Raw genomic sequence first — 57,671 nt, forward strand, 5'->3', positions numbered from 1 at the left:
GCGACAACATGCGGGAACTTCACCAGCGTGCCGGCCGCCGACTTCAATTTGAAGTCGGAGAACACGATGTTGAGCACCTGCGGCGAGTGAGTCGTGCACGCCGAGGCGACCTCGGTGATGATGCCCTCCGACTTGCCCGCCCCGGTCGTGCCGACAAACAGGCTGTGCATGCCCATGCCGCGCTGGGAGCCCTCTTTGAGGTCGAACTCGACCACCTCGCCGGTGATCGCGTCGGTGCCGACCGGGAACCGCATCCACGCCGGGCCCTGCACCATCCGGGGCGCCCACAACCGGTCAGCATCGAGGTGGCGTGGATCGCCGATGCCGAGCACATCGAGCAGATTGCGTTGTTCGCTCTGCGTCGTGGCCGCCATCGCGGCGCTCGCCGCGCCCGCCGGGCGGTAACGGGCCAACCCCCGCGCGAAGCGCTCCGCCGCCGGCGCACTCATCTGATCGGCCGTGGCATAGAACGCCTCGTCGAGCTCGTCGGAGCTGTGAGCGGCCCCGGCGAAGGCCACCGCGTCCTGGCGCGGCAACCGCTTGCGTAGCGTCCCATCACCGGTCAGCCGGTAGGTGCTCGCGGGATCGAATCCCACCCAGTACCGGCTGGCGAACACCTCCGCCGGGCGCGCGGGCACCGCGTCGGCCAACCGCACGAAACACGTTCCGGCATAGCCGCCGCTGCCGGTCAGACCGGCCCAATCCTCCGGTGTGCCGCAGGCGTCGTCGATGACCACCCGCAGCGGCAACACGCCAGCCGCGTCCCCACCATGCAGACCGCTCGACACCGACGGCGGCGTCCACGGCGCCCGCGCGCCATCGGGATCCTCGTCGAGGAAAGTCTCCAGCTGCGCCGGCGAGCTGAACAGCAAGCGCCGCTCACCGCAGCCGTCACGGCGGGCCGAATACTGCAGATGGGGAAGCCATTTCGCCCACTCCCACCGCTGCGGTGAGGCCGACACCACAATGATCTGCACATCGGCGGGGCTGTGAAACGCTGTCAGCTGGCAGATCATCGACCAGGCCAGGCGGCGCACACCGTCGATGTCCCCCACCAGAGAGATCCCGGGGAACCGTTGCAGCCAAATCGCTTTCGGCATGTCGTCGATGTATTCCTGCTCCAGCAGGAACTTACGTAATGCGTGACCGGTCGCCGGCTCCAGCGACGACGCCTCAGGAATCTTGGGTTTCTCCAGCGTCATCGCGAGCGCCACCTGGCCAACGCCCACCCGAACCACGCCGAAGGCCTCACTGCCCGGCTGGCGGTCCCACATCCGCGCCGAACCGGGGATGCCCGCCAACTGGTTCGGCTCCCAATGGAAGTGGCGGCGATGCTCCCACTGCTTGCGGCGCTGGGTGTCGACGTCGGCGCGGATCTCGTCCTGGCGGGCGTGCCAGCGCCTGCGGAAGCCCGTCAGCTCACTCCAGGACATCTTCTGCGCGGCGCCGCGCCCGCGCATCATCATGCCGACCGCACCAAAGACCGCCATGAAACCGAAGATTCCGACACCGCCGGCCATCGAGCGCATCCCCGTGGCGTACATCGCCACGATCACCCCCACAATGCCCACCACGACGGTGATCGGGAAGACGATGGCCCACACACTGCGCGGCGGCGGAACCGGGTAGGCGATCGGGGGTTCCAAGGCGATCTTGCCGCCGCCAGTCTCCGGCGCGGGGACAGGCTCACCAGGACGCACAAACGGCTGAGTCGTCACCCAACCACATTAACCCGGCTCAAACGGTCAAATCCGCGCCAATTCCGGCGGCCCCGACAACCGCCGCTGACCAGTATCAAGCGGCCTGTCCGGGCAGGACGGGCGCACCGCACGAGGACTGTTCCCGTGCCGCGTAGTCACTGATTGGGGTCGAGGCGTGGCCACCACTTGCCCGGTGCGATCTCCTCATAATTGGACGGCGCCAATTCGCCGGGATAGGACGGCTCCCACAGGCGGTTTTGGGTGGAGTCCCACGGCAGCCACACGTTGTTGCCCGGCGAGGCCGGGTCGGGGTCCGCTCGAATCCAGCTGGGGATGCCGTCATCGGTGTTAGGGCCGAAGCCGTTGGCCGGGCCCAGTTCGCCCGGTGCGGTGATCACCGGCATGCCCTTCGTGCCGGTCCCGTGCACACCGTCGATCGCCGACTCAGGCACGTGAGCCGGATCAGGTGTGTTCGACACACTCTGCGGCACACCCGGTGACGGTGTCGGCGTCGGGAGGTCGGACGGCGACTGCGGAAACATCGCAGACCGCGCTGCCCCAGCACCACCCGTATCGAAGCTAGCCGCCCGAATCGCACCCGCAGCAGCCCCCGACGACGACCCGGGCCCGCCGGCAGCTTCAGCAGGGGCAGCCCCACCAGACGACGGGGGTGTATCCGCCAACCCTTGCTGCACCGCCGCGATTCGCGTGGCGTTGTCCTCGTCCTTGGCGCGAAAGCCCTCCGCTGCCGCCTGCGAGGCCGCCTGGATCTTGGGGCCGCGCGGTGCCACCTCCGCAGATGCGGCGGCGATCTTTGCGCTCATCGCTGCCGCAACGCCACCGGCCGCCGCGTCCGCCGGTGACGCGCCCCCCATCGCGATCGGGGCCTGCCCTGGCATAGCCGCTCGATTCAGCGAGTCCGCCACCGCCGCGCCGGCCTGCTCAAAAACCGACGGCGTGATGTGCACCGCGTCAGCCATCAGAACTGCTCCTTCACTCGCGGAATCACCGGCCCGGGTCCGGCCACAACAGGGTCTCATTCATCACATGCGCTGCCGTGTAAGCGATCTCGGTATACGGCACATCAGCCTTGCGGGGGCTCCACATCGTCAGCAACTCAGCCGCACGGGCCACGTTGTGATAGGCCCGCGCCGCCGGGGAGGCGTGCTGTGACTCCACACTGTAACCGGGGCGTTCACTGCCGCTCCGCAGCACAGACGGCCAGAGGCCGCTGATTTCCAGTTCTTCCCAATGCTTTTCGCTGACCTGCTCGCCGCGGCCGAGCACTTCCACCACCTCGCGGATCACCGGAGGAACCGCAACCTCCTTGACCGCCGACGCCCGCGACAACGCGGTGCTGACCGCCGTGACGGTCGCATCCCAGGCCTCCGAACGATCAGGGCTTCCCGTGACCCCCGTCAGCCGCGCATACAAAGCCGGATCAAGGGTCTCCAAACGGTGCATGTGCCGTTCGTCCAGCGGTGCAGGGTCCGCCTCGGCGGGAATCGGCGACTGGCCAAGGGCGCAATCCATATAGTGCGGGACCCCCGCATTACGAGCTGGAAGCGACGAACCGCCATGGCCGGTCGACACCGCCAACGCATACAACTCGATGTTCGGGTCGTGCTCCGCGAGCAACTCCGCATACGCCAGCATCGTTTGCGCCGGGTTGGCCCACCCAAACCACCGCATCCGAAACTGTGTGCCAAGCCCCGAGTCGCAGAACAACATTCGCGCCGACCGCGGAACGAACACCCCCGTCGGAATGAATCCTGCGCCCTCGTTACTCACCACCACCGTCTCCACGCCCGACGGTGTCCTGAACATTCCCACACACCAATCCACAACGCCATACACCCGCGATGCGTGGGCCAACTGGAACACCAGCTGGGATGCCGCCGCCAACAGTGGATCCTGCGATGCTGACTTCACACCAGCGGCTGCCCCCGCAGCCGCACCCACACCCGACGACGCCACACCCGGCGGCAACGCCGCCACCGAAGGGGCCGCGGGCTGAGACGGAGCCGACGAAGACGAAACAATCGGAGCCGACCCCGCCGCCGGAGACGTCATCGCGGCCGCGGACGCGACACTCTTCACCGGCACATCGGAATTGAACGGTGGCAATGGGCCCACCGGAGCAGAAGGGACCCCACCGCCCGCCGCAGACACCGGAGCTATGGATGCATTGGGTGCCGACGATGCGAGCGCACCAGGAGCAGAGGTCGGCCAGCCCGCTGCGGCGCTCACCGGAGCCGGGCCGGGCGAAAACGCCCCGGTGGGCGCTCCGCTCCCAACACCCGATGGTGGAGGTGATGCAGCGGGCGGCGGCAGCAACGGCGCAGCGCCGCCGCCAGCCCCCAGACCCGCATTGAACCCGCGCGAAAAATCGCCAGGACCTGCACCAGCTCCCCCGCCGGCGCCCAGGCCCCCCGCACCCCCGCCTGCCCCCAATCCGGGCGGCGACGTCAATGCACTCGACAGAGGCGTAGCCCCGACCCCAGCCCCCGGCGAGGACACCCCACCCAATCCAGAGCTCAAGCCGGATGTGGACGGCATCTTGAAAACACTTGCGCCGCTTGAAGCGCCTCCGAGCGCTGACGCAGGGCTACCGCCCCCTGAGCTGGCCATATTTGTCGGAGGTATGAATGCACCCGCGCCCTGTCCGGCACCGAACTGCATCGCTTGATTGGAGTCCGACAGGCCACCTTTTGAGCCGCCGGGAGTGTTTGCCCCGTCCGCGTCGCTGCTCAGCGGATCGGAGAAGCCGCCGTTTCCGCCGGAGCCTCCCGTCTGGTGGCCCTCACCCAGCGGTTGTCCTGTCTCTGAGTGACCCCCGTTGGATCCGGCTCCGCCCTTGGTGCCAGTGCCACTTCCCCCGCCTTGATGGTCACCGCTGAGGCCGGGCGAGCCGTTGTGCTGAGGACCTTCTGCCGGGGGACCGAAATGTCCGCCCCCTTCTGGCATTCCGTCGCGGCCGGGGCTTCCGGGGCCGCCGCCACCTCCGCCGAAGCCAAGCTGCTGCGCCCCGGATGTGCCGGCTGCGGGATTAGCGCCGCTATTGCCCGGTTGTGTACCAGATGTCGGAGGTGTGCCAGCTTCAAATCGTGTCAGCTCTCCTGAAATATGGCCTGCAGCAGCAGCAGCAGCCGCGGTCGCGGCTGCACGGGCCTTTGCGATGACCTCAGCGATCGCCGCATGCAACGCAGCCGCTACACCGGGGTGATTCATGCGCCGGGCTTGCCCTTCGAGGCGGCGAATCTCCTCATGGGCCTCGCTGTCGATCTTGTCGAGGTCCTCGCGCAGGCCGTAGATCGTGCGAGCGACCTCGTCGGCTGCGGTCGCCATGTTCCCGTAGAGCTCGCCGTGCTGGGACAGCAGCATCGACGATTTGTATGCCGAGTTGATGAAACCATCTACGCCAGAACCCATCTGATCCGATGCAGGGAGGCTCGTGGCCGTATGCCGGATCGCCGTGGAGTCCTGCACCAGTTCAGTTGCTTTGCGGCGCAGCCCATCAGCGGAATCGGACCACATCGCGGGGTCGGTACTCGGCCACGCTCCTCCAATGATCATCGCCGAAAAGGTGCGGTGCGGCATGGCCGCCAGGCCGGCGGGAGCTACCACTTGATACCCAAATCCCCGCAGGCCGTGATCGGACCGTTGTAGGCGGCCATGCTGTCAGTCCAAATCGCATCTTGATAGGGCGGGAGAGGACCGGTCCGCAGGCCAGCCACAAGAATCTGCCGATCGTCGATGTAGCGCTGCAGCGAATGCCGCAGAAAAGGCTGTACATCCGAATGCGCGTCGAGCGCTTCTTGTGCCCGGTGCGTCCAGTCCTTCGTGTCCGTCACGAATTGGGGGGTCGCTGCGTCGCGGTCCGGCGTTCCCGCTGCGCCAAGATTCGTGTAGGCGTTGGACACCCGGTCGCTGTCCCCCATTATCGGCGCGATCGCGGTGCACAGCGCTCTATCGGCCACTGTCGTGTCACCGGCTTGCGATGGCGCCGAGCTCGTGGAGCTTGCGGATGATGCGGATGTTGCCGGCTGGCGTACAAGCGCGACCACCCCCACCACGAGGGCGGCGGCAGACAGAAGGATAGCTAGCGCGATGCCCAGCCCGGCGAGTAATCCGCCGCGGCGGCGGGGTCGCTGCTCGGGGGGCGGGGTCCACCACGGGCCTGCGGGGGCGTTGGGCGGGAAGCCGCCCGCAAGGCCCGGAGCCTGGCCCCCCGACTCGCTCTGCCCTTGGGTCGTCGACATGGATCCAGCTTAAACGGCTTTGCCGGTGGTGAAATCTCCAAATTCCTGGCGGCTGCCCACCGAACCTCGCCGGCGCGGCAGAAGGGGCCTGGGTGCAGGGGTCATGACCAGTCAAGACCTTGAGTGCGGAACTCCTGCAAGGAGGCCTCCACAGCTTCGTTGCCCGCCTGGAGCAAGGTGTTCAAGAGCCTCTCTAAACCGAGGTTGTCGAGTTGCTGCGCGATCTGGTCGTGGATGTACAACTCCACAAGCCGCCCATCGCTGCCCAGCGTCAACCGCACTAGCCCATCGGGGTCCTGGACTTCGGTGCGCAACGCGGCATACCGGGCCAGCAGGTCATCGAGAAGTGAAGCGGCAGCCCCGAGTTCGGCTTGAGAGAACTTGACCTTCTCGGCGTCGCCGAGATCGTCAAAGTTGGCCGCCTCGGCACCGAGCGCCCGCGCCGAGTAGACACTCGCAGCGTCATCACGGTCGGCCATCCCCTCCCCCGTCATGACTCCTCGCTGGGACGAACGGTGGTAATGCGTCTGACCACCGACGCGGCGCGACGTTCCGGAGTGTCAGACGGCGGGTCGGGCTCCCTGGGCGGCGCGGTCGCCGACACAACGGCCAACCGGTCGGCGCTCACCTTGCCCGTCACCGCCTCAGAGTGCGGAACCTGCGGCACAACAACCTTTTTCGAGCCAGAATCTGGAGCCTTACCACCACCGGACGATCCAGGGCCACCGCCCATCGCACCCATCGGCATACCCATCGGCATGACCCCCGGCGCGCCTCCGCCTGCGCCCTGTCCGAGCTGCGTGCCAGCACCGGCGGGAATCGCCGGGGCGGCCGGCGGCGACCCCGTCGAGGGCAAGACGCCAGCCGACAGCGGCCCACCCGCGGCCGGGGTGGTCTGTCCACCGCCGCCGATGCCGTCACCACCACCGGCCCCGCCGGAATCCACCCCACCACCGGGCGATCCCGCCCCGCCACCGGCGGGATCACCGGTGTCCAGACGAGCATCAGCCTTCGGCGCCAGCACACCCGACAGGCCCTGCGTCGCCGCCGAGGCTGCCTGCGTACCGGCCTGCATCAAGGCCTCGGGCACCGCCGCCACCGACGACACCAGGCCACCCAGTAGTCCACCCGCCGCTCCCAGCACCGTCGGGATCATCGAGGGCAGCATCCCCGCCAACTCGCCAGTGCCCGACGAGGACGCGGCGGCCGGGGAATCGGCGCCGCCCGGCGATGTAGCCCCTGTTGTCGGATCGGAGGGCGCTGAACTCGACGGGTCCTCCGCCGCAGCGGACCCATCTGACGGCCCGTCAGCCGAACTGGACGGGTCGCCGCTGGTGGTGGTGTCCGTCGCTGCGTGATAGGCGGTGTAGCCGGCCACAGCTTGGGTGTTCAGGGCGCGCTGATCGCCTTCGGCCTGGGCCAACGGCACCGCATACGCACCCCCGGTGCGCGCGTTGGCCACCGCGATCTGCTCCACCCGACGCTGGGCGGCAGTGAACTCCGCCGGAGCGGGAATGTCCTGGCCCGCCTGGACACGTTCAGCGGCGTGCATGCCGGCCTGGCGCGCCAAGGCCCCCGCGCGCTGCCCGGCGGCCTCAAAGCCGGTCGCGTAGTTGAGCAGGTGTGCACTGACCGCGGGCGCGGCGTGCGGGGAGTCCAAGACATCCGGGAGATGGTCGACCACCGAGCGCACCGTGGCCGCCGCATCAGCGGCAGCCGTTGACACCCGCGACCACGAGTCGGCGAACGCCTGACCCGCCGACGGGTCACCGGCATGGGTGGCCCGGGCCAGCGCCTCACCGCTGGCGGCGGGAATCGGTGCCAGCGGTGCGCGCACATCAGCGGGCAGCGGCGGGGCGGGCGGCGCAGCACCCACCAGGTGCCGGCCGCCCCCGCCAGCGGCGCCCAAGCTGCCGATCAGGGCGGCGTTGGCCTCATCGGTGGCGACATATCCCGTCGCGGCCACCCCCAACTGCTCGGCGGTAGCCACCAATCCGGCGGCCTGGGCGGCCAAGCTGGCGGCCAGGGACGCACCCGCAGTGGACAGCCGCGTCGCAGCGCCCAGCGAAGCTGGATCGGCACCCAGCGCCGGGTGGACGGGATCGGCGCCCGCCACCGCGGCGAGCGCCTCGGTGAGACGCTGGGCGGCGGCGACCAGACCCGCCGGGTCGACCTTCATAACCCGCTCACAATCCGTTCAGCCGAGTCAGCGCCGCAGCGAAGTCCTGCCCAGTGGGCATCCCCTCGACCACCGCGTCGGTCCCCCACAGTTCGACCAGCGCTTGGCGCTGTGCCGACTGGCCCTCGAAATAGGCGGCGTCGGCGCAGGCCATGATCCGCTGGGCCAGCTTGCGGCCCGGGCCCCGCATCGCCGACGGCTCAAGCTGCACACCGAGGACATTGCCGCGGGCAGCGACCCGGACCCACACCGCCCCATCGGGGGTGGAGTGCGAAAACGACTGCTGCTCGACCGGCAGGGACGGATCATCCGCGGTCAAGCCGCAGCCTCTCGGCGTTGTTCTCGTCGACCGCGACGTACCGGGCGGCTTCGATCCGCAACTTCTCCGCGGTGTTGCGGTGCTCGTCGCTGTGCTCGCGCAGCGCAGCGTCGCGGGCGGTCAGCACGTCGGCCACCGCGGCTTTGACCTGATGCATGATCGGACCGTAGGTGCTCACGGCGGCATGAATATCCCGACCAGCGCGGCGGGCGGCCTCAATTGTTGCGGCCACAGCGTCATGCTGGTCGGCGACCTCGTGGAACACCGCGGGGTCGATCCGGGCTTCGTAGTGCTCACTCACAGGCGTAACTCCTCTTCAGCAAAGTTAGCGGATTCAGCGCGGACTTGATGTCGACGCCAGGGCCGGCTTGGCTGCGCCGGGGGCGCCCGGGGAGGCCGCCGACAGCGTCGTCGGGTCGATCCAGCCCAGAAAGTCGGGGCTGGAGCTCACCGCGGACAGCGCCACGATCTGCCCGTTCGAGAACGCCTTCACCGGGCTGGCCGCCACCACATAGTGATCCTTGAACATGCCCAGGTCGCCGCAGGAAATCTGCGACGGATCAAGCGGGTTGGTCACCGGTGTGCCCGGCGGAGGCAACTCCATGCCGGCCTGGCGGTAGGCCGTATCAATCGGGGTGCCCGATTGATACGCCTGCACCGCTGAGGCCAGGGCCGGGGTTTTCGCGGTCGCACTGGACCCGTCCGGCAGCGACACCGTCGACGTCGGTGCGGGCGCGCCAGCCGGGGCTGCCGGTGGTGTCCCGTCCCCCGGTGTCGCCGCCGGCTGCGGATCACTGGGCGGTGACGCCGATTGGCTGCCCGCCACCGGGGTGGCCTCCGCAGCGGCGGGCTTGCCGCTTGCGCTGTCCGCGCCGTCGCCGGCGGCCTTACTCACCGGCACGGACTGATCGGTCGGCGCATCGGTCTTATCAGCAGTGGCCGGGTTGTCCCCGCGGGTGGCGGTGCTGTCGGCGGGTTGGGGCTGCTGGCCCAGTTGGGATGCCAACCCCGTCAACGGCGCGGCGCTGCCCAGCAGAGGGCCCAGACCGAGCGGGTCGCCGCCCAGACCGCCCGAGCCCAGGCCGCCCAGCCCACCCAGCGCAGAGGGCAGCATCGAGGCCAACGAGGACATCGGATCGGTTCCCATTCCCGTTGTCAGCGAGCCGGGATCGGGAATCGAGGTGCCGGGCATCGGGTCGGCCGGCGGCACGCCCAGATCGGCCATCCCCGGGTCGGTAAGGGAAGGAGCAACGAGCTGGGGAACCGGCTCGGCCGGGTGAGGAACCGGATCGGCGGGCGTGGGCGTCGGGTCGCCCGCCGCCGACTGACCGTCTGCGGAGTCAGCCGCATAGAAACCGGTCAGGGCGCTGATGGCCTTGGACTGATCGTCGGCGGTCAACGTACCGGAGGTCACCACCGCGTTGATCTGCTGGACCTGGCTGCGCAAGAACTTCAAGAACGCCTGCTGACCGGCCGCAGTGTCGATCGACATCGCGGGATTGTCCACCGCCTCGACGAGCTGCTGCTGAATATCGTTGAGCTGCTGTTGCCCGTCGGCGGTGCTGGCATGGGCGGTCAGCATCGCCTCGGTCAGCTGATCCTCGGCGGCGCTGATCTGGCTGTACTGGCCCCGTAATTCGCCCTGAAGCCGGGTGACCGCCTCGGCCGCCTTACCCGACTGCTGCTCATCGGTCTGCAACGGCGCCCCGGCCGGATCCGATGATGCGGGCTTGGCCCCGGGGGCCGCGTCGGCTGTGAACTGGTCGGCCGTGATCGGCGTGCCCGCCTTGGTGAAATACTGTTGCTGCCCGTTGGGCCCCAAGGTGTAGTAGTCGCCCGCCGCGTTTTTCGGTGTGAGAACACCGCTTTCGTCGTGGTAGCCGTACGGCGACGGGGTGGGCTTGTCCAGCAGGGGGGCCACCTGCTGGCCAGCGGGGTCGACCGGGGCGACCTTGCCCCCCTCGTCGCGGCGCAACGCCACCGGGAACACCGGCTCACCGGTGCCGCCACCGGGCCGCACCGGTGACACCGATCCATCGGTGTTGAGCAGATACGTTGCACCCGTTGAGGTGTCGTGATAGGCCAGCGACCCGTCGGTGGGCACCGGCGTCCCGTCACCGAACACCAGATAGCGGTCCCGCAATGGATCGCCGGTGTTGAAATGCATATTCGGATCGCCGTAGGCCGCCCTGGCCTTGTCCAACACGTGACCCCAGTAGGAGTCCGAGCGCGCGATCGTGTCGGCGAACAGCCCGTCGCCGGGCCGCCACCCCGCCTCCCAACCCCCGTCGATGGGCTCGTAGTGATGCCAATAGGTGGGGTCGTCGAACGTCTTCGCCGTCATCGACGTCTACCGTGCCTGCCGACGGGTCGCCACCGCGGGACCGCCGTCAGAACGCGCCACGGCCCAATCCCTCCTCAAGGTCGCGGGGGGCGGCGAACACCGGTGGGTCCACCGGCGGGGTGTCTTCGCCAAATAGCTTCTGCGCCCGCGACAAAGCGGTGAAAACCTGCGTCAGCAGCTGGTCTTTTGTCGTGTCCACTGAGAATCCTTTCTCGCGTGAGATCGAGCCTAATGCCGCCGCGATGGGGCGTTAGGCGCGAATTTTTCGGCCCGTCACGCCAGCATCGGTGGCACCGGGCGGCGGGCGATGAACCGGCCCGGCATCGGCGCCACCCGCACGACGTCACCGGTGTGCGGAGCGTGCACCACCGCATCGGGCCCCAACGCCAACTCCACGTGGCCAGGCCCCGGGCGGCCATCCTCGCCGAAGCTGTCCAACGGGAAAATCAAATCCCCGGCACGGACCTGGTCGGGCGGCACCGGGACGCCGTCCTTGAACTGCGAATAGGTGTCCCCGCCGAGCTGGACCCCGGCCTGCCGCCACGCCCACTGGGTCAAACCCGAACAGTCGAAATTACTGGGCCCCTTGGCACCCCACACATACGGCGTGCCGCGCTTGCTCAGCGCCGCCAACACCGCTCTACGGGCCGGACCATCGGGAACACTCCCCAGCTGCGCGTGGGGGCCATCGCCGCCGCCCCGGCTCAGAGAGCGCAGCCCGGCGAGGGTGGGCAGGGGTGATCCCCCGCCGCCGCCGAATCCGCCGCCCGCGCCGCGCGACGGGATACCGCCGCCGCCGGTGAAGGGCATGGGCGCACCGGCCCCGCCGCCGACACCGCGTTGCCCGTAGGCCAGCGAGCGCAGTAGCGCCGACATCCGGGCATCGCGCTCGCGGTAGGCGGCCACCACCTGGCGCTCCTGAGACACCCTGGCGCGCAACGCCCGCAACAGTGCCTGCTGACCGGCTGGGGTTGCCGAGATCGGCGCCATCGCCGCGGTATCGACCAATGCGGAGTTGACCACCTGCGCCGAGGACGACCGGCCGGAATGATCGGTGGCGGCGGCCTCACCGAGTTGGTCACCCAGGCGGGTGTCGGTGCCGGCTATATCGTCGAGCGCTGCTCCGGCTCCGGTGGCGAAAGCGGCGTAGGCAGCGGGCATCCGGCCCGACTGTGTCGACATCGCTGCCTGGCCTGAGCGCACCAGCTCTGTTCCGCCGGCCAGCGCGGCACCCGCCGAACCCGCCGCTACTCCCCCGGATTCGGGGGGATCGCCGAACAACGAATGCGCACGCCCCAATACCTGTCCGACGTACTGGACCACCGCACTGATCGACACCACCTCAGTATCAGGCCATCGGCACCACCACCTCGGCACCAAATATGGACGCCTCCGGCCGATGCGCGACCTGAGAGGCTCATCGACCTCAGGAGTTCCGCAGCAACAGGATTCAAGGATATCCACAGGCCCGGCGACGGTCGATGACTACGTGTCGCATGCGACCGCGCGGGCAACCGTCACGATGGCGAAAAGGGCCCTCGCGGTTTCTCGTGCCGGGAATCAGTAGCGAAGTTGGCGGACCTGCTTGGCGGCATCAGCCGCGGCGGCGGTGTGGTCGGCGATGAGCTTCTGCATCGCACCCACCTGGGCGCGCAGCGCCTTGAGGGCTGCGACGTCATTGCTCGCCAGCCCCGGCAGTTGCGCGGCCCGCTCCCCTACCGCCTGCGCCGCCGATCGCAGCCCGGCGGCTTGGCCGGCGGCCGATCCGTGGCCGGCGCCCGCATCGCTGAGATGGTCGGCCAGCGTGGCGTCGGTGCCGGCGGCGGCGTGAAGGCGCTGCCGTGACGCAGCGAGCAACTCACCGTGAGCCGCGGCCAACGCACCCGATTGCTCGGCTACCCGCGCCGCGATCGCGTCACTGGCGTCGGCGGCCAGGCCGAGCTCGTCAGAGGCGGCCGACGCCTCCTGCGGCACAGCGAACAACGACTCCGCACGTGACAACACGCCTGCCACCTGCGCGGCCACCTGCTCGATCGTCACCACCCCATTATCCGCCGACCAGCTCGGTGATCAAAGCCTCGATGCGCGAGGCCAGAGCATCAGGGGGATTGTGGTCGTTCTCGACGGCCACCACCAGCTCCGGTGAGGCACCGAGGGCGGCGGCGGCTTCGGCGACGGTGAGGTTGGCCTGGCGGCGGGCCGCGTAGAGCCGTTGACCGATCGTGGCCCCCGGTGCGTCGGCGGCCGCCGCCATCAGCTCGTCGTAGCGGCGGCGCACCGAGGTCAGTGCCCGGAGCAGAGGCGGGGCGCTGCCGCTGGCGCGCACCGCGGCAGCCAGAGTTGCCTCCAGCTGCCGCAGGTCGGCCAATACCGGCAGGGCGCGCGGACCGAACTGGACGTCAGTGCGCTCCGGCAGCGCATCGACGGCCACCCCGAGTGCGTTGAGCGCCACCTCCAGGGCGGTCTCGATCATCGAAACGCTCGCCGCCTGACTTTCCGTCGCCGGCACACCCCCATCCGCGGCATCCGAGGTGCGCACTGAGTCCGCAGGCGCGGCTAACGTTTCCTGTGGGACCGATATCGGGATCGCGCCGCCGCGGGCCAGCTTTGCTAACGTTCCGGCCGGCCACTGCACAACCCTCTCGAGCTTGGCGCGAGTCTTCTCCCGCGGCCAGGACCGGCCCAGTTCGAAGTGGATCAATGAGGGCTGGGTGATGACATTGAGTTTGCCCAGGTCGCGTTGGGAAAGTCCCAATTCTTTTCGGCGAGCGGCGAAAGCAGCACCAGCACGCGCCGCGTCGGGCGCAGCCTCGTCCTCGTGCATCCGCTCAGTCTATCGGCACGCACCGAGCAGACCCGGCGCGAGTTCCTCCCTCGGCGCGGCAACAAACGTGTGCGTTGCCCCGCCAGCTGCTAACCAGAGCCGCTCGCACAGACGCTAACGTTCGGCTTGTACTGCTAACGTTATGGTGATAACGTTCCATCCTGACGATAACGTTTGGTGATAATGGTTCGCCGACAAGGAACATCTCCGCCTCAATGGAAGGAGCAACCCGTGACCGTGATGCTCGACATGCCGCGCACGGCGGCGCCGACCACACCGTGTGCCGCTGATCCCGACCGCTGGCTCAACAGCGGCAACGACCCGCAAGTCAAGGCGCTGTGCCGGCTTCGGTGCCCACGGCGATTCGCCTGCGCTGCAGAGGCGTTGAACATTCCTTACCCGCAAGGAATCTGGTCCGGGGTGTACCTGGACAGCAATGTCCAGGCGCGCTCGCGCGCCACCGGCCTGCGCCAACTGGCCTCGATCGCCAAGGTGGGCAACCAGTACGCGGCCCGCACCCGCGCCGGCTAGGGCCACACCTCGGCAGATCACGCCCACTTACCCCTAATCCACCCGACGCAGAGAGATCTCGGCAATGACCCGTCGCCACGCGCACAGGGACCGCACCCACGACAATCAGCCCGCACGGTGGGCCGTGACCCAACCCGTCGAGCTCGATCCCCACCCCGTACCGGGCGCTGCTCACGCTGCGCAACCGCAGCCAAGTCCAGCACCTCCCCCTGCAGCGAGGCCGCGACGTGCGCTGGGCACTGACCCCCGGCCCGCACACCGCCACCCACGCTCACCCTCCCCCACAAAAGGACAGCCCGATGACCGCCACAGACAACGTCATCGAGATCCCACCGACCCGGCTACAGCAGCATCCCGTCCGCCGCCGGGTACGCGGCGAGCTGCTCGACAGCCTCAACCACATCGAGCGGGCCGAAACCGCCACGGAGGAGCTGCGGCTCCACCCCGCCGAACATGGCTTCCTGCGCAGGGAGCGCCCCGCCCGAGACGGCGTCCACCACCTGGAATCGGCGATTCGCGGCCTGTGGTCCGCCTACGCCGTGCTACTGCTGGTCTTCGGCGATCAGGCATGAGTCGGGCGATCTGGTTTAACCGCCGCGCGGCGTGTCAGCCCGGAAAGCGGCACTCGCACCGGCATGCTGAGCATATGTATCTCCATCATCGACCTGCACGGCGATACGCATATCCGGCGGTTAAACCGCCCGGGGAGCTGCTATGGGGGTGATCGCGACGCCGTAGCCCCAGGCGCCGCTGCCGGGCGCGCCAAACGAAACTGAATATCGCGCAACTACCCACAGCCACAACATGATTCGGCCCCCGGCCGGAAGCCGAGGGCCGAAAGAGCCGAGCTGGAACTCGACTCGTGGGTGCTTGCGCACCAACCCCGAAGGATTGTCTTGGAAGACACAATCCACGGTAGCGCATGCGCTCTGACAGAGCCAGACAACAGCGCCCGCCGTCACAAATCGTTACCACCAGCACTGCTGCCCTACCGCGGGTGCACCAAGTCCCTGCCCCGCGCCGGCACCGCCCGCACAGCCCCGGTCTGGATTCTGCGTGCCGCCGGCCACGACCATCGTCGCGGTCCGGCAGTCGACGCCATCCGGCTCGACCTCGGGGACATGCCGTGGGCCGGAATCCCCTGCTGGCGCGGTGCACAGCGCTGGGTACAGGGCACCGTGCCCGTGGCCTACGCCGTGCGGTACGCCACCGACGTGGCGCCGCTGATGCCCGGCAATCCGATCGGACTCAAGACACTGGTGCGGGTGGCCCAGGCCCGCGCCGACTACGCCGATCACCGCACCGGACGCAGCTGTCGGCCCACCAACGAGACACTGGCCCGCGCCGCCGGGGTCTCGGTACGCACCGTCCAGCGCGCCTCAACGGCCCTGCGCCTCCTGGGCGTGGCGACCGAAGTGTTGCGCGGGCGTCAGCGCACCCGCGACGAACGCTTCGCGAGCTGGCGTGTCGGAGACCGCGGCCGCGGCTGGGCGTCGGTGTGGGCCTTGCACGACAGTCGGTTTCCACAACTGTCACCCCATCCACGAAGTGGTCCCGTTAGGGAAATTAACTCCAGTAAGAAATTACTCACTACCACCAACCGCCGCTCGCGCGGCGGCAACAACGCCGCTGCGCGGCGCGCACAGACAGAATCAGGGGCCCGGCTCGCCCGACAATGGGCCTGCGCGCCACAAAGTCCACCATGGGCGCGCCGCTACCGCACCACCACGGCGTGGGCCGGAGTCCTCAACGGCGCTGCGCAGCACGGCTGGACAGCCCGCGACGTCAACCAGCTGATCAGCGACTACAGCGCCGCCGGGAACTGGGTTCCCGACAGCCCCTACAAGCCCGCCGGTCTGCTGGGACACATGCTGCGCTGGCACGACAACCTCGACGAACGTCCTGCGGCCCTCGACGAAGCCCGCGAAGCCGAGGAACTGGCCGCCCAGCGCGCCCGAATCGCCCGGAACGCCGCCGAGAGCGCCGCTCATCAACGGGCTCGCGAACAAGGCCGGGCCGCCCTGGACGGACCCGGGCACGCCGCAGCCCGCCAGGCCCTCGCCGAGGCCCTGCAACGCCGGCGCGCAGACCGGCAATCCAACGGCGGATCGAGCCAGCCATGAGCGTCGTCGACGCCACGACCGGCGCTGCGGTGCGCCCGCCGTGTGCGGCACAACCAGAACGCTGGTTCGACCCGCACAACCGGCACTACGCGCAAGCTGAATGTCTCATCTGCCCCCGGCGCCAGTGGTGTGCCACCCAGGCGCTCGAACACCAGGCCACGTTCGGGATGTGGGCCGGGGTGTTCATTAATGACAACCTCGCCGACGTCGCCGGGCTCCTGGAATCGGTTGCCGCCGAGGGCGACAACGCTGAGCAGCGACCCGAGCGCCCAGTAGCCGACCGCGCCGACGACGATCCACCGCCACCGGCGACGACGGCCACAGCGGCGATCGACATCATCGAGATCCTGGCGGATCGACGCCGACACACCGCCCTGCAGCGAATCACCGCCCGCTGCGCGGGCCATTGCGAACTCATGACACCGCGCTGCCGCTACACCTTCGACACCGTGCTCAGCCGGATCCCAGGCCGCCGCGGATGGGACACCGAGTCTGCCGCAAGCGCCTACGCTGCCTGCCGACCCTGCGCCGAGGCGATCAGATCAGCACAACGACAGTTCATCCAGAGTCTGGGATACCTGGTGATGCCGGGCTACGATCCCGCCTACAGCCCCTTTTACTGGCGCCAACACCAGTGGGCCTTCCTCAACGGCGGCAGCCGAGTGCTCCCCACAACACGCGACGACCGCACCGTTGCACCCGGCGCGGACGCGCTCCGTCCATAACGCTGCACCCGATAGCCGCGCCGCACCTGCTCATCGGAACGTGCTTGAGCGACGCCACTCCCCCAGCTTGCAGCCAGCCGGTTCGCGCCCTGACATCGCCCACAATCGCGTCGCGAAGTGCCGCGCAACCCGCGCTGGCAGACCCCGTATTGCGACCCACGAAGGCGGCGAATCGAGACCCGATCCGGCCCGCTTTGCGCCCAGGGTGACACCATCGCGGGCGGCGCGACCGACCTCGCCCGGCAAGGATTTCGACCGGTCCGCGCACCCAATTGCCGCTGTGGAGGGCAGCGATAATTGCGGACTTCCTCCGGACGCACGCTGGGCCCTCGGCATGTCCCCGACGGGCGCACCGACATCACGGTTGGCAAGCGATGGGCCGGTGAGCTGCGAGATACGGATGACGACACGGACGATCAACCGCGCGTAGAGACGTCACTCTGCACGTGTTCGGCTACGTGCCCTCCCCCGGATGCGCACCCGTGTAGGTGGCGGGATCATCCAACGGGTGCCGCCACGGCCCGCCATACGTGTGACACTACGGCTGCTAATACGGGTTCACGACGTGCATCAGTACGGTCGGTGCAACGTCCGTGTAAGCGGACGTGGGCGTGGGCGCAAGACCGAGCGTACATACGTCCATGGCACCAACCGACGCTGCGGGCGTAATAACGTCCGTAAACACGGCGGTGCCACCGTCCGCTGTGACGGACGGGTGCACGGGCCGATAGACGTGCGGGACAACACACAACGCAGCGGACGTTGTCCCACACGTCGTACCGCACGTCGTCCCGCACGGCTGTACGTACGTTGCGGCGGAGGGATGCACGAACGGTGGTGCGCCCGCCAGGACGGAGACGGGCACGCACGTCGTAACGGACGTGTCACGACACGTCCACACCCACGTGTCGCCGTGCGCGTCGACGGCCGTTCGTTGTTACGGTCACAGGCATGACAATGGGAGGATCCGCACGCGTAATACTCGTGGCCAATCAGAAGGGCGGCGTCGGCAAGTCGACGACCGTGGCCGCCATCGCCGAGATGATCGCCACCGGTGGCCGGCGAGGGGGCCGCAAAGTCCTTGTCATTGACGGTGACCCGCAGGGCACCGTGAGCCGCACCGACCTCGGCGCGCCCAGCGACAGCGGGGCTTCACTTGCCCAGACCCTGCAGTACGGGTCGCCGCTGCAGCCCCAGCGTGACGTGCGGCCCAACCTGGACGTGATCCCCGGCGGACCGAACCTCTCGATCGTCGGCGCCGCGGCCTACGCGATGGTCGAGGCCGGGGTCAACATGGCCGCCAACTTCGAAAGATCTCTGCAGCAACTGTGCGACCAGGAGCAGTACGAGCTCGTCCTCATCGATTCGGCGCCCGGCGACGTTCCGCTCCTGGACACCTTCCTCGCGGTAGCGAACTACCTGATCATCCCCACCAAGTCCGATCGGGGATCCCAAGACGGCGTAGCCCTTCTGGCACAACGCTTCTGGAGGGTCCGCAAAGCCGGCGCCCTGATCAACCTGCTCGGTGTCGTGCTATTCGACGTGGACAGGTCGGCGACGCGGCGCAATCAGGACACCATCGAACAAATCTCGGAAATGCTCGAGGGCTCCGGGGTGGAGCCGTTCGGGGCCGTCATCCGCCACCTCGAAGGCGCCGCAGTCGACATGCGCAACCTCGCAGTCACCGCCGGGGAACTGCCTGCACTGGCCAACGCCGACAAGAAAGAACGCTTGGCGAGGCTACGGAAAAAAGAGCGCCCAGAGCGCGGGATGTGGTCCAGCGACCCCAGCGGCGTCGCCGCGGACTACCAAGAACTGGTGTACGAGATGATCAAGCGGCTGGCCCGCTACGAGGCCGACAACACCGACATTGCGATCGTGGGGGCATAACCGATGGCACCATCACGAGAAAAGCGCAAACCGGTCTTCGACCCCAACGCCATCGACGACGTGCTCGACGCCGGCTGGTCCGCGCCGGCTGTACGCCCGCTACCGGCCCCGCCGCCCCCGGCAGCAGACTCCCATCTGCGCGCCGTGCCGCGCGAGGAGACGCCCACCACGGCGCCGCCTCCGGTCGCCTCGGAGCGGATTGAGGAATCCGCGCGTCGCGCCCCGGCCCGTCGCCCGGCCGAGCCCACCACCCGCACCACGAAATCGTCACACCCAGGTGCCCGAGCTCCACGGCCGCGGCCACCGGAAGTCTTGCTGTCCGCCGACGTGTATCAGCGCCTAGCCCAGGTGTCGGCCAAGGAAAAGCTCGACAAGCCCTCCAAAGCAAGGCCTTTCGGGGGGATCGTCATGGACGCCCTCGAACACCATGCCCAGCAATTGGCCACGGCGTGGACACAGGACGAACCCGCAACGCCAGTTGGCGGCGCCCTGTTCATCCGGCCGGTGGCAACCGTCGTTCCCCGCCGGCGCCGCCATATCACGCCTGCCCGCAATGTGCCCTTGGCGGGCATCGACCCGGCCAACGCCCGACTGCTCGACGAGTACGTGGTGACCTGGAACGCCGGCACCCGCTCAGCCTTAGTCGAGCAGGCCCTGCGCTATGAATTTGGCCTCTAACCAGCCCCGCCACGGCATTAACGTCAGACCACCCGGTCTGACATAGCAGGTACCCGGCGGGGGAGGGGAGCCGATCGTGCCGACACGTAGCCGCGGGCAAAGCTCCAGAGGCCGTGTTCAGGCGTCCGGCCGAGCGAGTGTGGCCGGCTGTGCCGGCGGGGGAGGGGAGCCGCGCGAGGGGCGGAATAGACCGCCGCGCCGGTGTTCAGTCGAGGGCGCTTGAGCTCAGATCACCGACATGACCAGGCGTCATCACCTGCGCCAAAGCCCGCCGATAGCGCCCACCGGCGGTGAGCGCTTGCTGAGCCGCCGCCAGGGCTTGCTGGGCGGCCTGCTCCAGGTCGTCCTGGGCGGCGATCAACTGAAGGTTCGTCTCGTCGGACACCACCACACGAGCCCGCAACTCAGCCAACTCCGCCGCCTCAGTGTCACCGCCCCTTGACGTTCGCAACTCGGCTACCTGCGCGAGCAGCTCCGCGACAACCACCTCCAGCCGAGCGACACGGTCATCGTCGGCAACCGTGGGGCCGGCGGGCAGGCCATCCTGGTAGATAAACCAATGCAGCTTGCGCAACCCGGGCCGCGCCCAACCGGGCACATCCCCTCGTTCCACCGCTCTCTGCAGCGTGCGCCGGTCCTTTCCAGTGCGCTCTCTAGCCTCAGACAGCGACACATACACACGGCCCGGCTCAGGTTCCGTCGGCACACCGGCAGGGGGGTACTTCCACCCACCACCTGTTGCCGTCACGCGGACGCCCCTTGCCTGCATCAATGGCCGAAATGTCTATTCTGCGCCAATGTTAGCGCGCCCGATGCCTAACGGTCAGCCCCAAAGTTCCGACAAGATGGGGACACGAGGCCATCAGAATAGGCAATTAGGCCATCAGTTTGTACAATTTGGGCATCGGTACGCGCTCAACACCCAGACGTCACGAATGGGAATCGAGAGAGTCGACCGCCAGCGGCAGGGAGTGCAGACTATGAGCGTTTCCGAGAAGCGGCACCGCACGAAGCTCCTCGGTGTGCGGTTATTGCCCGACGAACACGAGGCGCTGCGCGTGATCGCGGACAAGCAAGGCGTCAGCATGTCGGAGTTAGTCGTCAACAGCCTGCGTCAAGCGGTGCCCGACGTCATCGGGGCTGCCCAGCGGTAGGTCGCGCCCGCGTCCTGATTATCCGGTCATTTCGACAGCACCGAGGACTTTGTCCGCTGCAGTCAAGATCCGCTGCACCGTACTGGTGGGAATGTTATGCAAGGCAGCGATGCTGGTCGCGCGCTTGCCGTCGGCCCGCTGCGCCAATACCGCCGCGATGACCTCCGGCTTTTGACGCATCCGCGTGCTGGCCAGTAGCGAATCGGCGTGCGGCCGCCACCGCCGGATCACCGCCGGATCAGGACAGTTCGCGATCCCGGCCCGACCCTCCGGGGGAGACGACGATGCCGCTGGCACCGCCGCCAAAGCCCGAGCCTGCATCGTCGACGGCACACCGGGGGTGGCGGCCGTCGCTCCACCGACCTCGGACTCGACAGAAAACGCAGCCGGGGTGGCCGATGGGGGAGCGGGTGTCTGTACGCCGATCCGCACGTCGGAGGTGGGGGAGAGCGCAGGCTCGCCCCGCGGAGCCAAGGTGCCCGCCGGTGAGGTAGACCGGCGCGGGCGGCTCAGCGACAGCAAGCACAACGTCGCATGCCCGATGGCGACGTCGATCACCGCCGGCCAAATCCAGGCGATCGAGGGCCGGAAGCCCACCACGACCGCCAAGGAGCGAAGGGCGTCGAAACTCAAGACGAACGCGCCCAACGCCAACACGATCGTGGCCAGCAACGCCACCCAGTACGCCCCGCCGCCGACACGGGTTCGATACAGCACAGAGATGGAATGATTTGCGCTGATAAGCACCGCGGGAGGTACCAAGGCGGCCACCGCTGCCATCCAGCGTGTCGCGGCGGGCGCGATGAGTAGCGCATGGGCGACATTGCCCGCCACCGACATCGCCGTCGCGACAATCAGCCAGCACCAAAAGAAACGGGCTGCCGCGCGGCGGGCGTCCACGACGTCGGAACCGATCACAACATCCCTCACATCCCCTGGGCCTCGGCACTTCAACCGAGCCTATGGGCACTCCGGAACTGCTTTCGGCACCAAATCTTCGGGCGACAGCCGATGGCTCAACAGCTCGTCCCGCCGGTCAACAACCCTGGCGGCCACGGTCAAGCCCTCTCGGCGGACCGCGGCGGTCGGCAGCCGTGTCCCGGTTGTTGATCCGCCGTGTACGGCCCGGGGCCGGCGGAGCTACGCGACAGCCTTCCCGTCACGGGCTACACCGTCGACATTCGCACCGCCCCCGACCGTAATGACGAGCTGCACTGCGCCACCCTCGACCAACCCCTCCACTACCGGCCGGCCACCGACTACCAAGCCCGCCGATGCCCGCCACCGTGGCTCAACCACCGCTCGACCTACCGAATAGCCACTACGCCATCGAAGGGGCTGGCCCACAACGGCCATCACCGATCATCGAAATCCTTCGGGCGACACGCTGTGCCCATCGGGGGAGTCAAGGTCGTCTGCTCGCAATGGGGGCACCAGTGCGAACGGTGAAACCCACCCGATGCGCAGCCCGTACAGCATCTCCGCAGGCCTACCAACGTCTCGCCCCTGACGAACGGCGCCCCGCACGTCGCGCAGTACGGGGGAGGAACCTCCTCGTAGCCTCGCGACGTACGGCGTAGCCTCGGCATAGATTCGATCATATGTTCGATAGCCGGGCTGCGGCGCAGGACTAGCTGTGCGCGCATTGTCCAGGCCGTCCACCAGGACGGGCCATTCGTTGCTCAGGCGAGCCGCCCTAGGTGGTGCAGGAATTGACGTAGGCCGTGCACAGCGGGGCCACCATATCGGCGAGCAGTTGCTCATCATCGATGGTCGGCCAGTCGACGGCGGGCGGGGAGGTCGGCCATCGCGAGCTCGACGACGGTGCCATTGCGCAGATCCGAGACAAGATACTCATAGGCGACCAGCGGCGCAGCGCCCCCCATCGTGATCACCGCCGCCAGCGACTGGCCCGGGTGTCCCGGCACCGACTGCTCGGTGATGCGTGACACCGAAACCCCGGGCGCGTTGAACGAGCAGTTGTTGCGCAGCAGCGCAGTGGCGGAATCCATGACAGCGGAGGCCCGTTGACCGCCGACCCAGGGATCGCCGCGCCAATGCAGAATCTGGACCTGCAGCTGCCACTGACCCGGCGGGTTGGGCAGGATCACCCGAGACGCCAACGCGCTATCGTGCTCCTCAGCGGCCAGCGGTGCGGCGGCACACAGCTTGTCACTCTTGAACCGCGGACTCGAGACAGCTTCGGACAAGGGGCCCAGCTGGGGCCAGGAGTACTTGTCGTACAAGGGGATCGTGTGAGGAGCCATCCACGCCGAATCAGGAATCTTGGTGCACGCCGGCGGACAGTTGCCTTGCGGTGGCCGATTGGGATCGGGGACCGGAGCGGCGAACGTGCTCGGCGCCGGGGGAGAGGCCCGCAGCAGCGCTAGTGACCGGTGCAGGGATCGCAGCGACGCTTGCAGCTGGCGTGCCAGGCCGGGTGCTGGGGGAGTGGCGCGTGACAACCCATCGTTGCACTGGCTACGGCGATGATCGCGACAGCCGCCGCGGGGATTAGCCATCGCCATCGCGAGCCCCCTTCTCGAGCCGCCGATGGGGGAGTGGGTGGGGCCGCTGGGGGTGTTGAGAGGGTGGATCGGTGCGGCGCTGGGGCTTCGGCTGTGGGTGCCGACGCGGAGATCTGGGGGGTGTGTCGGCCTGGCCGGCCAGGGCGCGGGCGAAGTCCGTCCACCGCGGGTAGCGGTCGGCGGGGTCTTTCGAGAGCGCTTTGGTCAGGACGTCATCCAGGCCGGCGGGATCAAGGCGAAGCTTCGACAGCGGCGGGGGAGAGGCGGTGAGGTGGCGGCTGCCATCGGTGATGCCGCTGCGCTCAAAGCGGCTGGTAATGAAGAACGCGGAGAAGACCCGCGCCGCCTCCGGGACACACACACCCACGTATGTCATCCATAACGTCGGTTATCCATGATCGGTACGTCTTCAAAAGGCAGTTCAGTTCGCCCGGGAAGTGCAAGCGGCAGCGCCGGCCCTGGGGTGGGCACCCCGGGACAGGATGCCAGTCTTTGGCGTCGTCAATGCCGGCTTGAGCACCGCCAACATGGCGCGCTGGGCCAAAACTCACGCTACTCTGCTGGTCACGTGTGCAGCATCGATGCGATCCGCAACGAGCTGGTCGCCGGCGACGATGAGCTCGCCGAGTGGGCCAAGGCGAACAGCCCGTTCTTCCGGCCGATGGACCAGGCAGCCACGGCCCACCTCCCGGCTCTGTCCGGCTGGGCGAGCTCGCAGTCGTTCACGCCCGCTGCTCTGGCCGCGTTCACCGGCAGCGCCGCCGACTACCTGCTCGTGGCGTACGCCCGCGCCCACGACCACGTCGTGATCACCCACGAACAGTCGAATCCCGCGAGGCGCAACCGCGTGATGATCCCCGAAGCCTGCGCGGCGATGGGCGTGACGTGTCTGAGTCCGTTCGAGATGATGCGCAGGACCGGGGCGACGCTCGACCTGCGCAACTGAGCACAGGCCATCAAGGTTCCCCGCACCGCGAATGGCGACCGGGGAGCGAGCTGAACCGTCGGGACTGAATCCCAGTGCTACACACTGACCCCAACTGCATCACTGTGGCGCTATGCCGACGCGCCGTGGTTCTTCTACCCCGCCGCGATTCCCCGCGTGACCTCTGTTCGGCCGGCTCCGGAACGCTTCGGCTACGCCGCGACAGGACACGCGACCGCTCCGCTCCGGGAACGTCACCGGCCGCATAGGCTCATCTGACGTCGACGGACTTGGGGCTGGTGCGGAACCTGCGGAAGGGGAGATCGGGTTGAGCAAGCTGGGCAACTTCGTGTGGGGGATCGCGGACCAGCTCCGCGGCGTGTACAAGCCGCACCAGTACGGCGGTGTGATCCTCCCGTTCACGATCCTGCGGCGCCTGGACTGCATCCTCGAACCGACCCGCGACGAGGTACGGGCACTGGCCTCCAAGTACAGCGACGGAGCCCTCGACGTCCAGGTGAAGCGCAAGACCGGCCTGGGCTTCTACAACACCAGCGCCTTCGACTTCAAGCTGCTGCTGGAGGACCCCGAGGGCCTGCGGGCGAACCTGATGGACTACATCACCGGCTTCTCGGCCAACATCGACGTCTTCGAGCGGTTCAAGTTCGACAACGAGCTGGCGACCCTGGACGAGAAGAACCGGCTGTACCTGGTGACCTCAAAGTTCGCCGAGGTCGACCTGCATCCCGACGCCGTGCCCAACGCCGAGATGGGCGACCTGTTCGAGTTCCTGATCTACAAGTTCGCCGAAGCCTCCAACGAGGAAGCGGGCGAGCACTACACCCCGCGCGACGCGATCCGGCTGATGGTCGATCTGCTGTTCGCCGAGGAGAACGCAGCGCTGCTGGAGCCCGGCACCGTCCGCACGATCTATGACCCCACCGCGGGGACCGGCGGGATGCTCTCGGTGGCCGAGGAGCGGCTGCTGGAACGCAACCCCGAGGCCCGGCTGCGGCTGTACGGCCAGGAGATCAACGACCAGTCGTATGCGATCTGCAAGAGCGACATGATCGCCAAGGGCCAGGATGCCGGAAACATCCGATTGGGCGACACCCTCCAAGACGACCAGTTCTGGGACCGCACCTTCGACTTCTGCATGTCCAACCCGCCCTACGGTTTTGACTGGAAAGCCTCGCACGAAGCGGTCGAGAAGGAAGCCCTCACCTCGGGTTCCCGGTTCTCCCACGGCCTGCCGTCGATCGGCGACGGCCAGATGCTGTTCCTGTGCCACCTCGCCCACAAGATGCGCCCCGCCCACGAGGGCGGGGGCCGTGCCGGCATCGTGCTGAACGGCTCGCCGCTGTTCAACGGCGCCGCCGAATCCGGGCAGTCGAAGATCCGCCAGTGGCTGCTGGAATCGGATCTGGTGGAGGCGATCGTAGCGCTGCCGACGAACATGTTCTTCAACACCGGCATCGCCACCTATATCTGGATTCTGGACAACACGAAACGGGCTGATCGGCGGGGCAAAGTCCAACTGATCGACGCGACGTCGTTCTGGACGAAGATGCGTAAGAACCTCGGCGCGAAAGGCCGCGAGGTTGACGCCGCCTCCCGCGACCGCACCGTCGCGCTCTATGACGCCTTCGACGAGGCCGACCCCGACTTCTCGAAGGTGTTCACCGCCAACGACTTCGGCTACTGGACCATCACCGTCGAACGTCCGCTGCTGGATCAGGACGGTAAACCGGTCACCGACAGCAAGGGCAACCCGAAGCCGGATGCCAAGAAGCGTGACGTCGAGAACGTCCCGTTCACCTACGGGGGCAACACCGCTGGCGATGCCGGCCGCGACCCGACGATCGAGGCGTACTTCGAGGCCGAGGTCCGTCCGCACGTCCCCGACCTCTGGGTCGACACCAAGAAGACCAAGGTCGGCTACGAGATCCCGTTCACCCGGCAGTTCTACAAGTACGTACCGCCGCGGCCCCTCGCCGAGATCGACGCCGACCTGGAGAAGCAGGTCGCCAAGATCATGAACCTGCTGCGGGAGGTGGAAGGGAATTGATTGGTGTCCATGCAGCGGTCACTCCGCTGCTTGCGCATCTGCCGGATGCATGGGAGGCCAGGCGCTTCAAAGCGGTCCTCGACCGGCTTAATGAGCGGAATGAGGACCTGACCTACGAAATGCTTTCGTTGCGGTCGACAGGCGCCGTAGTGCCGCGGTCGTTGGATCCGCGCCAAGAACCGGACACAGCCAACCTCCCCAGGTATCTCATCGCTCACGTTGGCGATCTCGTCGTTAACCCCATGTGGCTTATTGGCGGCGGAGTCGGGGTCTCGACACTCGACGGTGCAGTTAGCCCCGACTACCGGGTCTTTCGATCACGCACCACCATTCAACCTCGATTCCTGCACTACCTACTGCGTTCTCAGCCCTACCTCGACCAGTATCTTCTCTACACGCGAGCGCAGACAACATTCGACCGCAGGGTCCAACAAGGAGACCTAGATAACCTGCCGCTGCCGATCCCCCCCATCAATGAGCAGCGCGCCATCGCCGACTACCTCGACTGCGAGACGGCCCGGATCGACACGCTCATCGAGGAGCAGCAGGGACTGATCGAGCTGCTGCAGGAGCGGCGCGCCGCTGCCGTTCAGCGTGCGGTGTCTGGTTCGCTTGAAGAAGAGGCCAAGCACTTGTCTCGTAGTCGCTGGTGGGTGGAGCTACCCGCTGCATGGCAAGTTGTTCAGCTGCGCCGTGTACTCAACTTCGTTGCCGATGGTCCACATTTTTCTCCGAACTACGTCGATGACGGTTACATGTTCATCTCGGCGCGAAACATCAAGGTTGACCGGTGGGCGCTGGAAGATGCGAAGTTTGTCTCCGCCGAGGATTTCGCTTCCTTCTCGCTACGGGTGGTGCCTGAGCGAGGCGACGTTCTCTACACCAAGGGTGGAACGACCGGAATCGCGAGAGTCGTTGACCTCGACTTCCCGTTTCAGGTCTGGGTTCATGTGGCAGTCCTCAAGGTTCGTCGCGAGCTAGTCGACCCGTATTTTCTTGCCTACGCGCTTAATAGCGGGCCGTGCTACGAGCAATCACAGATGTACACGCGTGGAGCCACCAACAATGACCTTGGCCTGACACGGATGGTAAACATCGAGCTCCCGCTCCCGCCCCTCGAGGAGCAGCGACGCATCGTCGCCTACCTCGATGAGCAGACCGCCAAGATCGACGCCCTGATCGCCGAGACCGAGACGTTCATCGACCTCTCCCGGGAGCGTCGCTCGGCGCTCATCACCGCCGCTGTCACCGGGCAGATCGACGTGCGGGAGGTGGCCTGAAACATGGACCAGCACAAGGAGATCGCGTTCGAGACGGAATTCGTTGAGCACCTGAATGTCCACGGGTGGCTCTACTCGCCGAACGACGCCGGCTACGACCGCGAACGCGCCCTGTTCCCCGAGGATGTCCTGGCATGGCTGGCGGACACCCAGCCCGACCAGCTGGCCAAGGTGGTCAAGGCCGGCGGCGGCGACGTCGCCAAGCAGCAGTCGCAGCTGCTGGACCGGATTGTGAAAGTTCTTGACACCCCGATGGACAACGGTGGCGGCACGCTGAACCTGCTGCGTAAGGGGTTCTCGCATCTGTCGGCGAAGTTCGAGATGTGCGTGTTCAGGCCGGAGTCGACGCTGAATGAGAAGCGCAACGCCGACCACGCGGCGGTGCGGCTGCGGGTGATGCGGCAGGTGCACTTCTCCACCGCCGATCAGCGGTCGGTGGATCTGGTGTTCTTCGTCAACGGGCTTCCCGTCGCCACCGCCGAGCTCAAGACGGAATTCACCCAGACCATCTTCGATGCGATCACCCAGTACAAGACCTCCCGCCTGCCCAAGGACCGCGCCTCCGGGGCGGTGCAGCCGCTGTTCGTCTCCGGTGCCCGCGCCCTGGTGCACTTCGCGGTGTCCGACGACGAGGTGTGGATGACCACCAAACTCGCTGGGGAGACAACACATTTCCTACCTTTCAACCGCGGCGCCGAGGATGGCGGCGCCGGCAACCCGCTCAACCCAGACGGGCCGCGCACCGCGTATCTGTGGGAGCGGGTGCTGCAGCGCGACGCGTGGCTGAACATTCTCGGTCGCCTGATGTACATCAAGCACGAGTCGAGCACCGATCCGATCAGCGGCAAGACCACCAAGTCGTCGTCGCTGCGCTTCCCGCGGTTTCATCAGTGGGAGGCGGTCACCGAACTCACCGCGAAAGTCACCGCGGAGGGTGTCGGCAACCGCTACCTGATCCAGCACTCGGCTGGCTCGGGCAAGACCGACTCGATCGCCTGGACCGCGCACCGGATGGCACGCCTACAGGTCGACAACCACAAGGTGTTCGACTCGGTCATCGTGGTGACCGACCGCAACGTGCTCGACGACCAGCTGCAGGACGCGATCAAGCAGATCGACAACGACGCGGGCATCGTCGTCGCGATCGACCGCGCCGAAGCCGCGAAGTCCGGCGATGTGAAGTCGAAGTCTGGGCTGCTGGCCAAAGCTTTGATCGACGGCAAGCTGATCATCGTCGTCACCATTCAGACGTTCCCGTTCGCGATGGCCGAGATCCGGAAGAACAAGGGCCTCAAGGGCAAGACATTCGCCGTCATCGCCGACGAGGCGCACTCGTCGCAGTCCGGTGAGGTCGCCGCCAAGCTGAAGGCGGTGCTGACCGCCGAAGAGATCAAGGAGATCGAGGAGGGCGGGGAGATCGACGTCGAGGCGGTGCTGGCGGCCGAGGCCGCCGAGCGTGCGGAGTCGGCCAATATCTCCTACTTCGCGTTCACCGCCACCCCGAAGGCCAAGACGCTGGAACTGTTCGGCCGCCGCCCGGCCCCTGGCGAGCCACCGGCGCCGTTTCACATCTACACGATGAAGCAGGCCATCCAGGAGGGATACATCCTCGATGTGCTCACCGGCTACCACAGCTTCAAGCTGGCGTTCCAGGTCGCCCAGAACGCTGCCGGCGGCGAGGTGGATCAGTCCAAGGCCACCAAGGAGGTCATGCGCTGGGTCAAGCTCAACCCGCAGACCATCGCGCAGAAGGCCGCGATCATCGTCGAGCACTTCCGGGAGAACGTCGCGGACCTGCTCGACGGACACGCCAAGGCGATGGTGGTCACCGACTCCCGCAAGGCCGCGGTGCGCTACAAGCTCGCGATCGACGACTACATCGCCAAGAAGGGTTACGGCTACGGCACTTTGGTGGCGTTCTCCGGCACCGTTTCGGACCCGGAATCGGGGCCGGGCGACTTCACCGAGGCCAGCATGAACCCCGGAGTGAAGGATCTGCGGACGTCGTTCCGCGGCGATAAGTACAAGGTGATGATCGTCGCCAACAAGTTCCAGACCGGCTTCGATCAACCCCTGCTGTGTGCGATGTACGTCGACCGGATCCTCTCCGGGGTCACCGCGGTGCAAACCCTCTCGCGACTCAACCGCACCTACCGCACCCCGTCGGGAACGCCGAAGACCGCGGCCACAACGGAAGTCGTCGACTTCGTCAACGAACCCGAGGAGATCCGCAAGGCGTTCGAGCCGTACTACACCGACGCCTTCCTGGAGACCGAAACCGACCCCAACCTGGTCCACGACCTCGCGGCGAAACTCGACACCGCCGGCATCTACACCCAAGCCGAAATCGACCAATGCGCGGAAGCCGTCGTGAAAGCCAAAGGCCACCACGCGCTCGCCGCGGCGATCGACCCCGGCAAGAAGGCCTTCGCCGAGCGCTACCAGGCAGCCCTGATCCACAACGACGGCGACAAGGCAGCCCTGGCCGAGCTGGACATGTTCCGCAAGGACGTCGGATCGTTCGTGCGCCTCTACGACTTCATGTCGCAGATCATCAACTACGGCGACCCAGCGCTCGAGAAGAAGCAGATCTATCTGCGCAACCTCGACCGGGTGATCCAGCCCGACAACTACACCGCTCCGATCGACCTGTCCGACGTGGTGCTGAAGAAGGTCAAGCAGATCGACCGCGGCCGCATCGACATCGGACTCGGCGTGCGGGTCGGACTGTCCGGCATCACCGCCGCCGGATCCGGGGAGAAGCGCGACCCGAAGATGGTCGCCTTCCAGCAGGTGCTGGACCGCCTCAACGACCTCTTCGGCTCCGAGGACTTCACTGAGTCCCAGAAGGTGTCGTTCCTCGAGGCCCTGCTGCGGACCCTGCTCGACGACGCCGCGCTCGTGCAGCAGGCGAAAGTGAACTCCACCAAGCAGTTCACCGAGTCGCCCGACTTTGAGGATGCGGTCGAGGACGCGGTCACCGACAACCAGGGCGCGCACCAGAAGATGAGCGACTACTTCTTCACCAACAAACCAGGGCGGGCCTACCTGATCTCCGACATCGCGAAATGGTTCTACCAGGTAGTCGCTGCGGAGCCAGACGCCGGGTAGGCCGTGCTCGAAAACTTGGAGACAGGCCGGCAGTGACGGCGAATCACGCTTACTGTGCCGAAATTACTTGCCGATAGCATTGGGGGACAACGAGATAATGGCAAACGCATCACCAACAATGAACCGACCGAACGCCCCGCAAGTCGAGAAGGTCGGCGCCCAGATCTTCAGTGACTGCCTCATCGCCGATGGGTCCCTGCTGACCCCGGGTAAGCAAATCTGGACCAGCGACAACCTCGCCGAACTGCACGCCAACTACATCGGAGCGCCCGACGTGTCGGCCAAGTCATTCTCCGAAAAACTTGCAATCCAACTCGAGCCCTGCTCCCCCGGGGCAAGGCAACTGTTCGCCGAGATCTATGTTCTCAACATCCTGCCGGTCGTGAACTTCCTCGAGTCGACCAAAATCAGAGTCATTGAAGAGGTTCTGGCACCCCTGCACCCGCCGGTGGGATTGACTCCGGATCTTCTCGCTGCATTCAGCGAAGGCGTCTTCCATGGCGGCCCTGCCTGGAGTAGTCGGCGCTGGGCGCAGCTGTCCTTTCTCGTTGAGTTCGCCGAATACTTCAAGAGCCAAGACCCCACTGTCCGAGCTGCGGCCGCCACCGACCCCGAGGCGCTACGCAAGCTCGTGATGGACTCCCCGGGTCAACGTGAGCCCGCCCAGCGCCAAGCGCTGCTCTACACATTCCAACCGCGCTACTACCTGCCCATCGTCAGCAACGAGCACCGCGGGGCCCTTCGCGCCACCTTTGCTGCGCAGTACCTTCCCAACGGCCCCTCCAAGGACGTCGACGCCGACCTCCGAACAATCGTCGACGGCATCGAGAAAGACGCCGGTGGGCCCGTCGACCTGTACGACGACATGTGGAAGCCGAAATGGTTCCCGGAACCGCACCCCGGCAAGAAGGCCGAGACTGGCGGCCACGCCAAGGTCGGCGGCGAGACCGAGTCTTCGGACACCCCTTACACGGTGGCCGACATCGTCGCAGAAGGAAGTTTCCACTCCAAGGAGCGTCTGCAGACGATGCTCGAACACTGGAAGGACAACCAGAACCTGGTTCTGCAGGGTGCCCCCGGGACGGGGAAGACATGGCTCGCCCGGCGTCTGGCGCAAGCACTCATCGGCTCCCTAGTGCCCGGTGCGATCCGCTCGGTGCAGTTCCATCCCAACACTTCCTACGAGGACTTCGTCCGCGGATGGCGCCCCAAGTCGGGCGAACTCGAGTTAGTGGACGGCGCGTTACTCCAGCACGCCGAACGCGCTCGCAGCAGTCCCGACGTACCGCACGTCCTCGTTATCGAAGAGATCAATCGCGGTAACCCCGCCCAGGCATTTGGTGAAATGCTCACGCTCATCGAGAGGAGCAAACGCAATCCCGACGATGCACTTTCGCTGAGCTATCCGAAATTCGACGGGGAGGAGTATTACCTGCCCGACAACCTGTACCTGCTCGGGACGATGAACATCGCCGACCGGTCACTGGCCCTGGTCGATCTGGCCCTGCGCCGGCGGTTCAGCTTCGAGACCCTCGAACCGGCTTTCACCGATGCCTGGGCGAGTTACCTCGCCAAGAAGCTGCCGAATGATGCAGGACTGGTGGAGACGATCCGCAGCCGCATTAGCGACCTCAATACGACCATCGAACAAGACCCCATGCTCGGACCGAACTTCCTGATCGGACAGAGCTTCCTGACACCTCTGCAGACCCAGTCCGACGGCAAGGCATGGTATTTGGGCGTTATCGACACACAGATCGGCCCACAACTGCAGGAGTACTGGTTCGACGCCCGCGAGAAGGCCGACGCCGCCATCGCGGCCCTCAAAGCCTGACCGGCGGGGCACCCGTGATCATCCTCGGCGAGGGCGCTACCAAAGTTCCGGTGCGCAGCATGTGGTTCCTCCTGATCTACGCCTCGGAGCTCCTGGCGGAATTACGGGAACCCGAACGCGACAAGGTCCTCGCGGGCGAACGGGACAACGACCTATTGGATGCCATCGCCGAAGTACTCGTCGTCGAGGTGGAGCAACGACTGCGGCACCAATTGACCCTGCACTACCGGCCCCGCCGCGCCGATCTGGACCGGGTCCGGGGACGCATCGACCACCTACGTACCGTCACGCGCCGGCTGTCCGACCAGGGCCGCATCGCCTGCCGATTCGAGGAACTCAGCGTCGATTCCCCCCGCAACCGATTCATCGCTCACACCCTGCTCTACGCAGCGCCAGCCGTCATCAGAAAAGAACTTGCACAGCGTTGTCGGAACGCCGCCTTCCGGATGCACCGACTCGGCGTCGGCGCCGTCGAACCGTCGCGCAGCGAGTTGTCCCGCGACCGCCTAGCCCACCATGACGCTGCTGACCGCCGGATGCTCGACGCCGCCCACCTCCTGCGGGAGATGGCCATCCCCTTCCATGCCCAAGGCGCTGTGGATCTTCCGGCACTCCTCGACGATGCTGGCAAGCACCGGAAACTCTTCGAAGCTGCAGTGCGCGGATTCCTCCGCTACACGCTGTCCTCGAAGGGATGGATTGTGGGAGCGCGGATCCTCCATTGGCCGTCCAATACGCCTTCGCAAACCGGATACCTACCCGTCATGAAAACCGATGTGACACTTGATAATCCCTCAACGCACAGGCGCATTGTCATCGAGACCAAGTTCACCGACGCCCTGGTCTCGCGGGAGAACAAGATCACAGTGGATAGCGCATATCTTTACCAGCTCTACACCTACCTGGCCTCGCAGACCGGTCAAGGGGACGCCCTCGCCAACAACGCTGAGGGTGTGCTGCTCTTCGTCAAGACATCCGAACGCCCCGACTTCAACGAGGAGACCGAGATCCAGGGCCATCGCATGCGGTTCATGTCGGTCGACCTGGCCGCCACGCCCGCTGAAATTCGCACCCGCTGGCTGCAGTGCCTCACTCCCCACCACGCTCTGGCAGGGCAGTGATGTCGCGCACGTTACAAGTTCCGGTGGGCAACCCAATCAACCCGCCCACGCCTCCGGGCGAGCTTCGCGAGGATCCCTAGCCACGGCGTTCGGCTGCTCTGCTGATATGCACGACCTACGTCAACTGCGGATCGTCCCTGCTCATCACGTGGCTTCACCCAGATCGTTGACGTGCGAGCACCGCGTTGCCAGCGTGCTCAGCCGTGGGTGGTTGAGCAGGGCGTCGCGCACTTTGGTCGCGGGCACCCCGAACTCCTGCAGCGCGACGAGGTAGGTGACGAGGTGAACCGACTCGGCGACTGCATGGAGTTGAAAGCCGGCCCGGTGTCGTCAGACTTCGCCACAGTGCTGGACGGCAAAGCCGTCAAGGGCGCCCGCCGCCTGTTCATGACGGCCACCCCCCGCTACTTCGCCGGGCGCGTTATCAAGGCAGGCAAGGAGGCCGATTTCGAGTACGCGTCGATGGACGACGAGGCGAAGTTCGGACCGGTGTTCCACCGCCTACCCTTCGGCGGGGCCATCGACCGCGACCTGCTCACCGACTACCAGGTGGTTGTCGTCGGTGTCGATGACGCCACCTACCTCGAGTGGGCCCAGAAGGGGATCCTGGTCACCCGCGACGGCAAGGAAATACTCAGCGCGGCAACGCTCGCCGGACAGATCGGCCTTGCCAAGGCAATGCGCAAGTACGACCTCCACCGGATCATCTCCTTCCACTCCCGGGTGTCCCGCGCCCGCGAGTTCGCCGCCTCCCGTGCGCTTCAATAGCGCTGGCGGGGTTGAGGTTTCAGGGGTGAGGAGCATGGCGTGGCGGCATCGCGATATGGACAACGCTCTCGGTGGGTGCTCGAACGGTCGATGACCGCGAGATGATCAGTCGCATCGTGGCCGAGTTTTCGAGCGAGAGCGAGTTCGTCGATTACAAGCGCGCAAGGGCGAAGTTATCGGCAACTTTGCAAATTGCCAAACACAATGACGGATTGCCATTGGAGATGGCGGGAGTTGGCGGATCCGCCATCCTGAATGGCAAAAGTCCTATGAATTCCTGCGGAGCCGTCGGTTCCTGGCGACAGTGACTGGTGAGAGTTGTGATCACCGAGCGGCGAAGTTTGTGCGGGCTTCTCGCGGCGATCGAACAACATAAACGACACGTGGACGTTCCCGGGATTGCCTTGAACATCTCGGGTGGCCTCCACGTGCGGGCACGCTTGTCAACCGATGTCAGCGATAGGATCGGAGGGGTAGCTAAGGCGATTTCCGAGAAAGAGAGCAGAGCCGTATGGGGGGCGTGGAGGCGTCAGCTGGGTTTGCTTATCAACACGCTCAAGCTGTGCAACAGGCACTCGCCCTCGCCGCGGACCCCGGTCTGTACGCTATTCGGGTCGAAGCCGTAAATGACATCATCGACGTTGAACTCCTTTCTGTAGAAAGACAACTCGTCAAAGGGTTCCAGTTCAGGCGGCGCAACCAAGGTGACACCTGGGGGCAGCAAGAACTCATCGACGAACTGGCTCGCTGGTCGGGCCTGGCTGCCGAAAACCTCACAGCCACCTATGAGTTCGTCACCGATGGGCGCCTCGGCCGGACGGGCCTGAAAGTGCGCGATGCGCTGGAGAGGGCCCCGTCCGGTGACCTGCACGACATTCGCGAGCTCATCGCGGGTAAGACGGGAGATGTAGCCGTCAGCGACGATTCGCTGACTCGAGCGGTTATTCGAGCCGAAGTGCTGGCCTACGCCGACCTCATCAGCGGTGCACAAACCCGCGCACAGGCACTACTGCTCAATGTGACCAGCAAAGCTGAAGCCGAGGAGCGCGGCCGATGGGTTGTGCTTGAACTAGTCAACATGATCACCGAGCGCAGCGGCCTGCCCGACGAGAACGCCCGACTCATCACCCGCGACGAAGTTCTGCAGTTACTGGCAACACCGCAGGATCGAATTCCGACTAAGCAGTGGGACGACGCACTCAAAGGGGAATTCTGCGCTTCAGTCCTCGCGCGCGCCGACGAACGATCGGTTGAGCTGGCCTGCCGTCCGGACGTGGCGATCGGCGCCGGATCGGCGGCCGGACCGAAACTCCTGGAGCATTGGGCAGAGCCTGGTGCGGTGCGGCTGCTGGCCGGCGCATCCGGTAGCGGGAAGTCCACGGTCGTGCTGGACATGCAGCGCCGTGCCGCCGAGCACGGTGTGGTGGTGATCGCGGCCCATGCCGAGGATTACATCGTCGGCCGCCTTGAAGCGCTGATCGCAGCGGGTCTTAATCGGCACGCCTACATCGGTGCCCATCCCGCGGTCGGCACCGCCGCCCTCGCAGACCCCGAGGTTGTCATCGCCCTTGACGGGGTGACCGAGATCCCGGCTGAGACGCGCGAGAAGCTTGAGGAAGAGCTCAAGCAGTTTCTGACGGCAGGCCAGCGGGCCGAACTGGTGCTTGTCGGGCGCGGAGTCACCGCAATGCGCGCCATGCTGACCCGCTCGTCCGCGGTGACCGACCTCGTGGTCTGCCCCATGTCTGAAGATGAGCAGTGCCAGATAGTCGGGAGCTTCTATCAGCTTGAGCCCGATCTTGCGCGGTGGCTGGTCCGACGGGTCGGCCATGCCATGCAGGATGTGGCGACCAACCCTCTGATGCTTTTGCTGGGAGCCAAGGCGATTGCACTGCAAGGGAATGCGTCTAGCCCGGCCACGATCTACCTGACGGTGATTTCGGACCTGGCCGAGCAGTGCGGCTACCCCGATGCCAGCGTCCTCGTGGTCGGCCTGGGCATGGCCTACGCCGAGCTGCTCGACGGGCAGAAGCGCTACTGTGACACCCTCGACTGGGTTGCGCTACTTAAGGAGGCCGCCGAACGACTGGCCGACGCGGGGCACTCGGTGACGGTGCGGCGGCTGCGGGAATTCGGTTCCGAGACAGGACTCGTTCGTTCGGCACCTTTCGATACGGTTCGTCCGTTCCATGATTCCTTCGCGGATTTCCTAGCAGGCGTGGCTTTGAGCAGGTCTCTGGCGGACCTGCCGGCCCGGCTCGGGGAACATGATCGAGCACGCGCGCGCTTTCTGGCCCAGCTGTCTGGGGTGAGCGATCGGCTGGCCCACCTGCTCACCCGTGACCTACCGTTTACCGCGGTCAATGTCGTTCCCTACGAGCGGCGCTCGTCTGAGTCGAGGTGGCTCGACGAGACCAAGCGACACCTGGATCAACTGTTGCCCACCGCCGAGGTTCGTCCGACTGTCGCCTATTGGGAAGACGCCAACGGACGGGTCGTGGTGACGGTCGGCGCCGGCGTCGAAGGCTGGTTGGGCGCTGCAGCGCCCGAGAGGGCCGTCATCGAGTCGGGCTGGACGTTCCGACTGGGGAAGGGTCAAGGACCACTGACGGTCGCGGTCCGCATCTGGCACCGGTGGCTCGACCAACACCTCACACCGCCCTCGCTCTCGGGGGTAGCGGTGCCGCACACCCTGGAGGAGTCGTGCGCGCTGCTTGCGGAGCATTCCCAGGCGCTGCTGCGGCATCGACGCGAATTGTCCTCGCTGATGGAACTCGCCGGTCCTGACGCCGATGAATTAGCCGAGGCGGCGACCCAGCGGATCCAGTTCGCGATCTCCGATCACCACGTTGACGAGGAACGAGACCGGGGCGTGTGGTTCCGCGAACGCGCAGAGCTCACGACCGGCGAGGAAGTCCTCGTCGGCGAATTGCCCGATCCCTCGGCGTGGACCGGTCGTGGCAGTGTGGACTCGTTCGTGACCACGGGTGCGGCGCAGAGCGCATCGCGAGACCTTCAGCAGATCATCAATGCGATGGTGGGCAGGACCTGGCTATGATCGATGCCGCACTGGTGACGAAAAGTGTTGATGCGCAGGGGGTGAGCCATGGCGACCGACCACATCTGGCCGGCGGTGCAGGCGCTGGCCGCAGCATGGTCGGCCAGCCCAGTGGTCGACACATTCCTGGCGCGCCATCCCGCGCGTAACGACAGCGAGGATGTCGTCACCGAAGCATTGAGAAATCTGCAGGACGTGCTGACTGAAACGCCACTGTGGACGACGACGTGGGAGCAGCTCGCCCAGCAGTTGCCATCGGTTCAGCTCACTGACGAGGTGCGCGGCTACCTACGACAGATCGCGCCGCTCGGGCACGCAGTGGAGTCGACGGTGGGGTGGGTGCGTAGCCGGCTTCCGTTGTACCCTGCCATTCCCGTGCCGCAATTCTCACCGCGCGGCTATCGCCGATCACGTGAGTTCTCACGCCGGGTGCCGTGGCTTCAGGAGCTTCTCCAGGCCAATCTGCAGGCCGAACCCACACCACCTCACGTGGCCGATCTCCTTCGTCTTGATATGGACGAAGTTATCGGCAGGGCAAAGGATGTCGTGGCGGCGTTCACGAACTCAGCCGAGTGGAAACGCTATGCCGATCTCGCCGCAGCGTTGACCGATCAGGATCGAGACGTCTTGGACGCCGCTCGGCATCGCGTGGGGGTGCTATTGAACCCACGTCTGGTCAACGAGTACGAGGATGCGCGCAACGAACGGCGCAACGCCTATCGCCGGGAACGTGCGGCTGAGGTCATCGCTGATCTGGAAGGTCGACCGAAAGAGTTGGCCGACGCCTTCGATGTCATCGACGATCTGATCGACTGTGCACTGGTCAACATTCACGGGCAGTTGGTTGTTCGCGGTGATGTACCGGTGATCGAGCCCATCGATCTTGACCTGGACGGCCCGCAGGTGAGCTTCGAGTACGACGGCGACGAACCCCTTGGCGTCGGCGAATCGGTACGCCTCAACGATCTTCTGGCGGGCGGTGCCTACCGTATCGACAGCATGAGCTTCCAGTTCGGCCAGTTCGAGGGCCTGCGGATGTCGTTCACCGCGCAAAGCCTTCCCGGCACTGAGAACGCGTTCCAGGCAAGCTGACGACACTACGACCTGCTGTCGGAGTGTCGTGGTTCTACGGTGATGGTGCGTCGTTGATTGAGCTGATGCAATACGGCGGGGCTCACCTGACATAATACTTACTATCAGTAGCTACGCTAAATAACTGTCTGCGACGTCCGTAGGGCCCGGGAAGACGTCGTGCAGTGAATGTCGGAGCCGGGGAGGGGCGGTAGCAGAACACCGAGGCCTGTGGGTTTACAGCGACAGGCCAGCCGAGCCGCCGGTCCGCTCGACGCCAGACCCGCACAGCAGTCAAACTTGTTCTGGAATTCGTGGGATCCGGACGACTCGGGACAATCGACGCTGTCCGCAGCAGCTAGGTGAGTCCAGCGGCCTGGCCTCCAATACGTCACGGTGACGAAATGTCCTGGACCAGGCCTTGCACTCCAAACATCCTGTGTCCCTGACGGTGTACCCGGTGACGGCGCCGAGATCATCGGGACTCGTTCATTACTGCGAGTTGGCCTGCGCCCGGATGCTGTTTGGATGCGCGCGGACGCCGGTGCATGTCGCCGCTGCACTCCCTGGTCACCACGAGTTCTGCGCCCACACCGCCCGGCTGGTGCTCCCGTGATGACGACGACAACGGTGCAATACAAGGACGTCCGACACGCCGCCGTCTCGATTCATGCATAACGTCGGTTATCCATGAGTAGCGCAGAACCTGTTGCAGCGGTGGGGGATAGGTAGCAGCGTCGAGGGTGCCGGCGCGGATGTTGGGTTCGGGGCAGCGGTGTTGTTCGCCGCCTGGCGCGCGGCGGGTCGTGGTTTGCTGGCAGAAGGCATGTATTCGAAACGTGCACTATTCGTCCTTCTACACATGGTTCAGGGCTGTGGGCGGGAATTCAGTCTGAGGCGATTTCGTCGACAGCGGCACGGGCTGTGCGCTCGACACCGATGAGTGTCGCCCCGCTCCCTGGCGGAATGGCTCAGGACGCTCGTCGCCCAGGGACCGAGTGTCGACGGTGGTTTTGTAATCGTGCTTCCAGTTGCTGATAGCGACCCGTGTCCGTGTCCTTGGCCATGAAAAAGTCCCGGGCCAGTGAAGCAGGAGTTGCTGATGTTGCGGCATTCGTCGCGGATTGAAACTGGGGTTTTTCAGGTGTCTCACGGCCGTCATCGCCGATTTGTCTCACGTCGGATGACATTTCCCAAAGGGTGCCCGGCGCCCTGACTGAACATGCCGTCGCGCCTTTGTTGTCCAATTCTCTCTGGGGGTAATTCCCTAGTGGGCGAGAAGGATTCAATAATCCCAGGGGTCCGGGCCCATCATTCCGGGCCCCCACTGACCGGGATCCCCCTGTCCAGGTCCCCACTGGCCGGGCCCCCACTGGCCGGGCCCCCCCTGTCCAGGTCCCCACTGGCCGGGCCCCCACTGACCGGGACCCATCATTCCTGGCCCCCACTGTCCGGGACCCATCATTCCTGGCCCCCACTGACCGGGACCCCACTGACCGGGGCTGGGGCCCCATTGGCCGGGGCCCGCGCAGTCGGGGTACCAATTGCCGTCTGCTCCCCAGCATCCGGGCGGGTCCATCGGGTTTGGTCCCTGCGCTGGATACGACGATGTTGGTATCGGTGTCGAGGCGGCAAGAAGTCTCGCTTGGGCGGTGGCGCTGCCACCGGGCCCGCCGAGAATGATGGCGGACCCGAGCAGCAAGATTGCCAGGCTGGTGGTGGGGAGTTGTCGTGTGGTGAACATGGTGTGTCACCTCTCCTAGAGTGCGTGGGGGACCTACTTGGGTGGACTCACATCTAATTCGGTGTACATGCCGGTCCAGTAGTGGCCGGTGATGTTGCAGATCAGTTCATAGCGGCCCGGCGTGAGGGTGACGGTGGTCCAGCCACTGGCTCCCGGTGCGATGCCCATGGCGTTCTGGTTCTCCTCGCGGTCAGCGCCGCAGGTGCGGGAGGCTTCCGCGACGCTGCCTGTTTCGTCGACCTTGCCGTCCGGGCCGATGGCCCGCTGTCCTGGGTATTGACCTTTGGCCAGTGGCAGCACGACCAGTTCGTGGCTCAATGCGCCAGCGTTGGTGACACGGAAAGACACCTGGCCCGGCGGGACGGTCGCCGGGTTGACCACGATGCGCATCATGCCCATCATGCCCATCCCCATCATGCCCGGCCCCATCATCCCGGGTCCCATCATTCCGTGCATATCGGTGAGGGTCACATCGACGACGGTGCCCGGCAACGCCGGCACTGAACAGGACGGGACAGCGGGAGATCGCCCAGGTCCCATCATGCCGGGTCCCGGCATGCCGGGCTGGCCCATCATGCCGGGTCCCATCATCGTCCCCGGCCCTGGTTGTCCGGTGCCCATCATGCCCGGACCCATTCCATAGCCGGGTGGGTACGGCATGTTCGCGGCGATGCGGTTCTGCCGCATCGCCATTCCGATGCTCAATGCCACGACACAGGCGACGGCGACGACCACCGCCGCAACAGCGATAGCCAAGTCACGTGATTTCCGGTCAGTTTTCATGGCGGTCAGCGGTGCTCGCGCAGCAACGCCATCCGCTGCCTGAACTCGTCACCGTCGATCTCGCCTCGCGCGAAGCGGTCGGCCAGCCGATCTTCGGCACGCATGCCCTCAGGACCTGCGCTGCCGTGATGGTGAAGGCTCGCGCTGCCTGACAGGTAGCGGACGGCGAAGATGATCGCCACCACCACGGCAATCACTAGAAGCACCATCAGCACGCTCATCACCACACCGCCCCAGCCCCAGCCGCCATACCCGCCGTGATTCCACCCGTATCCATCCATCACTGCCTCCCCACACATCAGCCGTTATCCCGACAACTCCTGGCCAAGCATGCGCCGGCACTGCGACCGTGTGTAGGGCCGATGGTCCTTTTCTCCACCGAATTGCTATAACATCGTTCGATGGAGATGACGAGCACCTCGGCAGAGGTGCAACGGGTCGAGCTGGCCCCAGCTGCGGCACTATTTCGTTCCCTCGGCGACCCCACCCGGCTGGCGATTGTGCACCGACTGGCCGCAGGGCCTGCGCGGGTCGCCGAGCTGGTTCAGGCAGTGGGGCTGGCCCAGTCCACCGTCTCCAAACACCTTGCCTGCCTGCGGGAGTGCGGGCTGGTGGACTCCGAGCCGGTGGGCCGCGCCTCCCTGTTCCGGCTGACCCAGCCCGCGCTGCTCGACGTGCTCGCCGCCGCCCAGCCGCTGCTGGATAGCACCGGCTATGCCGTCGCACTGTGCCCGACTTACGGCGTGGACAGCCTCACCCCCGAGACGTCGTGACCGGCCCCCGCGAGGTGCCCGCCGCCGATCAGGCGATCCTGCCCTGCGTCTGCCGGGAGGTGACTCGATGAGCGATGCGTGCGGCTGCGGCAGCGACGAAGACCCGACGGGAACGCCATCTGAGGATGAACCCGAGCGGATCTGGCAGATCAGTGAGCTACGGGCGGCGGCGTTTGCCGGTGTGGCGTTACTGGCCGGCTATATCGTGGGCTGGCGTGGCGGGCCCCACCCGGTCCAGATCGGGTTGTATGCGGTCGCACTGCTGACCGGTGCGTGGACGTTCGTGCCGGGCACGCTGCGCCGATTGGTCCGCGGCAAAATCGGTGTCGGGACGTTGATGACGATCGCCGCGATCGGCGCTGTGATCCTCGGCGAGGTCGGCGAGGCCGCCACGCTGGCGTTCCTGTTCTCGATCAGTGAGGGTCTCGAGGAGTACTCGATCACCCGGACCCGCCGCGGGCTGCGCGCGCTGCTATCGCTGGTCCCCGATGAGGCCACCGTGATCCGCGACGGCCGCGAGCAGACGGTGTCACCGGCGGAGTTGAAACTCGGCGAGACGATGGTGGTCAAGCCCGGTGAGCGGATCGCCACTGACGCCACCATCCTCACCGGACACAGCTCCCTAGACATGGCGGCGATCACGGGGGAATCCATGCCGGTGGAGGCCGGGCCCGGCGATGAGGTGTTCGCGGGGTCGATCAATGGCACCGGGGCCCTGGAAGTCAAGGTCACCGCCAGCGCCGAAGACAACTCGCTGGCCAAGATCGTCCGCATTGTGGAGGCCGAGCAGTCCCGCAAAGGTGCCAGCCAGCGACTCGCCGACGCCATAGCCAGGCCCCTGGTGCCCGCGATCATGGTCGTTGCCGCAGTCGTCGCCGCCCTCGGCAGCCTTCTCGGCGACCCGCGGGTATGGATCGAACGCGCCCTGGTCGTCCTGGTCGCGGCGTCGCCGTGCGCGTTGGCGATCGCGGTGCCGGTGACGGTGGTCGCCGCGATAGGCGCGGCCAGCAAACTCGGCGTACTGATCAAGGGCGGCGCAGCCCTCGAAGCCCTGGGACGCATCCGCCAGATCGCCCTGGACAAGACCGGCACCCTGACCCGCAACCGCCCCGTCGTCATCGACGTCGCCACCGCCGGCGGCGCCTCCCGCGACGAGGTGCTGGCGGTGGCCGCGGCCCTGGAAGCGCGCAGCGAACACCCCTTGGCCCGGGCGATCCTGGCCGCCGTCGCAGAGGTGACTGCGGCCGACTCAGTCGAGGCCGTCACCGGCGCCGGGCTGCGCGGCCACCTCAACGGCACCCCCGTGCGGCTCGGGCGCCCCGGATGGATCGCGCCGGGATCGCTCGCCGGTGACGTCGAGCGGATGCAGCAGGCCGGGGCAACCGCGGTGCTCATTGAGCGAGACGGCGTCGTGATCGGTGCGGTCGCGGTCCGCGACGAGCTACGACCCGAAGCACTCGAAGTCGTCTCCGCGTTACACCGCGATGGCTATCAGCTGGCGATGCTCACCGGTGACAACGAGCGCACAGCCCGCACCCTGGCCGCCGATGTCGGCATCGACACCGTGCATGCCGATCTGCGGCCCGAGGACAAGGCCCGGATCATCCAACAGCTGCGCGCCGCTTACCCCACGGCCATGGTCGGTGACGGTGTCAACGATGCCCCCGCGCTGGCTGCCGCCGATCTGGGCATCGCGATGGGCGCGATGGGCACCGACGTCGCCATCGAAACCGCCGATGTCGCGTTGATGGGTGAAGACCTCCGCAACCTGCCCAAAGCGCTGCGGCACGCCCGCCGTTCACGTCGGATCATGCTGCAGAACGTCGGCCTGTCATTGGCGATCGTCACCGTCCTGGTGCCGCTGGCACTTCTGGGAGTGCTCGGCCTGGCCGCGGTCGTCTTGGTCCACGAAGTCGCCGAGATCGTGGTCATCGCCAACGGCGTGCGCGCCGGCCGCACCCCACCCCTGGCCGCCCTCCCGCACCCGGACGGCCCCCGCGCAACCGCACAACCCGAAAACACCGTAAACAACCGAGCGGAAACGAGATGACGATGACAGCCCTGGCACTATCCACCACACTGCACACCACCTTCGACGACGCGGTAGCCCGCACACGTAAAGCGCTGGCCGACAACGGGTTCGGGGTGCTCACCGAGATCGACGTGAAAGCCACCATGAAGGCCAAACTCGACGCCGACCTGGCCGACTACCTCATCCTGGGAGCCTGCAACCCGCCCCTGGCCTACCAGGCCGTGCTCACCGACCCCGAGATCGGGCTGTTCCTGCCCTGCAACGTCGTGGTACGCGCCGACACCACCCACGGCGACGACACCGTCATCGTCGATGCCATCAACCCTGAGCTGATGGCCCAACTCAGCGACGCACCCGCAATGGAACAGGTGGCCCAACAGGTCACCGTCAAACTGCAAGCCGTCATCGACGCCCTCGGCGGGCAGTAACCCACCCCGGCGAGGGATCAGAACAAACACACCTTCCGCGGCAGGGGAACGCACAAGCGACGGTGCTATCGGGCATTCCTCCGCGTCGAGGGGCACGGTGAAGTACCTGCTGCTCGGATCGAGGCCACCTTCGTGTTCATGGCGGTGCGCATGAGGTGCCGGTACAACCATCCCTTGAAGCCACGGGCGTTGACGCCGTGCGCGCGATAGAAGGTGTCGGGATCGTCGAAGACGCCGAAGTCCTTGTTCACCCCGGTCGCCTGGATGCGGGTGTCTGTTCCTGCCCAGTGGATCGGTGGGTTGGCGAGGTCGTCGGTACCGACCCCGTAGCCGAGGAACGGGCCGCCGTCCTGCTTGATGGAGGTCCGGAGCCCGTCGAGGTAGGTGTCATCGAGGATGACGCCTTCGAGGCCGACCCAGTGACCGGCGACGAACACCTCGGCCCAGCTGTGGAGAATGCTGGTCGGAGCGAGCCGGTACAGCAGACCGGTCATCACCCCCTGTTGGAGGCGCTTGTCGATGGTCGCGCCGTGAAATCGGCACCCGATGCCGCTGGCTCGCAGCAGTGCCATCAATAGGGTCGTCTTCGTGTTGCACTGCCCATAGCCGTCCGCCAGCACCGCCGACGCCGGGATGTCGTCGGACACGTTGTACCCGAACGGTATCTCGCATCGAACGAAGTCATAGACCGCGCCGATACGGGCACGTTCGGGAAGCTCCATCCAGGACCGCTCTCCGACAAGGGTTTTCAGGCTCGGACGGTCGACATCGAGCAACGCCGTCGCTCTGAGGTAGCGGTCATCCACGGCGCGCAGCCTACGCTTGAACAGTGCTCGACGGCCAAGGGCCGAGTCGGCAGCACGAAGTGTTGCACCCATGATGTCGGGGAGTATTCGATAGCAGTGCCCGGTATGTAGCAGTTTCGGGCCGGTGCGGCCGATTGCCGCGTCGGGGTTGGCGACGACCAAGGGCGGCGCGGGCCGTGCTGTTCCGCTTCTCCCGCCTGTGTCTGGAAGTCCATGACCGCACCGGCGTTGTGGCCGGATGACTGAGCGAAACAGCCTGGGCGGCGGCGGTGACGATCGTCGCATCGTGATGGTCGACGGTAGGCCGACGCGCAGCGTGACTGTTCATGCAGGGTGCCGATCACCTTGGGGTGCAATCTCATTCGACCTCGACCTCGACCTCGGTCTTGGGTAGTGGATAGCGCAGCAGGCGCAGCGCGTTGGCCACCACTACCAGTGTTGAGCCCTCGTGGGCGAGCACGGCCAGACCGATGCTCAGGCCGAGGATGGTCGCGGGGATCAGTAATGCAACCACCCCGAGGCTGGCGAGCAGGTTCTGGCGGATGATCCGGCGAGTGCGTCTGCTCAGGCCGACGGCGAAGGGCAGCGCGTTGAGGTTGTCGGCCATCAAGGCGATGTCGGCGGTTTCCAGGGCCACATCGGATCCTGCGGCGCCCATAGCGATGCCGACGGTGGCGTTGGCCATCGCGGGGGCGTCGTTGACGCCGTCACCGACCATGGCGACCTGGTGCTCGCCCTCACGCAGCCGGCGGATCGCCTCGACAGGGTCAATTCTCTACGTGGTCGTCCAGCTACTGCGTGTCGCGCAGAACCTCGGTCACCGCAAACTCATGTACTGGGGCCTGCTGGCAGGCCTGATGCTCGGCTTCGGCACCGATTTCGTTATCGCTGCGGTTGGGGCCTGACCCAGGCTGGGTTGGTCGCCGAACGAATCACAACGAAACGCGTATGCAACCACCATCGGGATATCGGCGGGCCCAGCGTGCCGCCGTGGTCACTGCGACCTGAAACCGTTCAGCGGCCCGCCACCCTGAACAACGCAGCGAGCCAGCCGCAGAGGACCGGCCTTTAGACAGGGGGGCCTCCTGGTGATGAAGCGGGTACTAGACAGCTCCACTTCACCACCGGAGGCCTTCACCTGTCACACACGCTCACGGCACCCGGGGCCGCTACTCGTGGTCGCCAGCGTCTTCCAACGCTTCGGGTTTGACCACGCTAAGGAGGATGGCCGAGTCTTCGAGGGCTTCGAGTCGGTGCCGTGGCGGGGGCAATTCGAGCAAGTCGCCGGTGATCCCGTCCCAGTGGTTATTGTCGGTGCTCAGCCGCACTCGGCCCCGGATCACGTAGATGGTCGCTTCGCCCGCGTCGATAGGCCGGCCAGTCGCTCATTCGCAGCGGCGACGTCCTAGCGTTGTCCGGCTGGCGGGGACATCGGGGCTGTTGAGCTCGGAGTCGGGCCTCCCATGCCGCCTGGTCCCATGCCCCCGGGCATCATCCCGGGTCCCATGCCCCCGGGCATCATCCCGGGTCCCATGCCGCCTGGTCCCATGCCCCCGGGCATCATCCCGGGTCCCATGCCCCCGGGCATCATCCCGGGTCCCATGCCGCCGGGTCCCATGCCCCCGGGCATCATCCCGGGTCCCATACCTCCGGGTTGCATCTGCATCATGGGACAGCCGCCGCCCATCTGGGCGCCTCGGTGCCACCCGTAGCCGTCTGTCGTTCTGCCTGCGAAGAATCCGGAGAAGAAGACCACCGCGACGATGAACAGGGCACCGGCGACGATGCCCACCCAGGCTAGAACCTGGTACAGCCGTGTGTTCCGGTGAGCGACCTCAGGCGCCGCGGCCGGCGCGAAGCTCATGTCAGTCGTGCCCTCTGCTGAATCGGTCATTGCGGTGATTCCTCCCTTTGAACTTAGGTCAAGTCTTCCGACCCAGTGGGTTGGGTCAGTTGGAGTGGCCCAACTGTTGCCTTCGCCCACACCGCCCCGTTTGGCGGACTCCCTTCCACTGTGCGTCGTTCTACCGAGGGGTTCGGTGTTGGTTGTGTGAAGATTCGCTCAAGAACCGAAGCCAACCCGAACGTCTGGATCGGTAACGATCAGCAGTTTCTGGAAGCGGCCCTTCGCGTTGAAGACGCCAATGCTCAGCGGCATGTAGGGGCGTTGATGGAAGAGGTCGCTCACTCGCCCGGAATTCCACAAGCGCACGTGACGAGCACGGAAGGTCGTTGGATCGACTTCGCGGTCGGCATGGGCCTTATCCAACGCGTGGTGGTTCAGACCGCCGGCGACTGAACCGCCTGTAAGTCTTTACGCGGCTGGCCCGGTGCTGGCTGACAGGATCGGTGTCGCCGTCCTGATTGGGTGTGACTCCTGAATCGTCTGGCCCCGTGAGGGTGCCCTTCCCGGGATCTGTCCACCGATCGGGGGCGGCGACGCCGGCCCGGTCTTGCTTCGGTGGCTTGATTAGAAGCCTGCCCGACTCGTTGCCGCGAGTCGTGGCCCGTTACAGGCCTGCCTCGAAATTCGACGGCGGCGTTGATTGAGCTGATGCAATACGACGAGGATTACCTGACATAATACCTACTAATCAGTAGCTACGCTAAATAACTGTCTGCGACGTCCGTAGGGCCCGGGAAGACGTCGTGCAGTGAATGTCGGAGCCGGGGAGGGGCGGTAGCAGAACACCGAGGCCTGTGGGTTTACAGCGACAGGCCAGCCGAGCCGCCGGTCCGCTCGACGCCAGACCCGCACAGCAGTCAAACTTGTTCTGGAATTCGTGGGATCCGGACGACTCGGGACAATCGACGCTGTCCGCAGCAGCTAGGTGAGTCCAGCGGCCTGGCCCCCAATACGTCACGGTGACGAAATGTCCTGGACCAGGCCTTGCACTCCAAACATCCTGTGTCCCTGACGGTGTACCCGGTGACGGCGCCGAGATCATCGAGACTCGTTCATTACTGCGAGTTGGCCTGCGCCCGGATGCTGTTTGGATGCGCGCGGACGCCGGTGCATGTCGCCGCTGCACTCCCTGGCCACCACGAGTTCTGCGCCCACACCGCCCGGCTGGTGCTCCCGTGACGACGCCGACAACAACGGTGCAATACAAGGACGTCCAACACGCGCCGCGTTTCATGCATAACGGTCAATATGCATGAAATACTGACGGGGTGTCACCCCCAGCCCTCGGCGCCGACCGCCCTCGCCCGGAGTGGTTCGCGACATTTCTGGCGGACCGGGGAAGCCGCAAGCCGTCGGCGCACACGCTGGCGGCCTACTGTCGCGACTTCGACGGCATCGCCGAGGTCGTCGTCGGCGGCGCGGATGTGGCATCCATGCGATTGGCCGACATCACCCTGGACTCGCTGCGGACGGCGTTTGCCGTCTTCGCGGAAAGCCATGCGCCGGCCTCCATCCGCCGCTGCTGGTCGACGTGGAACACGTTGTGCACATTCCTCTACACCGCCGAGCTGATCGCGGCCAATCCGATGCCCATGATCGGACGGCCCAGAACGGGCAGGACACTGGCAAAATCGCTGCCGCCCAACGCGATCGAAGCCCTCATCGGTGTCCTGGCAGCCGAGGAGCCGTCCACACGGCGCAGCGACTGGATCGAACGCGACCGTGCCATCATCCTGACCGCGCTGCTGGCCGGCCTGCGCCGCGAGGAATTGGTGGGCGCCAACATCGGCGACATCCGCCCCACCGACACCGGCGCGGTCATCCAGGTGCGCGGCAAGGGCAACAAGGACCGCCGCGTGCCGATCGAGGCTCCCCTGATCGAGGCGCTGCAGCAGTACCTGGCTAGCCGCGCCATGCGATTCCCCCGGCCCGCGGGCCGGCGAAGCGCCCCGGGCGGGCAGTTCGCGACCTGGCCGGCCACTGCGCCGCTGTTCGTCGGAGCTGACGGCGAACGTATCACCCGCGGCACGCTGCAGTACCGTGTGCTGCGGGCGTTTCAGCGAGCCGGTATCGACGCCGAGCGGGCCCGCGGGGCCCTGGTGCACGGCTTGCGCCACACCTTCGCCACCGAACTGGCCAACGCCGAGGTCAGCGTCTACATGCTCATGCGCCTGCTCGGGCATGAATCGATGGCCACCTCCCAGCGCTACATCACCGCCGCGGGCATCGAGACACGTGAGGCTGCCGCCCGAAACCCGCTCTACAAGATCCTCCAACCCTCTGGTGATGGCGAATATTGAACTCTGGCAAAAATGCAAGAATCATGAATCCTGAAAATGGTTTCACCGCGACTCATTCCGAATGAAAAGTAGATCATGTCACGTAACGCCGTCAATCCAGTTTTGCTCCAAACGGATTCGCGCTCAGATTGTCCGCCGATAAGTCGTGGGTTGGCGCGCAGTCCAATCATTGGCGGTAGTAACGTTCGTCGACCACCTCGAGCGCGCCAAGTGGGCTCCCGTGCAGGATGGTGACATGGACGTGTGGAACTTCGCCTGATTGAGCCGTGTCTATGAATTGCAGTGCGTGGGAGGTACATACGGAACTGGCAGCTTGTGTGTAGCAGACGTCGATGGCCTCGGCCGGAATGAACCGACCCCCCAGTTGATCGGCGCCGTTGACCCAGAGTTGTCGACCCTGCCACCACCGAGTCAAGGCTTGTTGGTGGGCGACGGCCCGTCCGACGTCGACTCCATACACCTCGATGTCGGTGTACTCGGCGTCCGCGAGTTCACGAAAAATTCTGGGCCCCTGCCCATCCCAGGTGAGCGTGCCCTCGACGACGATGTTTTCTTTGCGGATGATGCATAGTCGTCGAATCTGGTCGGCTAGTTTCACCGATTCGAGGTGAACGAGCCCGGCGAGTTCGCGGGGTGCCAGCGCGTGCCCGTCCGCGAGAATCTCGACCAGCAAGTGGTCGTAGATGCCGTCGTGGAGTGCCTGTTCAATGAGGTGGTCCTTGACGATGTCGGCGTCGACCACCCGGTAGTCGCCCAGATCAGCAACCAAGGCGCGCAGCATCGAGCTCTTTCCTGATCCGGGTGCGCCAGCTGTGACGATCGCTGAGCGGCCGTCGCGGCGGGGATTCTCGCGGGCGAGATACCTGTCGATGATGTGTTTGTGCAACCGCGCGCGGCCGACATCGGTGGCATACCGGTATTCCGTGCATTCAGCAGCCTCGCGGTGCAGTGGTCCACCTGCTACCGATCGGATGGTGAGCTGTTCGGCTACTTCAGCGCGCAGGTCAGCGTCGGGCGCCACTGCCCATGCTCTTGAGGTGGCGGGCGGCCAGAGCCTGGAACTCCTCGTCGCTGAGCAGGCCTCGGTAGAAGGCCATCTCGATTTCGTCCCAGTCCCCGGTTATATAGGCGTCGGTGGCGACACCGTCGACGCGCACGACACCCCCGAAGGAGTACTTCCAGTTAAGGAGCCTGTCCATCATGTCAGCGGTGTCGATGAGTCCGGCGGCACGGCGATCGATGATCTCGGCGGGCCTCTCGTCGAGCAGCGCGGGATCTTCGGTTAGCCGGCGCAGGATGCGCTGGACTGTAGCCTGCGAATGGATACCCACGATGTCGCTGATCTGCCGCTGCGAAAGCCCCGCATGATTGGCGGCCTGGTAGATCGCGCGCTCAAGTTCACGTTCATCGATACGTTGGCGCGCAGCTCTGGCCGTCAGCCTCTTCTGGGCGTCGGCGACGTCGGTTGACATGACCCGTACCTTTCGCGATTCATTTTGAATCAATGTCCACTGTAGAGGTAGGACACGCTCGGCGCCACCATGACCGTCCGGGGTCCGGCCGGCGACTAATGCACATATACAACCGCGCACACCTCTGCCATGGCTTTACCGGCTCCAACATAACTGCGTGACAGATGCGCCGTCTCGGCGTCTGCGATCGGCCGGTGCGGAAGCTGGTCGAGCAGTCCGAGTCCGCGCAACTCGTCTTCGGCAGCCACGGCCGCGGCGGGTTCACCGGGATGCTGCTGGGTTTGGTCAGCACCGCGGTGGTCCAGACCCCGGCCGGTGCGTCTTAGGCGCCGGCGGCGGTGATGATCGCATCAGTGGCGAACCCGGCGAGCATGCCGAGGAAGATCCCCCAGGTGGTGATGGTCTTGAGATTGGCCTTTCGAGCCACTGCGAGCAGCTCGATGACGACATAGAGGATCGAACCAGCGGCCAGGCCCAGGAAAGCGATCGAGACGGTGTCGTTGACGAAACGTTGTCCCACGAGTGTGCCCAGGAAGGTGGGGCCTCCGCCGATCAGCCCGAGGAGTGCAAGGAAACCCCACGACGGGCGCGCACCAGTCAGCGGCGCGACGATACCGAAACCTTCGGTGGCATTGTGCAGCCCGAAACCGATGACCAACATGACGGCCAACGACAGCTCACCGCGGGCTGCTGAATTGCCGATGGCCAGGCCTTCGGCGAAGTTATGCAGCCCTATCCCCACGGCGATCATCAGCGCAAGCCGACTTGCACTGTCAGACAGCGGCCGTCCGGCGAGTTCGCTGAGCGCTGCTGCGCCAGGTCCCGGCGGGGCCGCGTTTGTGTGGACGCGGCGCCGGTCCACCCAAACCAATCCCAGCAGTCCAACACCAAACGCGGCTGCCAGGACCACACCGTTACCGAGCGCAGCACCGATGCGGTGGGCGCCCAGAGCGGTATCGATCGGCTCCCAGGCATGGGTGAGCACGTCCCACAACAGGAACACCAGAACGCCGATCGCGACCCCATTGAGCGCCGTCTTGAGCTGGGGCAACGGCGTGCGCAAGCGGCCAATCGGTAACCCGAGAAAGATGGTGAATCCAGCGATCGCACCGAGGACGGCGATCTGGGCTGCGGACATGACTCGTGCTCCGATCCAAAGGGAGACTAACGACCGGAAGCCTAATTGAGGTAAGCCTCATCTAACAAATACTCAGCTGCCTTGCAAGCCGACGGAACAACGATTCGGCCGTAGTCGCCACAAGCAGCGCCGCAACTTCGAGGCGCTGTGGAGCGCGGCGGTCTGCGAAGACGTCCTGTTCGTGGCCTGACGGCGCGCTGGCACGGTCCGGCACCTAGCGGGCAGACCGCAGTGCAGGCGATGCAAGTGCTGACCACTGGCCCCACACCAGTCCGGGCACTCGGGTGCCACCTCGGACGCGGGGCGTGGCGCGACGGGCAACCCGGGTGGCCATCGCTTGTGCGCGGGAGCGCGCTGGCGACCGACCGTGACCGTGGGCGGCTGTCCAGCGGAAGCGCCTGCGGCGCTGCTGTAATCGGCCCCCACCGCCCTGACGGGCGGCGGCGGCCGTGGGCCGTTGGAGCGCCTGTCTGGCGAATCGATTTTCGCCCACTTCAACTCCCGACGCGACAAGGCCACACCGCTGATCGCGTTTTCCCAATCCGCTCGCTGCGCTCGCTGGAAAACGCGGCGGCGGGCCTTGCGCTCTGGTCGCTCGTAGGCACATCGATTCCTGCCAGACAGGCACTCAGAACGGTTGGCCCTCTCGCAGGGTCAACCTCTCACCAGAAAGGTCACGTCCCATGACTGACACCATCTCTACCGAGGGCATCGACACCACCGCAGCGCCGGTGGCCGGCGAACTCGCCCACATCGACCCCAACCAGTTGGACATTGGCGAGAACGTGCGCGAATACGCCAACCTCAGCAAGCCGTTCCTGGACAGCATCGCCGAGCACGGCGTGCTGGTGCCCCTGACCGGCATCCGCCGCCCCGACGGAATCGTGCAAATCCGCAATGGGCAGCGCAGGTGCGCCGCGGCCCGCAAGGTCGGGCTGCCCACCGTCCCGGTCTACGTGCTGCCCGCCGCGCACCTGGACAGCAGCGCGGAAACCATCGACCGGATCGTGCACCAGATCGTCACCAACGACCACAAGGCCGATCTGACCGACGCCCAGCGCGCCCGCGGGATCCAGCAGATGATCGACGCCGGCATGTCGGTGACCAAGGTCGCCCGCAAGCTGTCGATCACCAAGGACACCGTCACAGCCGCCGAGACAGCCGCCAAGTCCAGCACCGCCCTGGAAGCCCTGTCAGCCGGCCAGCTGTCGCTGACCGAGGCCGCAGCGATCACCGAGTTCGACACCGACGCCCAGGCCGTGGCCAGACTCCTCGACGCGGCCGGCGGCGCCAGCTTCGACCACGTCGTCGCCCAACTGCGCACCGAGCGGGTCAGCGCTGCCGCCCGCGCCGAGGCCGAGGCCGACTACACCGCACGCGGGTTCACCGTGCTGGCCGAGCGGCGGTGGGGATGGAACCTCGACTGCGTGCCCCTGGCGCACCTGCAGACCCCCGCCGAGCAGGACGCGGACGCCGAGATGATCACCGACCCGCAGTTCTGGGCGGTGTGGCTGGAGGAGTACGCCGACTACATCGACACCGCCACCGGCGAGCCGGTCAACGAGGACGACGTCGATTGGGACACCGAGAACCTGCCCGACGAGCAGCCCGCCGAGGGACTGCGCCACGCCGACACCGTCACCGAGCGGCCCAGCTACCAGCCCGAGTGGTTCTGCCTGGACCCCGAGGCTGCGGGCGTGGCGCCCACCGACATGTTCCGGCGCAACGCCGAATGGTCAGCGGGACGCCAGCGGTCCCAGGACCACGGCGGCACCGACGCCGGATCGGCAAGCCAGGACCCCGACGCCGACACCGAGGCCGACCGCGAGGCGGCACGGCTGCGCGCCGAGGCCGAGCGGTCCGAGGCCGACAAACGCGCGCGGCGCATGGTGCTGGCCCTCAACAAGCTGGGGGCGGCGGCCATCACCGTGCGCCGGGAGTTCGTGAGCACGCTGCTGGCCCGCAAGACCCTGCCCAAGGGGGCAGCGGTGTTCATCGCCGACTGCCTGGCCCGCGACACCTACCTGCTCACCCACCACACCGCCGACACCACCGCCGCCGAACTGCTCGGCGTCGAGGCAGGATCCGGGACACGCACCCTGATCGCCGAGCTGCCCACCGGCAGCGGCGACGGACGCGCCGCGGTGATCACCCTGGCCCTGGTGCTGGGCGCACTGGAGACACGCACCGGCAAGGACGCCTGGCGCAACGTGCGGATGAGCGGCGACGGCGCGCCCAGCCACTGGTCGCCGGCGCTCACCAGCCGGGAATACCTGCAGTTCCTGGCGGCCAACGGCTACACCCTCAGCGCCGTCGAGGAAATCATCACCGGGGTACGCAGCGCCGACGAGGTCCACGACGAGTACGCCGCCGCCAAGACCGCACAGAGCGAGCAGGACTAGCACCGCCGGGTGGGGCAGGGCTTCGGCTCTGCCCCACCACCCTGGGGCAGCCCAATCGGACGGCCCGCCGCCGGCGGGCCGAGCATCCGTTCGCGGAAACGCCTGCGGCGCTGCCCACCTCAATGGGGGCTGTTCCTCGATCGGAACAAGCCCCGAAGTTTGCCTTTCCGGCCTTCGACGCTAACCAGCTGGGGCAGCCGCACAAGGGACCGGCGGCCTGCGGCTCCCGGGTTTCCCCGGGCCGCTCGCTGCGCTCGCTGGAAAACCCGCGCCGGCCCTTGCTGCTTGCCTCCCCCCACGCCGGTTGGTCTCAGTCTTGCCGGAAGGCAAACAAGAACGGGCGGCGATCCGGTCGCCCACCCTCTCACCAGAAAGGTTCACTCTCATGGCTCATGAGCTTGACTCCACGAACGGCGTTGTGTCCTTCGCCAATTCACGCACGGACGCCTGGCACCGACTCGGGCAGTCGGTCGGTCACGCGATGACCGCCGAGGAAGCCCTCCACGCCGCGCACCTGGCCGGCTGGAATGTCCACAAGCGCCCGCTGCAGGTCGCCCAGGACCCGATCCTGACCGAGGACGGTGTGAGCACCCTGGCCCCGCTGGCGGTGCCCGAGATGTTCGCCACCGTGCGCACCAACCCGATCACCGGAGCCCTCGAGGTGCTCGGCGTGGTCGGCAGCAAGTACACCCCGGTCCAAAACGAGGAATCCTGCACCATCCTCAACACCCTCACCGAGGAGAGCGGAGCCGTCTACGAAACCGCCGGCGCTCTGCGCGGGGGCCGCGAAACGTTCCTGACCATGAAACTGCCGAAATCGATGGTGCTGCAAGGCCGCAACGGCGCACAGGACCGCACCGACTACTACATCGCGGCCCTCAACAGCCACGACGGCAGCAGCCGCTACCGCCTCGTCGTCACCCCGATCCGCATCGTCTGCGCCAACACCCAGGCCGCCGCGATCGCCCGTGCGGTGTCCAGCTTCGGGATCTCCCACACCAGCAACGCCCGGGTGGCGATCCAGGAGGCCCGCGAGGCCCTCAAGCTGAGCTGGCGCTACATCGAGGCATTCGAGGACGAGGTCGCCGCGCTGTATGCCACCCCGATGGACACCGACGAGGTGGCCAGCTTCGCCCGGCACCTGGTCAAGGTCGACCAGGCCGACACCGAGGCCGCCAAGAAACACCGCAGCGAGCAGGCCGCCAACATCGTGACGCTGTTCTTGTCCAGCCCCACAGTCGCCCCCATCCTGGGCCGCACCCGCTGGGCCGCCTACAACGCCGTCAGCGAATGGACCGACCACGTGGCCCCCGTGCGAGGGGTGCGCGGTGAGCAGGCCGCCGCGCAGGCCCGGGCACTGCGCACCGTCACCGCCGGCAGCTCGGCCCAGTCCCTGAAGGTCGAGGCGTTCAGGATGCTGCAAACCCTCTAACCGGTCCCGCCCGGTGGGCAGGCTCCCCTCCCCTGCCCACCGGACCCCACCGGCCAGTCACCATCCCCGCCACCCCGACCCCCAGGCGGACGGGCCGCCGCCGGCGGCCCGGCGAACCTGTTGGCGGAAACGCCTCCGGCGTTACTTCCCTTTCTTTGTGCCACTACCCGGTGTCGCGTCCGATTATGACCGCCATGCCGCTGCGCGCAAGGCCACCGATAAAGCCCTCACGGCCCGAAAACGTTTCCCAATCACACTCGCTTCGCTCGCCGGAAAACGTTTCGTCGGGACCACTGCGGTCCGCGGCAACACGGCGGCCGAATTCAGCAATTGCGATACCGGGTAAAACAGGGCAGGCCGAATGCCGGCACCCACCCACACAGCCGAGGAGATACACTAATAATCCTGCACAGCAGCCTGATTCGCTACCCTCCGCGACCGCACAGGTGGCCGGCTAGGCCGACCCGATTGCTGCTATCGCAATGTCACAAAATGGTCTAAGAATACCCGAAAAGTATTGCCAGAATAGCGCAATAGACGGTAAAATCGAAACAAATACAGGGGCCCGAAATGAGAGGATAGAGAAATGGCTCGCATCACCATTTACACCAAGCCCTCGTGCGTGCAATGCAACGCCACAATCCGGGCACTGAACAATGCCGGAATCACCGATTACAACACCGTCGACCTCAGCCGCGACAGCGAGGCCCGCGACATGGTCATGGCCCTGGGCTACCTACAGGCCCCCGTCGTCTACGCCGGCCCCAACGAGCACTTCGCCGGATACCGCCCCGACCGGCTGGCCGCGCTGCTGGCCCGCCTGGCCGCCTGAGCACCGAGCCCGAAATCAGCGCCACCATGCACCAGCTCACCATCGACGCCGCGGCGACCACCATCACCCGCCACCGCGACTTCACCGCCGCCCAGCGCGCCCTGATCGCCTACGCCGTGGCCGCCGACTACTACCTGCGACCCCTGCAAACCACCACCACCAACAGCACTTACGAACTGCTGGAAATCGCCGACCCGCACGACGACGCCGACGACTTCACCCGCCGCCGGCCCCGCGTCACCGGGACCGCCACCATCGAAGCGGTCCGCGCCGAGCTGCCAGTGAGCACGCCATGACCACCCCGCAGCGCCGCCTCGAGCTCGTCGGCGACACCGCCGAGACCGAACCCAGCATCGACCCGCAGTGGCAAGCCGACCGCGTCATCGAGCAGTGGGCCCCCGAACACCAGTACGTCGGCGCCCTGATGTGGTTGGCCGCCGAGCACGCCACACCGCTGCTGGAGTTGGTTCCCGACACCGCCATCTGGCGGCCCCTCACCCAATGGGCCTACCAACTGATCCGCGCCCTGGTCGAGGACGGCAACGACCCCAACCCGGTGCTGATCCTGGCCGAAGCCAAACACCGGCCACCATCGAACGCCCTGGATCCCGGACACGACCCCACCGAGCACCGCATCCGCCAACTCAGCCTTTACCTCTTCGACGCCTACAGCCAAGCGGTAGCCCCCCGAGACTGCGCGCACCGCTACGCCCGCGAGGTCCTCGACGAGGCCTACCGGCGGGCGTTTCGCACCGGCGGGCAACGCATGCAGGACCTCGCCGAGGCCGGCGCCGACCGCGACGACCTGACCACCCAATTCACCGCCATCCGCGACGAACTGGCCGACCTCTGGAAACGCGCCGAAACCGCCGCCAGCCAGGAAAGAAACCCGACATGAGCACCGCCCTCACCGCCGGTGACAGCATCATCACCGGCGCAGGAACCGCCACCATGGTGGGCATTTGGCTCGGTGAGCACTTCACCGCCGGCGCCCGGCAAGGCCGTTTCATCGACCTGGCCGCCGTCATCGCCGACCTGGCCGACACGCTCACCTAAGCCGCGGTCAGATCGCCACCGGCTGCGCCGGCCACGCCACCTCGACACCGCCGCGATCCCACTGTCCCGTCACC

Annotated in this window: 53 protein-coding genes and 4 pseudogenes (2 of these 57 only partly in view); 30 read left to right on the forward strand and 27 right to left on the reverse strand. The window is 66.3% G+C overall.

Annotated elements, in window-relative coordinates; genetic code table 11:
• From B133_RS0121835 to B133_RS23430, 3 genes are all read right to left on the reverse strand, one after another.
• Window positions 1–1,718 carry the 5' end (the start) of a type VII secretion protein EccC gene (locus tag B133_RS0121835; protein ID WP_018604196.1) on the reverse strand. Its footprint begins 2,488 nt before the window's first position, so 1,718 of the gene's 4,206 nt are visible here — the first part of the coding sequence; it begins with the start codon at window positions 1,716–1,718; its stop codon lies off the left edge, out of view.
• 137 nt (window positions 1,719–1,855) lie between these two features.
• Window positions 1,856–2,680 (reverse strand): hypothetical protein, encoded by an 825-nt coding sequence (locus B133_RS0121840; RefSeq protein WP_018604198.1) that lies wholly within the window; start codon window positions 2,678–2,680, stop codon window positions 1,856–1,858.
• Between the two features lie 25 nt (window positions 2,681–2,705).
• Window positions 2,706–3,392: a hypothetical protein gene (locus B133_RS23430; protein WP_157626081.1), complete on the reverse strand. Its 687-nt coding sequence runs from the start codon at window positions 3,390–3,392 to the stop codon at window positions 2,706–2,708.
• Between the two features lie 73 nt (window positions 3,393–3,465).
• Here B133_RS23430 and B133_RS24560 point away from each other — a divergent pair, with 73 nt between their 5' ends.
• Window positions 3,466–3,717: a hypothetical protein gene (locus B133_RS24560; RefSeq protein ID WP_157626083.1), complete on the forward strand. Its 252-nt coding sequence runs from the start codon at window positions 3,466–3,468 to the stop codon at window positions 3,715–3,717.
• Window positions 3,718–5,320: 1,603 nt separating this feature from the next.
• On the opposite strand, the gene B133_RS25105 is transcribed toward B133_RS24560, so the two are convergent.
• The 10 genes from B133_RS25105 to B133_RS23190 form a co-directional block, all read right to left on the reverse strand.
• Window positions 5,321–5,962: a hypothetical protein gene (locus tag B133_RS25105; RefSeq protein ID WP_232423388.1), complete on the reverse strand. Its 642-nt coding sequence runs from the start codon at window positions 5,960–5,962 to the stop codon at window positions 5,321–5,323.
• 101 nt (window positions 5,963–6,063) lie between these two features.
• Window positions 6,064–6,456 (reverse strand): hypothetical protein, encoded by a 393-nt coding sequence (locus tag B133_RS23175; RefSeq protein WP_018604205.1) that lies wholly within the window; start codon window positions 6,454–6,456, stop codon window positions 6,064–6,066.
• On the reverse strand, window positions 6,453–8,141 hold the full coding sequence (locus B133_RS0121860) for a PPE domain-containing protein (protein WP_018604207.1): 1,689 nt from the start codon (window positions 8,139–8,141) through the stop codon (window positions 6,453–6,455). Before B133_RS0121860 ends, B133_RS23175 begins: the two co-directional genes overlap by 4 nt.
• Before the next feature lie 7 nt (window positions 8,142–8,148).
• Window positions 8,149–8,460: a YbaB/EbfC family nucleoid-associated protein gene (locus B133_RS23180; RefSeq protein WP_018604209.1), complete on the reverse strand. Its 312-nt coding sequence runs from the start codon at window positions 8,458–8,460 to the stop codon at window positions 8,149–8,151.
• Window positions 8,447–8,761, reverse strand: a complete 315-nt coding sequence (locus B133_RS0121870) for a type VII secretion target (RefSeq protein WP_018604211.1) — start codon at window positions 8,759–8,761, stop codon at window positions 8,447–8,449. The genes B133_RS23180 and B133_RS0121870 overlap by 14 nt, the downstream gene beginning before the upstream one ends.
• Before the next feature lie 33 nt (window positions 8,762–8,794).
• Entirely contained in the window at window positions 8,795–10,804 is a 2,010-nt protein-coding gene (locus B133_RS23185) for a DUF4226 domain-containing protein (protein ID WP_018604213.1), read from the reverse strand.
• Between the two features lie 46 nt (window positions 10,805–10,850).
• On the reverse strand, window positions 10,851–11,003 hold the full coding sequence (locus B133_RS24745) for a hypothetical protein (protein ID WP_018604215.1): 153 nt from the start codon (window positions 11,001–11,003) through the stop codon (window positions 10,851–10,853).
• Window positions 11,004–11,077: 74 nt separating this feature from the next.
• On the reverse strand, window positions 11,078–12,142 hold the full coding sequence (locus B133_RS24750) for a C40 family peptidase (RefSeq protein WP_232423389.1): 1,065 nt from the start codon (window positions 12,140–12,142) through the stop codon (window positions 11,078–11,080).
• 222 nt (window positions 12,143–12,364) lie between these two features.
• Window positions 12,365–12,844, reverse strand: coding sequence for a hypothetical protein (locus B133_RS0121890; protein WP_157626085.1), 480 nt, complete (start codon window positions 12,842–12,844; stop codon window positions 12,365–12,367).
• Window positions 12,845–12,851: 7 nt separating this feature from the next.
• Window positions 12,852–13,628 carry a transcriptional regulator gene (locus B133_RS23190; RefSeq protein WP_018604224.1) on the reverse strand — a complete coding sequence of 259 codons (777 nt, stop codon included), beginning with the start codon at window positions 13,626–13,628 and terminating at the stop codon, window positions 12,852–12,854.
• A gap of 240 nt (window positions 13,629–13,868) precedes the next feature.
• Between B133_RS23190 and B133_RS0121900 the strand changes: the two genes are divergently transcribed.
• The 6 genes from B133_RS0121900 (at window position 13,869) to B133_RS0121925 (ending at window position 19,575) form a co-directional block, all read left to right on the forward strand.
• Entirely contained in the window at window positions 13,869–14,159 is a 291-nt protein-coding gene (locus B133_RS0121900; protein ID WP_232423396.1) for a WhiB family transcriptional regulator, read from the forward strand.
• Window positions 14,160–14,458: 299 nt separating this feature from the next.
• Entirely contained in the window at window positions 14,459–14,731 is a 273-nt protein-coding gene (locus B133_RS0121905; RefSeq protein WP_018604227.1) for a hypothetical protein, read from the forward strand.
• 324 nt (window positions 14,732–15,055) lie between these two features.
• The gene (locus B133_RS0121910) at window positions 15,056–16,282 is read left to right on the forward strand and encodes a helix-turn-helix domain-containing protein (RefSeq protein WP_018604229.1); all 1,227 of its coding nucleotides are present in this window, start codon (window positions 15,056–15,058) and stop codon (window positions 16,280–16,282) included.
• Window positions 16,279–17,007: a WhiB family transcriptional regulator gene (locus B133_RS23195; RefSeq protein ID WP_018604231.1), complete on the forward strand. Its 729-nt coding sequence runs from the start codon at window positions 16,279–16,281 to the stop codon at window positions 17,005–17,007. Before B133_RS0121910 ends, B133_RS23195 begins: the two co-directional genes overlap by 4 nt.
• A 951-nt stretch (window positions 17,008–17,958) precedes the next feature.
• Window positions 17,959–18,897 (forward strand): ParA family protein, encoded by a 939-nt coding sequence (locus B133_RS0121920; protein ID WP_026256750.1) that lies wholly within the window; start codon window positions 17,959–17,961, stop codon window positions 18,895–18,897.
• Window positions 18,898–18,900: 3 nt separating this feature from the next.
• Window positions 18,901–19,575: a hypothetical protein gene (locus tag B133_RS0121925; RefSeq protein ID WP_018604235.1), complete on the forward strand. Its 675-nt coding sequence runs from the start codon at window positions 18,901–18,903 to the stop codon at window positions 19,573–19,575.
• 205 nt (window positions 19,576–19,780) lie between these two features.
• Here the strand turns inward: B133_RS0121925 and B133_RS0121930 are convergent, their stop codons facing one another.
• Entirely contained in the window at window positions 19,781–20,173 is a 393-nt protein-coding gene (locus tag B133_RS0121930; RefSeq protein ID WP_157626087.1) for a hypothetical protein, read from the reverse strand.
• Between the two features lie 382 nt (window positions 20,174–20,555).
• Between B133_RS0121930 and B133_RS0121935 the strand changes: the two genes are divergently transcribed.
• Window positions 20,556–20,729: a hypothetical protein gene (locus B133_RS0121935; RefSeq protein ID WP_157626089.1), complete on the forward strand. Its 174-nt coding sequence runs from the start codon at window positions 20,556–20,558 to the stop codon at window positions 20,727–20,729.
• Window positions 20,730–20,747: 18 nt separating this feature from the next.
• On the opposite strand, the gene B133_RS23435 is transcribed toward B133_RS0121935, so the two are convergent.
• Window positions 20,748–21,647 (reverse strand): DUF2637 domain-containing protein, encoded by a 900-nt coding sequence (locus B133_RS23435; RefSeq protein WP_018604241.1) that lies wholly within the window; start codon window positions 21,645–21,647, stop codon window positions 20,748–20,750.
• 845 nt (window positions 21,648–22,492) lie between these two features.
• Window positions 22,493–23,257: an ATPase gene (locus B133_RS23205; protein ID WP_157626091.1), complete on the reverse strand. Its 765-nt coding sequence runs from the start codon at window positions 23,255–23,257 to the stop codon at window positions 22,493–22,495.
• A gap of 394 nt (window positions 23,258–23,651) precedes the next feature.
• Between B133_RS23205 and B133_RS23210 the strand changes: the two genes are divergently transcribed.
• The 9 genes from B133_RS23210 (at window position 23,652) to B133_RS0122005 (ending at window position 38,514) form a co-directional block, all read left to right on the forward strand.
• Window positions 23,652–24,203, forward strand: a complete 552-nt coding sequence (locus tag B133_RS23210; protein WP_081618309.1) for a DUF4411 family protein — start codon at window positions 23,652–23,654, stop codon at window positions 24,201–24,203.
• A 307-nt stretch (window positions 24,204–24,510) separates the two neighbouring features.
• On the forward strand, window positions 24,511–26,250 hold the full coding sequence (locus B133_RS0121965; protein ID WP_018604247.1) for a class I SAM-dependent DNA methyltransferase: 1,740 nt from the start codon (window positions 24,511–24,513) through the stop codon (window positions 26,248–26,250).
• 161 nt (window positions 26,251–26,411) lie between these two features.
• Window positions 26,412–27,530 carry a restriction endonuclease subunit S gene (locus tag B133_RS0121970; RefSeq protein ID WP_198291108.1) on the forward strand — a complete coding sequence of 373 codons (1,119 nt, stop codon included), beginning with the start codon at window positions 26,412–26,414 and terminating at the stop codon, window positions 27,528–27,530.
• A 3-nt stretch (window positions 27,531–27,533) separates the two neighbouring features.
• Window positions 27,534–30,641: a type I restriction endonuclease subunit R gene (locus B133_RS0121975; RefSeq protein WP_018604252.1), complete on the forward strand. Its 3,108-nt coding sequence runs from the start codon at window positions 27,534–27,536 to the stop codon at window positions 30,639–30,641.
• 118 nt (window positions 30,642–30,759) lie between these two features.
• Window positions 30,760–32,475: an McrB family protein gene (locus tag B133_RS0121980; RefSeq protein WP_018604253.1), complete on the forward strand. Its 1,716-nt coding sequence runs from the start codon at window positions 30,760–30,762 to the stop codon at window positions 32,473–32,475.
• Between the two features lie 14 nt (window positions 32,476–32,489).
• Window positions 32,490–33,596 (forward strand): hypothetical protein, encoded by a 1,107-nt coding sequence (locus B133_RS0121985; RefSeq protein WP_018604255.1) that lies wholly within the window; start codon window positions 32,490–32,492, stop codon window positions 33,594–33,596.
• Between the two features lie 171 nt (window positions 33,597–33,767).
• Window positions 33,768–34,364 carry a hypothetical protein gene (locus tag B133_RS0121990; RefSeq protein ID WP_018604256.1) on the forward strand — a complete coding sequence of 199 codons (597 nt, stop codon included), beginning with the start codon at window positions 33,768–33,770 and terminating at the stop codon, window positions 34,362–34,364.
• Window positions 34,365–34,926: 562 nt separating this feature from the next.
• Entirely contained in the window at window positions 34,927–37,422 is a 2,496-nt protein-coding gene (locus tag B133_RS0122000) for an ATP-binding protein (RefSeq protein ID WP_157626095.1), read from the forward strand.
• A gap of 75 nt (window positions 37,423–37,497) precedes the next feature.
• Window positions 37,498–38,514: a hypothetical protein gene (locus B133_RS0122005; protein WP_157626097.1), complete on the forward strand. Its 1,017-nt coding sequence runs from the start codon at window positions 37,498–37,500 to the stop codon at window positions 38,512–38,514.
• Between the two features lie 1,756 nt (window positions 38,515–40,270).
• On the opposite strand, the gene B133_RS0122010 is transcribed toward B133_RS0122005, so the two are convergent.
• Together B133_RS0122010 and B133_RS0122015 are read right to left on the reverse strand one after the other, a co-directional pair.
• The gene (locus tag B133_RS0122010; RefSeq protein ID WP_018604265.1) at window positions 40,271–41,020 is read right to left on the reverse strand and encodes a sulfocyanin-like copper-binding protein; all 750 of its coding nucleotides are present in this window, start codon (window positions 41,018–41,020) and stop codon (window positions 40,271–40,273) included.
• Window positions 41,021–41,025: 5 nt separating this feature from the next.
• Window positions 41,026–41,301: an SHOCT domain-containing protein gene (locus B133_RS0122015; RefSeq protein WP_018604267.1), complete on the reverse strand. Its 276-nt coding sequence runs from the start codon at window positions 41,299–41,301 to the stop codon at window positions 41,026–41,028.
• A gap of 120 nt (window positions 41,302–41,421) precedes the next feature.
• On the opposite strand from B133_RS0122015, the gene B133_RS0122020 reads away from it, so the two are divergent.
• The 3 genes from B133_RS0122020 (at window position 41,422) to B133_RS0122030 (ending at window position 44,253) form a co-directional block, all read left to right on the forward strand.
• A complete protein-coding gene (locus tag B133_RS0122020) occupies window positions 41,422–41,793 on the forward strand; it encodes a metalloregulator ArsR/SmtB family transcription factor (protein ID WP_018604269.1) in 372 nt (123 codons plus the stop codon).
• Window positions 41,794–41,860: 67 nt separating this feature from the next.
• On the forward strand, window positions 41,861–43,843 hold the full coding sequence (locus tag B133_RS0122025; protein WP_018604270.1) for a cation-translocating P-type ATPase: 1,983 nt from the start codon (window positions 41,861–41,863) through the stop codon (window positions 43,841–43,843).
• Between the two features lie 2 nt (window positions 43,844–43,845).
• Window positions 43,846–44,253, forward strand: coding sequence for a DUF302 domain-containing protein (locus B133_RS0122030; RefSeq protein WP_026256755.1), 408 nt, complete (start codon window positions 43,846–43,848; stop codon window positions 44,251–44,253).
• Window positions 44,254–44,318: 65 nt separating this feature from the next.
• On the opposite strand, the gene B133_RS0122035 is transcribed toward B133_RS0122030, so the two are convergent.
• Complete coding sequence (locus tag B133_RS0122035) at window positions 44,319–45,059, reverse strand: transglutaminase family protein (RefSeq protein ID WP_232423390.1); 741 nt, start codon at window positions 45,057–45,059, stop codon at window positions 44,319–44,321.
• Window positions 45,060–45,417: 358 nt separating this feature from the next.
• Window positions 45,418–45,828: pseudogene (locus B133_RS0122040) on the reverse strand (HAD-IC family P-type ATPase); the annotation flags it as partial.
• Between the two features lie 10 nt (window positions 45,829–45,838).
• Between B133_RS0122040 and B133_RS25215 the strand changes: the two are divergent.
• Window positions 45,839–45,964 (forward strand): hypothetical protein, encoded by a 126-nt coding sequence (locus tag B133_RS25215; protein WP_255349253.1) that lies wholly within the window; start codon window positions 45,839–45,841, stop codon window positions 45,962–45,964.
• A gap of 48 nt (window positions 45,965–46,012) precedes the next feature.
• Here the strand turns inward: B133_RS25215 and B133_RS24570 are convergent.
• The 3 genes and pseudogenes from B133_RS24570 to B133_RS23970 form a co-directional block, all read right to left on the reverse strand.
• Window positions 46,013–46,152, reverse strand: a pseudogene (locus B133_RS24570) (IS481 family transposase); the annotation flags it as partial.
• Window positions 46,153–46,228: 76 nt separating this feature from the next.
• Window positions 46,229–46,420, reverse strand: a pseudogene (locus tag B133_RS25110) (hypothetical protein); the annotation flags it as partial.
• Between the two features lie 44 nt (window positions 46,421–46,464).
• On the reverse strand, window positions 46,465–46,953 hold the full coding sequence (locus B133_RS23970) for a hypothetical protein (protein WP_036419797.1): 489 nt from the start codon (window positions 46,951–46,953) through the stop codon (window positions 46,465–46,467).
• Between the two features lie 156 nt (window positions 46,954–47,109).
• Here B133_RS23970 and B133_RS0122065 point away from each other — a divergent pair, with 156 nt between their 5' ends.
• Entirely contained in the window at window positions 47,110–47,358 is a 249-nt protein-coding gene (locus B133_RS0122065; protein ID WP_018604277.1) for a hypothetical protein, read from the forward strand.
• A gap of 875 nt (window positions 47,359–48,233) precedes the next feature.
• Window positions 48,234–49,265, forward strand: coding sequence for a tyrosine-type recombinase/integrase (locus B133_RS0122070; protein WP_018604278.1), 1,032 nt, complete (start codon window positions 48,234–48,236; stop codon window positions 49,263–49,265).
• Window positions 49,266–49,431: 166 nt separating this feature from the next.
• On the opposite strand, the gene B133_RS0122075 is transcribed toward B133_RS0122070, so the two are convergent.
• Window positions 49,432–50,286, reverse strand: coding sequence for a zeta toxin family protein (locus B133_RS0122075; RefSeq protein WP_018604279.1), 855 nt, complete (start codon window positions 50,284–50,286; stop codon window positions 49,432–49,434).
• On the reverse strand, window positions 50,270–50,737 hold the full coding sequence (locus tag B133_RS0122080; protein ID WP_018604280.1) for a winged helix-turn-helix domain-containing protein: 468 nt from the start codon (window positions 50,735–50,737) through the stop codon (window positions 50,270–50,272). Before B133_RS0122080 ends, B133_RS0122075 begins: the two co-directional genes overlap by 17 nt.
• Window positions 50,738–50,907: 170 nt before the next feature.
• Between B133_RS0122080 and B133_RS0122085 the strand changes: the two are divergent.
• A pseudogene (locus B133_RS0122085) lies at window positions 50,908–51,063 on the forward strand (universal stress protein); the annotation flags it as partial.
• Here the strand turns inward: B133_RS0122085 and B133_RS0122090 are convergent.
• A complete protein-coding gene (locus B133_RS0122090; RefSeq protein ID WP_018604283.1) occupies window positions 51,060–51,875 on the reverse strand; it encodes a ZIP family metal transporter in 816 nt (271 codons plus the stop codon). The pseudogene B133_RS0122085 and the gene B133_RS0122090 sit on opposite strands and share 4 nt — an antisense overlap.
• Window positions 51,876–52,558: 683 nt before the next feature.
• On the opposite strand from B133_RS0122090, the gene B133_RS0122095 reads away from it, so the two are divergent.
• The 6 genes from B133_RS0122095 (at window position 52,559) to B133_RS24575 (ending at window position 57,597) form a co-directional block, all read left to right on the forward strand.
• Complete coding sequence (locus B133_RS0122095) at window positions 52,559–54,277, forward strand: ParB N-terminal domain-containing protein (RefSeq protein WP_018604284.1); 1,719 nt, start codon at window positions 52,559–52,561, stop codon at window positions 54,275–54,277.
• Window positions 54,278–54,662: 385 nt separating this feature from the next.
• Window positions 54,663–55,709: a DUF932 domain-containing protein gene (locus tag B133_RS0122100; protein WP_018604285.1), complete on the forward strand. Its 1,047-nt coding sequence runs from the start codon at window positions 54,663–54,665 to the stop codon at window positions 55,707–55,709.
• A gap of 586 nt (window positions 55,710–56,295) precedes the next feature.
• Window positions 56,296–56,541 carry a glutaredoxin-like protein NrdH gene (gene nrdH / locus B133_RS0122110; protein WP_018604288.1) on the forward strand — a complete coding sequence of 82 codons (246 nt, stop codon included), beginning with the start codon at window positions 56,296–56,298 and terminating at the stop codon, window positions 56,539–56,541.
• Between the two features lie 26 nt (window positions 56,542–56,567).
• Complete coding sequence (locus B133_RS0122115) at window positions 56,568–56,837, forward strand: hypothetical protein (RefSeq protein WP_018604289.1); 270 nt, start codon at window positions 56,568–56,570, stop codon at window positions 56,835–56,837.
• Window positions 56,834–57,439 carry a hypothetical protein gene (locus B133_RS0122120; RefSeq protein WP_018604291.1) on the forward strand — a complete coding sequence of 202 codons (606 nt, stop codon included), beginning with the start codon at window positions 56,834–56,836 and terminating at the stop codon, window positions 57,437–57,439. The genes B133_RS0122115 and B133_RS0122120 overlap by 4 nt, the downstream gene beginning before the upstream one ends.
• Window positions 57,436–57,597, forward strand: a complete 162-nt coding sequence (locus B133_RS24575; RefSeq protein ID WP_018604293.1) for a hypothetical protein — start codon at window positions 57,436–57,438, stop codon at window positions 57,595–57,597. Before B133_RS0122120 ends, B133_RS24575 begins: the two co-directional genes overlap by 4 nt.
• Window positions 57,598–57,604: 7 nt before the next feature.
• On the opposite strand, the gene B133_RS24580 is transcribed toward B133_RS24575, so the two are convergent.
• Window positions 57,605–57,671: the 3' end of a hypothetical protein gene (locus B133_RS24580; RefSeq protein WP_157626099.1), read on the reverse strand. Its footprint extends 173 nt past the window's final position; 67 of the gene's 240 nt are visible here — the last part of the coding sequence; the start codon falls outside the window, past its right edge; its stop codon occupies window positions 57,605–57,607.

Source organism: Mycobacterium sp. 155, assembly GCF_000373905.1.
Classification (GTDB): Bacteria; Actinomycetota; Actinomycetes; order Mycobacteriales; family Mycobacteriaceae; genus Mycobacterium.

Coding starts and splice junctions, on each gene's coding strand:
- B133_RS0121860 (WP_018604207.1), bottom strand. CDS start 8,141: ATGAAGGTCGACCCGGCGGGTCTGGTCGCCGCCGCCCAGCGTCTCACC.
- B133_RS0121975 (WP_018604252.1), top strand. CDS start 27,534: ATGGACCAGCACAAGGAGATCGCGTTCGAGACGGAATTCGTTGAGCAC.
- B133_RS0122025 (WP_018604270.1), top strand. CDS start 41,861: ATGAGCGATGCGTGCGGCTGCGGCAGCGACGAAGACCCGACGGGAACG.
- B133_RS0122015 (WP_018604267.1), bottom strand. CDS start 41,301: ATGGATGGATACGGGTGGAATCACGGCGGGTATGGCGGCTGGGGCTGG.
- B133_RS0121980 (WP_018604253.1), top strand. CDS start 30,760: ATGAACCGACCGAACGCCCCGCAAGTCGAGAAGGTCGGCGCCCAGATC.
- B133_RS23175 (WP_018604205.1), bottom strand. CDS start 6,456: ATGACGGGGGAGGGGATGGCCGACCGTGATGACGCTGCGAGTGTCTAC.
- B133_RS0122020 (WP_018604269.1), top strand. CDS start 41,422: ATGGAGATGACGAGCACCTCGGCAGAGGTGCAACGGGTCGAGCTGGCC.
- B133_RS0122120 (WP_018604291.1), top strand. CDS start 56,834: ATGACCACCCCGCAGCGCCGCCTCGAGCTCGTCGGCGACACCGCCGAG.
- B133_RS23205 (WP_157626091.1), bottom strand. CDS start 23,257: ATGGCGATGGCTAATCCCCGCGGCGGCTGTCGCGATCATCGCCGTAGC.
- B133_RS23195 (WP_018604231.1), top strand. CDS start 16,279: ATGAGCGTCGTCGACGCCACGACCGGCGCTGCGGTGCGCCCGCCGTGT.
- B133_RS0122090 (WP_018604283.1), bottom strand. CDS start 51,875: ATGTCCGCAGCCCAGATCGCCGTCCTCGGTGCGATCGCTGGATTCACC.
- B133_RS0121920 (WP_026256750.1), top strand. CDS start 17,959: ATGACAATGGGAGGATCCGCACGCGTAATACTCGTGGCCAATCAGAAG.
- B133_RS25105 (WP_232423388.1), bottom strand. CDS start 5,962: ATGTCGACGACCCAAGGGCAGAGCGAGTCGGGGGGCCAGGCTCCGGGC.
- B133_RS24560 (WP_157626083.1), top strand. CDS start 3,466: ATGAATCCTGCGCCCTCGTTACTCACCACCACCGTCTCCACGCCCGAC.
- B133_RS23430 (WP_157626081.1), bottom strand. CDS start 3,392: ATGCGGTGGTTTGGGTGGGCCAACCCGGCGCAAACGATGCTGGCGTAT.
- B133_RS0122115 (WP_018604289.1), top strand. CDS start 56,568: ATGCACCAGCTCACCATCGACGCCGCGGCGACCACCATCACCCGCCAC.
- B133_RS0121900 (WP_232423396.1), top strand. CDS start 13,869: ATGCTCGACATGCCGCGCACGGCGGCGCCGACCACACCGTGTGCCGCT.
- B133_RS23190 (WP_018604224.1), bottom strand. CDS start 13,628: ATGCACGAGGACGAGGCTGCGCCCGACGCGGCGCGTGCTGGTGCTGCT.
- B133_RS0121905 (WP_018604227.1), top strand. CDS start 14,459: ATGACCGCCACAGACAACGTCATCGAGATCCCACCGACCCGGCTACAG.
- B133_RS23185 (WP_018604213.1), bottom strand. CDS start 10,804: ATGACGGCGAAGACGTTCGACGACCCCACCTATTGGCATCACTACGAG.
- B133_RS0122100 (WP_018604285.1), top strand. CDS start 54,663: ATGGCTCATGAGCTTGACTCCACGAACGGCGTTGTGTCCTTCGCCAAT.
- B133_RS0122080 (WP_018604280.1), bottom strand. CDS start 50,737: ATGTCAACCGACGTCGCCGACGCCCAGAAGAGGCTGACGGCCAGAGCT.
- B133_RS0121925 (WP_018604235.1), top strand. CDS start 18,901: ATGGCACCATCACGAGAAAAGCGCAAACCGGTCTTCGACCCCAACGCC.
- B133_RS0121935 (WP_157626089.1), top strand. CDS start 20,556: ATGAGCGTTTCCGAGAAGCGGCACCGCACGAAGCTCCTCGGTGTGCGG.
- B133_RS0122030 (WP_026256755.1), top strand. CDS start 43,846: ATGACAGCCCTGGCACTATCCACCACACTGCACACCACCTTCGACGAC.
- B133_RS24575 (WP_018604293.1), top strand. CDS start 57,436: ATGAGCACCGCCCTCACCGCCGGTGACAGCATCATCACCGGCGCAGGA.
- nrdH (WP_018604288.1), top strand. CDS start 56,296: ATGGCTCGCATCACCATTTACACCAAGCCCTCGTGCGTGCAATGCAAC.
- B133_RS23970 (WP_036419797.1), bottom strand. CDS start 46,953: ATGACCGATTCAGCAGAGGGCACGACTGACATGAGCTTCGCGCCGGCC.
- B133_RS23210 (WP_081618309.1), top strand. CDS start 23,652: ATGATCGGTACGTCTTCAAAAGGCAGTTCAGTTCGCCCGGGAAGTGCA.
- B133_RS0122095 (WP_018604284.1), top strand. CDS start 52,559: ATGACTGACACCATCTCTACCGAGGGCATCGACACCACCGCAGCGCCG.
- B133_RS0121840 (WP_018604198.1), bottom strand. CDS start 2,680: ATGGCTGACGCGGTGCACATCACGCCGTCGGTTTTTGAGCAGGCCGGC.
- B133_RS0122010 (WP_018604265.1), bottom strand. CDS start 41,020: ATGAAAACTGACCGGAAATCACGTGACTTGGCTATCGCTGTTGCGGCG.